Annotated in this window: 42 protein-coding genes, 1 pseudogene and 1 riboswitch (1 of these 44 only partly in view); of the genes and pseudogenes, 15 read left to right on the top strand and 28 right to left on the bottom strand. The window is 42.2% G+C overall.

Going from position 1 to position 57,671, the window contains the following annotated elements; genetic code table 11:
• Positions 1–253: 253 nt before the first annotated feature.
• Entirely contained in the window at positions 254–1,000 is a 747-nt protein-coding gene (locus tag HQN88_RS27280) for a hydroxypyruvate isomerase family protein (protein WP_173118436.1), read from the bottom strand.
• A gap of 91 nt (positions 1,001–1,091) precedes the next feature.
• Here HQN88_RS27280 and corA point away from each other — a divergent pair, with 91 nt between their 5' ends.
• Complete coding sequence (corA, locus tag HQN88_RS27275) at positions 1,092–2,042, top strand: magnesium/cobalt transporter CorA (protein WP_173118434.1); 951 nt, start codon at positions 1,092–1,094, stop codon at positions 2,040–2,042.
• Positions 2,043–2,044: 2 nt separating this feature from the next.
• Positions 2,045–2,938 carry an AraC family transcriptional regulator gene (locus HQN88_RS27270; RefSeq protein ID WP_173118432.1) on the top strand — a complete coding sequence of 298 codons (894 nt, stop codon included), beginning with the start codon at positions 2,045–2,047 and terminating at the stop codon, positions 2,936–2,938.
• A gap of 267 nt (positions 2,939–3,205) precedes the next feature.
• On the opposite strand, the gene HQN88_RS27265 is transcribed toward HQN88_RS27270, so the two are convergent.
• A complete protein-coding gene (locus tag HQN88_RS27265) occupies positions 3,206–4,894 on the bottom strand; it encodes a hypothetical protein (protein WP_173118430.1) in 1,689 nt (562 codons plus the stop codon).
• Positions 4,887–5,948 (bottom strand): glycoside hydrolase family 88/105 protein, encoded by a 1,062-nt coding sequence (locus tag HQN88_RS27260; RefSeq protein WP_173118428.1) that lies wholly within the window; start codon positions 5,946–5,948, stop codon positions 4,887–4,889. The genes HQN88_RS27265 and HQN88_RS27260 overlap by 8 nt, the downstream gene beginning before the upstream one ends.
• Before the next feature lie 192 nt (positions 5,949–6,140).
• On the opposite strand from HQN88_RS27260, the gene HQN88_RS27255 reads away from it, so the two are divergent.
• Positions 6,141–6,746, top strand: a complete 606-nt coding sequence (locus HQN88_RS27255; RefSeq protein ID WP_173118426.1) for a hypothetical protein — start codon at positions 6,141–6,143, stop codon at positions 6,744–6,746.
• Between the two features lie 312 nt (positions 6,747–7,058).
• On the opposite strand, the gene HQN88_RS27250 is transcribed toward HQN88_RS27255, so the two are convergent.
• The 7 genes from HQN88_RS27250 to HQN88_RS27220 all read right to left on the bottom strand — a co-directional run bounded on the left by HQN88_RS27250 (position 7,059) and on the right by HQN88_RS27220 (position 25,725).
• A complete protein-coding gene (locus HQN88_RS27250; RefSeq protein ID WP_246320490.1) occupies positions 7,059–14,840 on the bottom strand; it encodes an S-layer homology domain-containing protein in 7,782 nt (2,593 codons plus the stop codon).
• Between the two features lie 40 nt (positions 14,841–14,880).
• Positions 14,881–15,246, bottom strand: a complete 366-nt coding sequence (locus tag HQN88_RS27245; RefSeq protein WP_173118422.1) for a cytochrome-c oxidase — start codon at positions 15,244–15,246, stop codon at positions 14,881–14,883.
• Between the two features lie 36 nt (positions 15,247–15,282).
• Complete coding sequence (locus HQN88_RS27240; protein ID WP_216855849.1) at positions 15,283–16,035, bottom strand: SDR family oxidoreductase; 753 nt, start codon at positions 16,033–16,035, stop codon at positions 15,283–15,285.
• A gap of 59 nt (positions 16,036–16,094) precedes the next feature.
• Positions 16,095–16,550, bottom strand: coding sequence for a DUF2269 family protein (locus tag HQN88_RS27235; RefSeq protein WP_173118418.1), 456 nt, complete (start codon positions 16,548–16,550; stop codon positions 16,095–16,097).
• Positions 16,551–16,846: 296 nt separating this feature from the next.
• Positions 16,847–18,898 carry a LuxR C-terminal-related transcriptional regulator gene (locus tag HQN88_RS38180; protein WP_274318826.1) on the bottom strand — a complete coding sequence of 684 codons (2,052 nt, stop codon included), beginning with the start codon at positions 18,896–18,898 and terminating at the stop codon, positions 16,847–16,849.
• Between the two features lie 952 nt (positions 18,899–19,850).
• Positions 19,851–23,276, bottom strand: a complete 3,426-nt coding sequence (locus tag HQN88_RS27225; RefSeq protein WP_173118416.1) for a hypothetical protein — start codon at positions 23,274–23,276, stop codon at positions 19,851–19,853.
• Between the two features lie 7 nt (positions 23,277–23,283).
• Entirely contained in the window at positions 23,284–25,725 is a 2,442-nt protein-coding gene (locus HQN88_RS27220; RefSeq protein WP_173118414.1) for an SNF2-related protein, read from the bottom strand.
• 58 nt (positions 25,726–25,783) lie between these two features.
• On the opposite strand from HQN88_RS27220, the pseudogene HQN88_RS38705 reads away from it, so the two are divergent.
• A pseudogene (locus HQN88_RS38705) lies at positions 25,784–25,930 on the top strand (hypothetical protein); the annotation flags it as partial.
• A gap of 451 nt (positions 25,931–26,381) precedes the next feature.
• Here HQN88_RS38705 and HQN88_RS27215 read toward each other — a convergent pair.
• From HQN88_RS27215 to HQN88_RS27190, 6 genes are read right to left on the bottom strand one after another with little or no spacing between them, the layout of a single operon-like run.
• Complete coding sequence (locus HQN88_RS27215; protein ID WP_173118412.1) at positions 26,382–26,783, bottom strand: SMI1/KNR4 family protein; 402 nt, start codon at positions 26,781–26,783, stop codon at positions 26,382–26,384.
• Positions 26,780–27,430, bottom strand: a complete 651-nt coding sequence (locus tag HQN88_RS27210) for an HNH/ENDO VII family nuclease (RefSeq protein ID WP_216855848.1) — start codon at positions 27,428–27,430, stop codon at positions 26,780–26,782. Before HQN88_RS27210 ends, HQN88_RS27215 begins: the two co-directional genes overlap by 4 nt.
• Positions 27,420–30,617 (bottom strand): ATP-binding protein, encoded by a 3,198-nt coding sequence (locus HQN88_RS27205; protein ID WP_173118410.1) that lies wholly within the window; start codon positions 30,615–30,617, stop codon positions 27,420–27,422. Before HQN88_RS27205 ends, HQN88_RS27210 begins: the two co-directional genes overlap by 11 nt.
• Positions 30,618–30,627: 10 nt before the next feature.
• Positions 30,628–31,224 carry a hypothetical protein gene (locus HQN88_RS27200; RefSeq protein WP_173118408.1) on the bottom strand — a complete coding sequence of 199 codons (597 nt, stop codon included), beginning with the start codon at positions 31,222–31,224 and terminating at the stop codon, positions 30,628–30,630.
• On the bottom strand, positions 31,214–33,211 hold the full coding sequence (locus HQN88_RS27195) for a dynamin family protein (protein WP_173118406.1): 1,998 nt from the start codon (positions 33,209–33,211) through the stop codon (positions 31,214–31,216). The genes HQN88_RS27200 and HQN88_RS27195 overlap by 11 nt, the downstream gene beginning before the upstream one ends.
• A gap of 11 nt (positions 33,212–33,222) precedes the next feature.
• On the bottom strand, positions 33,223–34,146 hold the full coding sequence (locus HQN88_RS27190; RefSeq protein WP_173118405.1) for a helix-turn-helix transcriptional regulator: 924 nt from the start codon (positions 34,144–34,146) through the stop codon (positions 33,223–33,225).
• Between the two features lie 703 nt (positions 34,147–34,849).
• Between HQN88_RS27190 and HQN88_RS27185 the strand changes: the two genes are divergently transcribed.
• Positions 34,850–34,990 (top strand): hypothetical protein, encoded by a 141-nt coding sequence (locus tag HQN88_RS27185; RefSeq protein WP_173118402.1) that lies wholly within the window; start codon positions 34,850–34,852, stop codon positions 34,988–34,990.
• A gap of 422 nt (positions 34,991–35,412) precedes the next feature.
• Here the strand turns inward: HQN88_RS27185 and HQN88_RS27180 are convergent, their stop codons facing one another.
• The gene (locus tag HQN88_RS27180) at positions 35,413–35,553 is read right to left on the bottom strand and encodes a hypothetical protein (RefSeq protein WP_173118400.1); all 141 of its coding nucleotides are present in this window, start codon (positions 35,551–35,553) and stop codon (positions 35,413–35,415) included.
• Between the two features lie 101 nt (positions 35,554–35,654).
• Here HQN88_RS27180 and HQN88_RS27175 point away from each other — a divergent pair, with 101 nt between their 5' ends.
• Positions 35,655–36,623, top strand: a complete 969-nt coding sequence (locus HQN88_RS27175; protein WP_173118398.1) for a cation diffusion facilitator family transporter — start codon at positions 35,655–35,657, stop codon at positions 36,621–36,623.
• 94 nt (positions 36,624–36,717) lie between these two features.
• Here HQN88_RS27175 and HQN88_RS27170 read toward each other — a convergent pair whose 3' ends face one another.
• Both HQN88_RS27170 and HQN88_RS27165 read right to left on the bottom strand, forming a co-directional pair.
• Positions 36,718–37,779: a LacI family DNA-binding transcriptional regulator gene (locus HQN88_RS27170; RefSeq protein ID WP_173118396.1), complete on the bottom strand. Its 1,062-nt coding sequence runs from the start codon at positions 37,777–37,779 to the stop codon at positions 36,718–36,720.
• Between the two features lie 94 nt (positions 37,780–37,873).
• Positions 37,874–39,457, bottom strand: a complete 1,584-nt coding sequence (locus HQN88_RS27165) for a PucR family transcriptional regulator (protein ID WP_173118394.1) — start codon at positions 39,455–39,457, stop codon at positions 37,874–37,876.
• 208 nt (positions 39,458–39,665) lie between these two features.
• Here HQN88_RS27165 and HQN88_RS27160 point away from each other — a divergent pair, with 208 nt between their 5' ends.
• From HQN88_RS27160 to HQN88_RS27130, 7 genes are read left to right on the top strand one after another with little or no spacing between them, the layout of a single operon-like run.
• Positions 39,666–40,472, top strand: coding sequence for a cysteine hydrolase family protein (locus HQN88_RS27160; protein WP_173118392.1), 807 nt, complete (start codon positions 39,666–39,668; stop codon positions 40,470–40,472).
• On the top strand, positions 40,444–40,872 hold the full coding sequence (locus tag HQN88_RS27155; RefSeq protein WP_173118390.1) for a cupin domain-containing protein: 429 nt from the start codon (positions 40,444–40,446) through the stop codon (positions 40,870–40,872). The genes HQN88_RS27160 and HQN88_RS27155 overlap by 29 nt, the downstream gene beginning before the upstream one ends.
• Positions 40,873–40,894: 22 nt before the next feature.
• Positions 40,895–42,076 (top strand): amidase, encoded by a 1,182-nt coding sequence (locus HQN88_RS27150; RefSeq protein WP_173118389.1) that lies wholly within the window; start codon positions 40,895–40,897, stop codon positions 42,074–42,076.
• A 33-nt stretch (positions 42,077–42,109) separates the two neighbouring features.
• Positions 42,110–43,183: an aromatic ring-hydroxylating dioxygenase subunit alpha gene (locus HQN88_RS27145; RefSeq protein ID WP_173118387.1), complete on the top strand. Its 1,074-nt coding sequence runs from the start codon at positions 42,110–42,112 to the stop codon at positions 43,181–43,183.
• Positions 43,184–43,225: 42 nt separating this feature from the next.
• Positions 43,226–44,089, top strand: a complete 864-nt coding sequence (locus tag HQN88_RS27140; protein ID WP_173118385.1) for a creatininase family protein — start codon at positions 43,226–43,228, stop codon at positions 44,087–44,089.
• Positions 44,052–44,930: a fumarylacetoacetate hydrolase family protein gene (locus tag HQN88_RS27135; protein ID WP_246320486.1), complete on the top strand. Its 879-nt coding sequence runs from the start codon at positions 44,052–44,054 to the stop codon at positions 44,928–44,930. The genes HQN88_RS27140 and HQN88_RS27135 overlap by 38 nt, the downstream gene beginning before the upstream one ends.
• Before the next feature lie 12 nt (positions 44,931–44,942).
• Positions 44,943–45,731: a phytanoyl-CoA dioxygenase family protein gene (locus tag HQN88_RS27130; RefSeq protein WP_173118383.1), complete on the top strand. Its 789-nt coding sequence runs from the start codon at positions 44,943–44,945 to the stop codon at positions 45,729–45,731.
• Positions 45,732–46,110: 379 nt separating this feature from the next.
• On the opposite strand, the gene HQN88_RS27125 is transcribed toward HQN88_RS27130, so the two are convergent.
• The 6 genes from HQN88_RS27125 to HQN88_RS27100 form a co-directional block, all read right to left on the bottom strand.
• Positions 46,111–46,935 carry an ABC transporter ATP-binding protein gene (locus HQN88_RS27125; protein ID WP_173118381.1) on the bottom strand — a complete coding sequence of 275 codons (825 nt, stop codon included), beginning with the start codon at positions 46,933–46,935 and terminating at the stop codon, positions 46,111–46,113.
• 1 nt (position 46,936) lies between these two features.
• Positions 46,937–47,755 (bottom strand): ABC transporter permease, encoded by an 819-nt coding sequence (locus tag HQN88_RS27120; RefSeq protein WP_173118379.1) that lies wholly within the window; start codon positions 47,753–47,755, stop codon positions 46,937–46,939.
• Between the two features lie 22 nt (positions 47,756–47,777).
• Positions 47,778–48,797 (bottom strand): ABC transporter substrate-binding protein, encoded by a 1,020-nt coding sequence (locus HQN88_RS27115; RefSeq protein WP_173118377.1) that lies wholly within the window; start codon positions 48,795–48,797, stop codon positions 47,778–47,780.
• A gap of 65 nt (positions 48,798–48,862) precedes the next feature.
• Positions 48,863–48,973, bottom strand: a riboswitch (guanidine-I (ykkC/yxkD leader).
• A gap of 852 nt (positions 48,974–49,825) precedes the next feature.
• Positions 49,826–50,590, bottom strand: a complete 765-nt coding sequence (gene sdhB / locus HQN88_RS27110; protein WP_056613628.1) for a succinate dehydrogenase iron-sulfur subunit — start codon at positions 50,588–50,590, stop codon at positions 49,826–49,828.
• A 2-nt stretch (positions 50,591–50,592) separates the two neighbouring features.
• On the bottom strand, positions 50,593–52,356 hold the full coding sequence (gene sdhA, locus HQN88_RS27105) for a succinate dehydrogenase flavoprotein subunit (RefSeq protein ID WP_173118375.1): 1,764 nt from the start codon (positions 52,354–52,356) through the stop codon (positions 50,593–50,595).
• 16 nt (positions 52,357–52,372) lie between these two features.
• Positions 52,373–53,029, bottom strand: a complete 657-nt coding sequence (locus HQN88_RS27100) for a succinate dehydrogenase cytochrome b558 subunit (RefSeq protein WP_274318830.1) — start codon at positions 53,027–53,029, stop codon at positions 52,373–52,375.
• Between the two features lie 276 nt (positions 53,030–53,305).
• Between HQN88_RS27100 and HQN88_RS27095 the strand changes: the two genes are divergently transcribed.
• Positions 53,306–54,202 carry a LysR family transcriptional regulator gene (locus HQN88_RS27095; RefSeq protein WP_173118371.1) on the top strand — a complete coding sequence of 299 codons (897 nt, stop codon included), beginning with the start codon at positions 53,306–53,308 and terminating at the stop codon, positions 54,200–54,202.
• Positions 54,203–54,212: 10 nt separating this feature from the next.
• Here the strand turns inward: HQN88_RS27095 and HQN88_RS27090 are convergent, their stop codons facing one another.
• The 3 genes from HQN88_RS27090 to HQN88_RS27080 are packed head-to-tail and all read right to left on the bottom strand — an operon-like array spanning position 54,213 to position 57,052.
• On the bottom strand, positions 54,213–54,968 hold the full coding sequence (locus tag HQN88_RS27090) for a response regulator transcription factor (RefSeq protein ID WP_173118369.1): 756 nt from the start codon (positions 54,966–54,968) through the stop codon (positions 54,213–54,215).
• Positions 54,969–55,024: 56 nt separating this feature from the next.
• Positions 55,025–55,687 (bottom strand): potassium channel family protein, encoded by a 663-nt coding sequence (locus tag HQN88_RS27085; protein ID WP_173118367.1) that lies wholly within the window; start codon positions 55,685–55,687, stop codon positions 55,025–55,027.
• Positions 55,688–55,699: 12 nt separating this feature from the next.
• Positions 55,700–57,052: a TrkH family potassium uptake protein gene (locus HQN88_RS27080; protein ID WP_173118365.1), complete on the bottom strand. Its 1,353-nt coding sequence runs from the start codon at positions 57,050–57,052 to the stop codon at positions 55,700–55,702.
• A gap of 208 nt (positions 57,053–57,260) precedes the next feature.
• Between HQN88_RS27080 and HQN88_RS27075 the strand changes: the two genes are divergently transcribed.
• A protein-coding gene (locus tag HQN88_RS27075; protein WP_173118363.1) for a CPBP family intramembrane glutamic endopeptidase crosses the window boundary here: on the top strand, positions 57,261–57,671 show its beginning. 1,230 nt of this gene lie beyond the right edge of the window; 411 of the gene's 1,641 nt are visible here — the first part of the coding sequence; it begins with the start codon at positions 57,261–57,263; its stop codon lies beyond the right edge, outside the window.

The raw sequence follows: 57,671 nt of genomic DNA, 5'->3' as shown, positions 1-57,671 counted from the left end.
TATAATACCCTTTCTATGTTAGAGGACTGTAACGGGAATGTTCCAATTGTGTTACATCTCGTTTAGAACCTGACATGCTCTGAAATAAAAAAAGGGACCTAGCCAACGGGGCCAGGTCCAAAGTTTATATTAAAAAAGGGGGTCTTGTTTATTATAATACCCTTTCTATGTTAGAGGACTGTAACAAGAATGTTCCAATTGTGTTACAAATGTTTCGTGTTTTCCAACCTGACAGCCGCGCTCCCTATAGTTCTCACTTTAGCAGTTTTCGAAGCCCAACCTCCGGCGCCTCTAATGGGAAATATTCCAGCCCCATATGCCCCTCAAAACCAGTCTCATCAATGGCTCTGAAAATCTGCTCATAATTCAGCTCACCATTGTCGAGCTCGTGTCTACCAGGGTTGCCAGCTGCATGAAAATGGCCAATCCACGCTATATTCTCACGTAGGTTAGCGATTACATTTCCTTCGGTGATTTGTTGATGGTAGATATCGAACAAAACTTTCACATAAGGGCTTCCTACTTGTTTGATAATATCGAAAGCTTCTTCGGATGAAGCCAAGAAATACCCTTGATGATTAACACGCGTGTTCAGCGGTTCAATTAGCAGCGTTACGCCCTCTTTTTCCAAAAGTGGCACACAAGCCCGCAGCCCCTCGATCAGCGATTGCGTCTGAGCTTCTCGCGACACCCCTTCGATCTCTTGTCCAACTTGGGTAATGAGCTTCGTGCAATTCAGTCGCTTCGCAACAGCGATCGATTCGATGAGTCCTTCGAGATAGACATTACGCTGAGTTGGATCAACCAAACTCGCGAACTTCGTGCAAAATGTCGAAATCGAAACTCCCGCTTCAGCCACAGCATCAGCGACGACGTCAATATCCTTTTGCCACCAGGACCAGAACTCAATTGTATCGTAACCAATCTCTTTCAGTTCATTCACACTTTCCCTAAAATCACGCCCCTTATAGAGCGCATCCATACAAACGGAGAGCTTCATCGCAGGTCCCTCTTTCCATTCTGATCTTACTCTATTGTATGGTAAAATGAAGCAAATGCCTATGAAAAAAAAGATATGCTAGGAGCCCTATATGATACGAACGCTTGCCGTCACAACAGATTATGCCGTGATCCATGATCTCCCACTTGAGGAATTATCAGCCCCCACGATTCGGTGGTACTGGGTTGATTTCTATAATCCAGATGAAAAAGAAGCTTTAAATCTCAAGGATCATTTCCATTTCCATCCCCTCACCATCGAGGACTGCTTTCATTTCATGCAACGACCGAAAGTAGATCACTATCAGGACGTTCATTTCTTCGTCATGCACGCCATCGATCCCAAAACGCTGGATGCGGAAGAAGTGGATATGTATCTCGGCAGCAACTATATTGTCACCTTCCATTTGCACGAATCGCGAGAAATAGAAGATGCTTGGAGCCGGGTGTCGCAGCAAGAAAGTCTGCGAAATCAGGGGCAGATCTATGCCGCGTATTTAATTCTAGATAATCTCGTCGATCAATATTTCCCTAGTGTCTATCAAATTGAAGATCTGCTCGATGATATGGAAAATAAAATGAATGCCGAAGCCATTGATGCATTAATGAACCAGGTTTTTGAAATTCGTTCCCAATTATTGAAATTACGTCGTACCATCGTCCCGATGCGTGACCTGCTATATCGAATCATCAGTTCAGATCGCATTGAACAGGTACGTGAGCATCTCGTTTTTTTCACAGATATTCACGATCATCTCCTCAAGCTCTCTGAAATGGTCGACTCGAACCGTGAGATTACAGCGGATATTCGCGATAGCTTCATCTCGCTCAACTCCAATCGGATGAATACCATTATGAAAACATTGACGGTTATTACGACGATTTTCATGCCATTGACGTTTATTGCTGGGCTGTATGGGATGAATTTTACTTACATGCCTGAATTAGAATGGCATTGGGGATATTTCGCCGTACTCGCCATTATGCTCGGGATAGGCATTTGGATGTTCGCTTGGTTTCAGAGTAAGGGTTGGTTTAAATAAGGATGGAAAATGAATCTGTTAGCTTCGCTATCGATGATTATACGAATCATTTTCTGGCTACCTATCCCGTTCACTGTGAATTTCGGACAATTCCGCTAGAACAGCAGTTATTGCATTCGCATAACGGATACGAGATCTATCTCGTTTTGCAGGGTACAGGCACTAATATCGTAGGTGATCGATTGTATCCGCTTCACGCAGGCAGCCTTACGATCATTCATCCGAATGTTATTCATCGACCGTTCCATGGACATAGCAAAGAATTCCATCGTTATGTCTTTTCCATAGATGAGTCTTATTTAGATCAATTGCACACCATTTGCAAGCTATCGGATCTATCTATCCCTCGACTGCTCGCCGAGCATCATCCGGATTCCAATCATTTTTTCCTGAGCGCCCAACAGTTTGATCGTGTCCAGACCCTATTCGCTGAGCTGACACAGGCGCTAGTTAAGCACGAGTTGGGCTATGAACTGGTTGTGCTGCGATGCATCGCAGATTTTTTCCTAATCATATTTGGCCTGCAAGACGAACATACCCTGAAACATACTGGTGATCAGCACCTCATTAGCGATGTGCTTTCTTACTTGATTGGTCATCATCAAGAACCTTTGTTAATAGAAGATCTTGTGACACGATTCCCAGTCTCGCGTTCGCAGCTTTTCACCTTATTCAAAGAGACTACGGGTACGACCATCAAACAGTTTCTTATCGAGTACCGGCTGAATAAAGCGAAACGGTTGCTGGTGGAGACCGATTTAGCCATCTCAGAGGTTTCAGCTGCTGTCGGATTTGGCGACATGTCGCATTTCTTCCACGTGTTCAAAAAGGAAACCGGCTTAACGCCAAAGCAGTACCGTGTTGAGGCTTTTAAACGACTCATTAAATCAAACTAGTACCAAACGTTTACTGCCAAATAACTGGATTTTATGCAGCTAAATCAGCCTGATACCTCTCAAATCAGGTAATAACTGGATTTTATGCAGGTAAATTCAGCCAAAAGGTTCAATTTCGCCTGATTCCGCTAGATTAGCTACATATCATCCATCTAATTCGAAATTGATGGAAATTTCAGCGAAATTAACAACCTATTTTCCAGTTAAAATAGCGAACGCAGAAATAGAGGCGCAGGAAATAATTCCTGCACCTCTTTCGTGCCCTGCCTACTGCACGCGTTCAAGCAAATTCTGCGGCAGTTGTACGCGGTTATTTCGGTAGAAGTCCCACGTCTTCCCTGGTGCCGTCGGTACCACAATCGACATCTTCTCCTCCTGAACACCTATTGTAGCCCTCACAGAATCGGCCTCAAGCTGAACATCAACCGCCGATAGCGTGCCATCAACCTCGCCAAGCGATAATGCGAAGATCCATACGGCTTTTTGAATCGCATGGAAATCAAAAGACTTCATCTCGCCAGTATAGATAACATAATCCAAATGAAGTGCATCTTCACTACGCTCCACTGATACCTCGAGTGTTCCGTAGTCCGACTCCTCCAGAACAGCTGCCACTCGAAGCTGCGTATCTCGTCCAAGCATCGTCGTCAAACTTTTCCCTTCCACAACAGTTGGAAGCTCAAGTTCTTCCATTTCCCCGCCGAGGAGCAACCGAATGCGCAAATCATTCGCTTGAAACTTGCCATTGATCACATCTAGCTCCTGATGCCAAGCGCCATTATCTGTGGCCAAATTAAAGCCGAACAGCACCTGATTATGTGACTGCACGCCAGTAAAAATAGCAGAGCAAAAGTCCTTCCCATCTTTCAGAAATTGCAACTGCACGAACACTTTCTTGCCACCAACATCCACGAAGCCTAGCAAGTTGCGACGCTGATTCCACATACTGCCAATCGTGTAGCTTCCAAGCGAAAATTTCTCATTTTGATACGTCGTCGCATAGTTCTGATATCCCGCTTCTGCTTCCATCATCGTTGGCTCAATGAAATACCGCTCCTCATTGGAGGTAAAATAAGCCTGATACTTGTCAGGGCAGCGAATCGCAGACAATTCGCCACTGAGCGCATTTCCCAGGAAATGCTTCTCTCGCTCCGCCAGCAATGTGTTATAGGTGCGACTGTACGGACCGCCCCATTCACCGGTCGCTGGGTGGAAATGCTTTGCAACCATCTCCCAAGCAATGTCCAACAATTGCTCAGCAAGAGTTACGGCCGCAGGGGTAACCGATTCTTGATAGATGCTATCCAATTCTTCAATCGCAATTGGCGAATAACAAGGACTGTTATACTCGGTAAAAGTACCGATTCCTGATGTAAATGCATGAAATCGCTGCAGGCGTTGCTCCCCGTAGCTGCGAATCTCGTTATCGCCAAGCACCTCGCCGCCAACCAACGTAACAAACGCCCCCATAATCGCAATGTTCGTATAATGCGGCCCCACATCTCGTCGGATGATCGCTTGGCAGGCGCAATAAATAGCTTCACGAATTTGTTCGACTAAAGCCTCAGGAAGAGATTTTGAATAATTTTTCAAGATAAGAACTAATTTCTTCCCTTGAAAATCCGCCATATTCCAGTCTGGACGATCCATTTCATCCAGCGACTCTTCGAAAAAGTATGGCCAAATTCCATACGAATTGCTGCTTGCTACTTTATCCTGTTGGGCAATAACAACCTCTAGAATTTCTGCCGCTCTTTGCGCAAAGTCTTCTCCGCCGTAACGGAGTAAATCATACGCATAACAGGTGGAAGGATATAACGCGTACACCATAGGATGCGTATCCGGCTTAAGTGCCGTATGATACGTCGACGTGAGCGGTGTCCGGATTAATTTGACACTAGCATCATACTGCTTCTCATTAACTTGAATAGCTTTCATTATTTTGTCTCTATTCATGTTCACTCTTCTCCATTTGGAGTGCCTCAGCCAATAGCATCAACACAAGGCCTTGTCCATATAACGTTGGATACGTTGAAATATCGTCTTGATAGGCCTGAATCGTTGGCATCACAGGTGTCCCACCAGATACCCCATTCACGATACCTTCCTCCGTAATATAGGGTACAATCGAAGTAAACACTAGTTCCACAGAGGCAGCTGTTTCTTCTAGACGAGGGATTAGACCAAGCTCCGTACCTTTCAACAGGCCATAAGCGATGCCTGCGCTTCCCGACACTTCCCGATAAAAATGAGGTTGATCCATCACCGTGCTCCAAAGTCCATCTTCCTGCTGGTACGCAAGCAACCCTGACATTAGGCGTCCGTATCGTTCCTTAAGTTCTTCCGGAATAGCAACAAGCTGATCAATTTCCTTCACAATCATCGGAATACCTGCAGCAATCCAAGCATTTGCTCTCGTCCAGCGCGCCGCTGACATATGATCACCCGACCCGCAATTCCAACCGTGGAAAAGAACATTCGTCTCCTCATCCTGCAGCAATCTCAGATGAATTAGCACCTGGTTCAATGCTTCCTCCGCATAAACCTGACTGCCCACCAAAGACGCCGTGCGCGCTAGGAATAGAACCGCCATAAAAATCGTATCCGCCCACACTTGTTCAGCAAATGCCACATTTTCCGTGACCGTATGCTCGAAAGCATCTTCACGCGTTCTTGGTGTGTCCTTAATCAGCCACTCTGCTACCCGAACCGCTTCATCTCGGAACCAAGCATCATTCGTAACACGATATAAAGCCGGGAAAATGGCATAAGGTGCAATCGAATTGATTACCTTCGTGCCTTTCGCTTTCTCACTATTCTGCTTCACCCACTCCTGCAAATAAGCGATTACCTCGGGATTGTGAGTTGCTTCGTAATACTCCAGCATAGCAATCACACCCACACCAGGCACCCAGTCCCAGTGATGAATATCCATTCCCCATTCGCCAGAATGATCCTTTATCATTTCTTGCCATACCTTATTGGCGTGATTTGCATACGTTGAATTCATGATTTAGGCAACTCCTTTTTATTAAAAGATTACCTAAAGAGTAGCATCATTCGTACTTGTCTTGCTTGGGCTTCCGTCCCGAAAACATGGGGAATCGTCCAGAAATGTAGGGGAACTTATCACAAAACTTTTCCTACCATTCACTAACCGTTATACTATATGGATACTACTGGAAAATGGAGGTACACAACGATGGGTTGGTCCGAATTGCAAAGAGTCCCCAATGAATACAATGATGGCATGAAGAAGATTGATGAATCACTGCTGCAATTGCTAACGGAGCGTAAATCCCTTGCCAAAGGCAGACGATTTTACCCACAAAAGGAAGTCCTTCAAGAATGGTCAACACGATTCGGTATTGAAATTCCACAAATTAACTGGCTTCTTAACAGTTTAAATGAGCATTACCCTGTCATGCCGAATGAACCAGGTGATTTGGAACATGTCGTACCCATCATGAAGAAAACCGTCGTTGGAGACTTTTCCTATACATTGACACATACCATGCAGCATCAACACAGCAGTATTGTCTATGTTGAAATCAAGCTTATTCAACTCGATGATCATTTTGGCAATTTTCGACCACAACTCCAACTTGATGTAATAGGTCCTGAACTATATCGTGTCATGAGAAATGGCTCTAGGGGCGGCGGCGGGCATACACAAATCACATTTCTCGTCACACCCCGTTTGCCTGATAACTTAGAGGGTTTACATTTTGCCTTAATTCCGTATGCCAGCCCAATGGAGTCTCCGCCTAAAGAGATCATTTTGGATCAGGAAGTTCAATTTGATTAAAATGAGGGTAAAAGATCCATGTGACCAGTACTCACTCTTGCCCCTGACGCTCTAACAGCAAAAAAAGCCCATTCATTGGGCTTTTTTTATTTCATATAAGTATGCAAGGAAACCGCCTCAAGTTAGTTTACTTCTTCTATGCGACTGATTGCCACGGTAATTGTAAGCGCTGCTAGATATAAGGCCAGAGGTGAACGTCTGCGCTTTGCGAGTTTTTTACTCAAGCTTCATCCCTCCCGATTGTAAACTCTTTATAAGAAGATTTAACCAATCGGGCGGGATATGAATCAGCTTATTCATTTCTTTTTATTCCTACCAGCGGAGATTACTGCACAATTTCGCCTTAATGGAAGCTTCTGCTTTCATACCGCTTTTCTTAAACAGATCTTTAATTTTCTTTTGCAGGTCGGCTTCTTTGCCCTTCACCGCCGACTTCTTAGGCTTAAGTAAATCGACACGGAAAGGTCCTGCTTCCGCTCTTAAAATAGGTCCATCTGTTCGACATTTGGTATCTAAATCCTGACCTAATTTGTAACCTGCCTGTAAATTTCCGATTCCGGCCGTCAGCTTAGCCATTGCCTCCAAGGAGAGTTCATTCTTGGCAATATCTTCGAATGGAGAAACTTCAAGTCCAAGCCCTACGCCAAACCCAGTGTCGCCGCAGGCAGATACGCCTTCCTCCGTAATGCATACTTTGCCACCAATCCCGACAACGGCATACACAGATGCTCCCACACATAATTGTCCACAAGGATCCCGGAACATAATCGGGTTGTTATTCACATAGGCATACATATTGGTTTGTCCGCTTTCCAGAAGAATAGGATCTCTTGCTGTCCATCGACCCGAAACTGGGTCATAGTCACGGAAGCCAAAGCGCACGAGTCCCGTATCCCGATCCTCCAGACCGCCGGCATAACCAATTAGCAGCTCAAATAACGGATTCGAATCGGATTGCAAACCGCCATAACTATCATAACGCAGCTCCTTCACGGTTACGCCGTTTTCATCCACCACCAGCTGAGGAGTGCCTACAGCGTCAGTCACCACATAGTAGCGCTTCCCAGCACGTTCCAACGCGATGAGAAGACCCATCTCATTGTAGGAATACATTGTCGGCTGTCCGTTTGAATCTATTGATGCTGTCATCAGTTGCAAGGAATCGGGATTCCCATATATATATTGTGTCTTACGTCCTATACTGTCTTCCTTCGCCACTCTTCGGCTTAGGCCGTCATACGTATACTTGTAGGTGCCATTCGCCAACGCGTTCATATAAGTAACGCCTGTAACGGATTGATTAGTCGTGATGCCATTCACAGCACTCGACACAGTCGCTTCCAGCAACTCACCTCGAACTCCATAGGTAAACGTATCGGAACCCCTTTGTGTAAGAAATCCGTCTGTATCGAAGCTGTAGGCAAGTGCTCCAACACGCGCTAACACATCGTGATCTCCGTAGTTGCTAACCACTTGTGCAGCACCGCTCACTTGACTTGTGATCCGATTTTTATTGGCATCATAACTGTACGCTTCCGTAACCGCTGTGCCTCCCGGATCCGTCCATGTCATGCCTTTCAGCTGTCCATCCAGATCGTACTCATAGTGAGTGTTCTCCCTGCCTTTCGCAGAATCGACGGTGATGTCCGTCACGAAACCTCTCTTATCATACGTATAGGCCGCCTTATATACCTGACTTCCCTTCAATGAATAGGTGACGCTGTCGATCTTGCCATACTTGTCGTAAGCCACTTGAATATCCATCTTGCCATCAGCTATGGAGCTGACTGCCTTCAACGGACCGCCTCGATTGAATTGGAAAGCACCAAACTTCGTCAGGTTGTCTTCGTTATCGTATTGGAAAGGTGTGTTATACACCACGCCACCGACCGTCATGGCTATATTCGTCATGTTGAAGAAATCGTCATAGACATAACTGAACGAAGCATTAGTTTTACCTGTCAGTACCATCGATTTGATGTTTTCCCCTGAATATTCATAGGCAATCTTTTGTTGTCTCGAGCGGTCCGACGGCATCACACTTTCAATTGTTTTGGCAAAATCCGACTGACCCACGTACGTAAACGTTCGCTGTATATCCGCATCGTTGATGCCAACAGGCCGCTTGCCTCCACTTGTTTCTAACACATGGTCAATGACTCGACCGCTTTGCATCGTCGTATTCACAAGATTACGGCCATTGTCATACTCCGGATTGTACCAAAGGCCTGAGCCTTCAGGGGCGAAGCCATCGAATTGCCCCAGCTTATTGAATTGCTGTTCATATTTTGAACCGTCAGGCATCGTGATCCCTGTTAGGCTGCCAAGATCATCGTATCCTTTGCGATATACCTTATTGCCAGGGGTCGTAATAGAGGCGATGCGTCCTGCAGTGTCATACTCATATGTTTTCACACTGCCGAAGGCATCGGTCTCCTTCTCAATCAGATTTTGTGCGTTATACGTGTAGCTAATCCATTTTTCACCTTGTTGAACCCGCTCCAACCGACCAAGAGCATCGTAGAAGGATTCAATTGGGAAGAGGTCCGTTCCCGGCCAGGCCACCTTGATAACCCTGTCTTTTCCATCCAAATAGGTTTCAGTCTTCGTACCCTCTGCCGTTGTTTCCGTGAATTTATGATTTCCCCCATCGTATTGGATCGTGAATACATCACCGTTCAATGTATGCTTGACCGTATACGATACCAACTCGTTGTTATTATTGATTACTGCGGATCGTTCTTCCTTAAATGTAGTTACTTTACCGTCGGGCGAGGTGTAAGTCAGTTCCGAAACGAATGGCGTATTTTTACCGAACCTTGGATCCGTCCCGAATTTCTTACTGATCTTGGTACCGTCTGGCAGTGTTGCCATTTCACTCTGCTCACCAATCTTCTCTGTTAACGTTCTAGCCCCGTTCGAATCTATCAACGTATACAGTGTTTTCCCGTCCGCGACCACGGTCTCGTATGTCGTAGTACGATTGCTAGGATCCGTAAAGGTAACAAGAGAACCTTTGTTGAGGATGGATTTGTGCAGCGTTTTGATGCCGCCCTCCGGATTGGTCGCCTTCACCAGCAGCCCGTTGTCATCGTAGTCGTACTGGTTCACACCTTGCACTGGATCCGTATACGCGATGAGCAGTCCTCCTTCATACTGCATCCGATAAGTCTCGCCTGCCGGGTTCGTAATGGAGCTAAGTTCCCCGCTGCTATCCACCTCTAAGATCGTTCGTTGTCCACCTGGCGCGATAATCGCTGTTGGCTTGCCTTGCGTATCACGCTCTATGCGTGTCAAATTTCCACTGCGATCCGATATCGACAGGAGGCGTCCGTCATTATCATAGGAGAATGCTTTCAGTTTAGCTCCGGACAAAACACTTTCATTATGCAGGATCTTGCCAGTTGTTAAATCAAAAACATTAACCGACAAACCATCTTCCTCCGAAATTTCAGCTTGCAAGAGCTTAGAGCTGTCAACCCGGTAGATGTTGCCAGAACCCGCATACAGATAACTGCCGTTATAATCTATCGTTGCCAATGAAAGATAAGCTTTAGACGTTGCTCTAGCATGCTCAAGGCTAACTTCCTCTACAATGCCATCCTTAACTTTGTATAGCTTTTCTGGTTCCCAGTTATTTTTCAATGCTGTGAACAAAATGTTTCCTTCTCCATCAAGGTACATCTTCAGCATATAAAATAGCGCCTTATTGGCAGCTACACCGTGATTAACCTCATAATTGCCCGTATACGTATTTGGTGATTTCCCTGCTATCTTGGTTATTACGCCATCTGCATTTATTTTTCTTACTCTTGAAGCATACTGCATGTGATTAAAGTTATCGTAAATGCGATCGTGAATATAAACAGAACCGTCCGGTCCTGCTATGACTGAAACTACTTCGCCAATCGTTTTCTTATTGGCCTTTCCGCTGTCTGCTCCTTCACCACTGCCCATGAACTGAATGCGGCCGTCAGTGCCAATCCGGTAAAAGATATTTTGCCTAGAAACCTGGTTGTTCCCTGACACATATAAGGATCCATCCGACGCTGCAGCCATGCTGAAGACTGTATACAAATCCGATTCTACGGCTTTAGCCCCATCGATAATATCTCTGTTTACAGCGTTACCCGTTCCCGCAAAAACTGACCAATATATCTCGTCTGATTTCTTGAGGTATATCTGCTTCTTCGTTGGTGAGTACCGATACACGTTCCCGAGGGAGTCTGAACTTATCAGCATGTAACTCTCAGACGGAAATTCCTCACTCTTTTGAAAGCTTCCATCATGATTAAGACGTGCAACAATTTGCGGATACCAGCCATTTTTAATACCTCCACTTGCTGTGAAATAAACGGAATTTCCAGGTCCGGGAGTTATGATTTGACCATCGGGGCGGAAGCCATCTCCAAGCCCAGATAGATCCAGTTTGTTCAGACTTTTATGAGACACTGTTTTCTTGTTACGGTCTCCTTCATACATGGTATTCTCTTCGAAGCTCAGCATATGATGGGCATCCAAACTCCAGCCAGCGATTCCCACCTGCTCAAACGGATTATTTGGACTTTCCAAGGAACCATACCAGACACGTGAAACGGGTATTGTCGTTGTCTCTCTCACTCCACCAATTACGACCCCTGATGCGCTAAGCCGTCCAAAGCTTTGCTGAAAATCACTCGTGGCTGCATAGTATTGAAAGTTGTAGTTATTCGATACGGTAACCTTGTAGGGATGTGAGCCAATCAGCTTCCGCTCATAAGCATCTATGCCATCCCACTGAAGCGTATGGGTGACATTAGGAGCCGGATTGAAGGTTTTTCTGTACGATTTACCTCCGATTTCGACTGTGACCGTCATGGAACGCAGCGAACTAGGAATTGAATCTCCGCTGACTGGAATCGTAAGCTTCGATCTACTCTTGTATCCTGGGGTTCTCGTACTCGTATAATTCAAGTTCATTCCTGTGCCTTCAATCGGAATCGCTTGCCCTAAGCTTTGATTCTGGCAACCAATAATGGATCCCGCTTGTTCACAAGGGTCTAACTCGTCATGCTCACTGTTCGGGTCCTGGTCAACAGGAGGCTCCGCATCAAGCGGTGGACCATATGGCCAATTGCAATCCCAAGGGGTGAAGTGTTCAATCGGAACGCGCCACAAGCTTTGACCAGCGGTGTACATATCAGCTAGCTGCTGTCTTTCCTTATCCGTAAAACCAAGAACGGCTAGCTTATCAGCGCTGTCAATCGCTCCATCCCCATCCGAATCAATGGTGGCAATTCCCTCGTCAACACTTAGGATGCTGATGACCTTTCCGTTGTCCGATGCAACCCATCGTCCAGCTTCACGGTCGTAATAGCCCATGGGTACAGTCTCACCAACTGGGAATTTCAGGTAATTTTCTACATAGTAAAATAATGGTTGATTAAAGCGAACCTCGGTTGCTCCCGCTTGCACAGCCTCATCAGCTGACAATTCAACGGCATGGGTGTAGCCGACAAAATCAGGAAGGTCACCTGGCATCGCGTTCATCCCATTCTCCCCGACGGTATATTCAGTCGCACGGAGGTGGATTTCGGTCAAAGGCACGCTAGAGCCATCCGACAACGTCATCGTTGCAGACGTCCCCTCTGGAAAAATAACCGTAGGCTGTCTAGTCCCATCTGCATCGGTTACTTGGGAGCCTTGAGCTGCTTGAACGTCAACAGCCGTATTCAAGTCAACAACCGTTACCTTCGTGTCGTATGCTTTCAGTATCACATCTGGCAGTGTCTCGTATCTCCCGGCAGTTACTGTTACTTTACGCTGAACGGGCATGTATCCCTCTTTGGTTAATTGTATCGTCAGGATACCGCCTCCGTTTACCGCTAGATCGAATATTCCGTCGGCGCGGCTCCTCGTCACGCCCAACTCATTATGGTCAAGAATACTAATCAGTACGCCTGCCAATGGCTCGCCTGCTGAATCCAGCACTTGGCCACGAACAACAGATACAAGACTAGCTTCTATAGCTCCTTCAGCGACCCCCGTCTGCACCGGCTCACTTCCCGCATACAGAAATTGAACTGTGGAATGAAAAGTTGGCAGTGCCGTCGTCGGTATTTGCGTAGCTACCTCAACAGGATCCGGCGTACCATTCGATTCCTTCGGCGTAAGTGTGATCGGGACTGATCGGTCCGAGCGTTGACCGGCTGAATTCATTGCTGTCACGGTGAAGCTATATGCCGTCCCGTTCGTCAAGCCTGTAACGGAAGCTTCCGTCAATTTGCCCAATTGGGGGCCGTTTATCCAGGATACACCGTTGTCTGAGGAATAATGAACCTCATAACCCGCAAGGTTAGCCTCGCTGTTCGCCAACCATTGTAACGTAACCAGCGTATTGCCAGCCTTACCTGTTAAGCCAGAAGGTGCAGCCGGTTTCGTTCCTACTGGAGGTGCTTGCGGTGTTGCGATAAACCCAGCAGACTTCGCTGACTCGTTGCCTGATGCATCCACCGCTGTGATCGCGAATAGATACGTTACCCCGTTCGTGAGTCCACTCACAGAATACGTTGTCACGCTTCCGCCAGCTACATTGGCTCTTGATGTCCAAGTAGCACCATCGTCGGTCGACGCATACACCTTATATCCCATCAGATCGCTCTCGGTGTTCGCTGTCCAGCTTAAACTCACCACGCTATCGCCAGCCGTACCGGTTAAAGCTGCAGGAGCGATCGGCGGAGTTGTGTCACGGTTCCCATTGTTATTTCCTGTGCCTGATCCTCCGCCACTCCCCCCTCCCGAGGGAATAGGCCGTGCGCCATCTATTGAAACATGACCTATCGTTAACGATTGTCCTGCACCTAATGATGTAAACGTCTGGAGGGCGTCATATTTATGACAGCTGCAGTCTGTTAACTGAGATTGCTCCGTATCCAGCAGCGACAGGCCTGGAAACGTAGAAGGGCTCGCTCCATAAATAGCCGCTGTTCCTCCGCCTTCTGCAACGATGCGCGACAGGCCTGCATCTTCAACGAGCGTCAAGCGATACGTCTTATCCGGCAGCACATTAGCACGGAACGTACCGTCCAAACCCGTGACTGCATAGAACGTTGGGTTGGTCGTAAACGAAAGGATTGTGCCAACCGCCGGCTTCCCGTCCACACCCAGGACGGTTCCCTCAATTTGCGCGGATGGCTGAGCGGTAAGTGCTAGATCCGTTCGTCCCTTCTCATACACGACAGACTGATAGCCTGCATACCCTTCTTTCACGACATGTACATCGTAGTCTCCATAAGGTATTGAAGCCACCCAAGCGCCCTGCTCATCGGTACGTCCCCAGGCTTTGTACATCCGCTTCCCTTTCTCGTGGATGAATACATCAGCTGCTTGCAGAATAGATCCATCCGTCTGGCTGACCTTGATCGTGAGCGGCGCAGATGTTACATCACCACCTACGCTCGCTAGCTTCTTAGCCCGATGAAGAATAACAGCTACTTCCGCCCGCGTTATATTCCGTTGCCCTTGGAAGGTATTATCTTCATACCCTTGCATGACACCAGCTTCGACCAAAGCAGCAACGGCTGTCTGGGCCCACGCTGGGATCAAGCTCTTGTCACTCAAGGACAAGGTCCCGGTTACCGTCTGCTGCACCACGCGATTGAGCATTACCGCTGACTCTTGGCGGCTTACTTCAGCTTCTGGTCTGAATTGGCCTGCTTCATTACCTTGGACAATGCCAAGACGAGCTGCCCGGCGAACTTCTTCCGCAAACCACTCGTGCCCGACGTCTTGGAAAGTCGGCGCTTGCGTTTCTTGCAGCTTCATGGCAGTTGATTGCACGAAGCGAAGCAGCATCGCGGCCATTTCGGCACGCGTCACAGTGCGTTCAGCTCGAAACGTACCATCTTCGTATCCTTGGATAACACGAAGCTGTGTCATTTCGGCAATCGATTCCTTGGCCCAAGCTGGCATACGCTCCTCCGGATTCTGTATGCTTAATCCGACATCACTGGCCACAACAACCTGCTCACCCCCGTAAGGTAGAAATACCTGAACGAACAAGGACAGGACAAGCAGCAAGGAACTCAGCCTTTTCGTCAATAATCTGTTATTCATCAAACACATTTAAGCACCACCTCACTAGCTCATTCTGGATTTATTTCACATAACGTGCCGCATTGATAAACAAGAATATGGCTCCAATCACAACGCAAATGCCACCAATGGACGTTGCGATAATAAATTGCGAATTTCCTGAAGAGAGCAAACCAGCCAATCCAGCCATCATGAGCGGAATACCGATCACATGCAGCCAGAAATGCCACTTACCCAACATAGAATTCGCTGCAGCAGGAAACAAGTGATAGAGGATACCGCCCAGCGCCATCGACACCCATCCCAATAAATTAATGTGTGCATGAACCGGGGATAGTGTATGGACTTCTGATATGGACATAACCATCCCCATAACGACACCAATTACAAAATAAAATGTAGACCAAACGATCATATTCCTTGCCATATGCATCCACCTTTATGGTTAATATTTGTCTCGGACTTACCCCATTTTGATTCCACCGTTTACACTCGTACATGTACCTGTTAGGAATCGGCTTTCCTCACTGGCTAGGAAAGCAATCACACCCGACACGTCATCCGGTACAGCTACCCTCTGCAGCGGTGTCATGGCTGCAAGCTGCTGCTTAACCGACTCAGGCGTAACACTGGAAGCATCCGTTTGGACGAGTCCAGGTGAAACCACATTGGCCGTTATTCCATAGGGAGCATTCTCTAACGCTACGTATTTGGCGAATGCATTCAATGCTGATTTAGCCGTTCCGTGTGCCCCCATGTAAGGCAGCGGCCCATCGGCTGCATCACTAGAAATGTAGATAATTCTTCCATATTCCCTGGCGATCATGCGAGGTACAATTGCTTGCGTCAACGTAAAATTCGCCTTCATCTCATCATTGAGCTTCTGAGCAAACTCCTCCCATAGCATCCCAATCAGCGGTTTCATTACGAAGCTCATATGGGCATTGCTAACCAGAATATCGATGTCCCCAAGCGTTGTTTGAATACGAGTTACAACCTCATTTACCTGTTCCGCATCACGCACGTCAGCCCTCGCCAGCATGGCTTCTCCACCAGCGTCGCGAATCTGATCTACGATGGCCTGCGCAGCAGCCTCTTGCTGAATATAATTAACGGCAACCTTAGCACCCTGCTTAGCCAGCATAAGGGCCGCAGCCGCTCCGATTCCTCTGGCCCCTCCAGATACGAAAGCTACTTTTCCAACTAAATTTGTCATTACCATTTCCTCCTAATATTAGATGTGCCGTTCTTTCTAAATCAGCCATTGTGTTTCATTCACATTGGTTTAACAATCATAAGAATAATTAATACCGTACCCATGATGGATGCTGTGTTGTAGAGCTTATTGGCTTTGGTAAGCAGAGCCCCTTTGTCAGCTTCTGTATCTGGATCAATTGTTTTACTTTTCTCTTCGCTCAGCCATTGATTCAACTGAGTCATGACAGGCGTCAGCATTCCCACCACCACAACCTGAATAATTACATACAGCACGAGTGAACTTAGAATCCATAAATCCGAGAATTTCCACCCTGCCAAAGCAACGAGCGCCACACCAGAAACGACAGCAAGGGTACCTCCAATTTTCGGGAAATAGTTGAGTTGCTGAAAAAGTGCCAGAGATTGTCGAAGCTGCTCATTGTTCTGGCTCCTTCTGAGTAAAATATGACCAAAGTAAGTAGGTCCAATGCCAAGAATCGCTGACACGATATGAATTAGAACAAGCCATTTCATGTGAAATCCTCCATCTTTCTTCCTATTCGCATAACATTTAGAGCTCCTGGTCGGTGTAGGCCATCATGCAATCCCCCTTTCATTCAACCACCTTAGCCAGTCAGCTCACTTAACAAGTAATTTAACATGACCATTCTGATTTCTAAATTATACGAACGTATAATATCCGACTTATACTAGGCAAATCGATCAGGAGCAGAACCCAAAAAGCCCACACCCCAAAAGGGGTGTGGGCTTCATAAATAGGCTATATAAACAGTCTTATTCAGTCCGTGTGATGAAAAAGGGGGCAGGAGTCAGCTTATTAACGGATTACTAGCTAGCAGCTTGATTAATTGGGTCCTTCCCTTTACGGAGAGCTTACTGTAGATAGAGCTAACATGCTTCTTAACTGTAATTTCGCTGACATACAGGGCTCTGGCAATTTCCAAATTGGTTAACCCATCGAGAACAAGGGCAACGACCTCCCGTTCCCTTTTCGTCAACTGAAAGTCCTGTCCATTAGATACGTGCAGCTCATCCGGGAACCCACCTCTTTTTAATAAAAAGCGTAAAAATGCCTCCAACTTATCTCCACGGGTATCCAGTACGAAAGTCGGTGTAGGTGTCTTGTCATCATAATTGTGATGGATAATACCTGGTACCAATTGAAATCCGAGATTCAAATGTGCTTCACGAAAAAATCCCAAAGGCGGAGGGGAGGTAATAAATATACCGCCCGAACACATATACGAAAACATCAAATACATCGTCTCTATAACCATATCCGGATTTTGCCAATCCACGTAATCAATTGTCCGTATAAACCAGCCGGCCTTATCAGGAGGATCAACCTCCAAAAGTTTGATTTCTTCCTTCGACAAGGAGGATATATAAGGGTTCGCGAACGGATCATCAAGCAGTACGGGCAACGTCGACTTGTCAATAGGAACGATGACAGCAAGACCAGCCGTTCTCCCATCTGCGGAACGAAGGAGCATGGCCGCTTGTTGATCTTGATTGACCCAAGTGCGTAAATCCAAATGCTTGATCGTAAGCGTCATATCCTCCTTCCCTTCAAACTCTTCGTACGATAGATCCGTCTCCGGATCCATGCCCGTCAGCTTTAGCGGGGTCGCTTGATCAAGCCTTAGACGCAAATAAGCTTCACCTTCGTGCAGATTAGCTAGCGTCAATGGCTCCCAAGTATACTGGCCCCTGGAGTATGATTGAATTAGTGTACGTATGAGAGGTATGCCCGTATAATAAAAAAGCTCTCCTACTTCCCAATCGGTTCTTCGGTACGGCGCGGAATGACGTATCCGTGCTGCATAATATTGCGCTGCTCGTCCCCTGAGCCGTTCAAAATAAACCGGGGTTCGCTCTTCCAGTTGCTTGCGCATTGCGAGCCGCATCAAGTCGTGCAGCATCCAGCCTCGTTCTGTCTTGCGGACAAAAGACAACGAGATCAAGTGACCAAAGGTTTCGTCATCCATTTCTTGGTCCATAATAACCTGCAATACCTCGCGATTGATACGAAGCAGCACCGCTGCCGCCTCTACCACTTTCCGCAAATGAGCATCAGGCACCTCGCGTAGCCACGCCTTGGCTAAATGATCAAACCATCCCGTATCTTCCGTTGAGGTATGCATCCAGTCCACGTTAGGATTAACATCAGCAGCCAGCGAAAGAGCGAGCGGATGACCACCTGTTTTAAACCAGATCCGTTCAATTTGTTGACCTTCCGTAATGCCACATTGATTCAAATAAACTGCGCTTTCCGCATGAGTTAAATTTCCGAGCGGCATAAATAGTAAGCGCTCCCGGATGGCGGGGGAAACGATCCATGTCCCTTTCAGCTTATATCTACCTGCGATCAACAGCAGCATGTTGTCTGGCAGCCATTTAATAAACTGATCTCGCAGCCAGCCGTCCAACTCACCCATTTCCTCATAGGTGTCTAAGGCTAGGACTATCTTCACTTCTGAGGCTAACTCTTTAAGTTTGGACAAGCAGACTTCCACCGGATTCCGGTGCAGTACCCTCTCACCCGGTGTCAGCTGCAACAACAGCTCCCGGCAAAACATATCGCCTTTATGATTAAAATCACGGCTGTCCAGATACAACATGATGGCCCCTGCTCGCAGCGCCTGCCTGCGAAACGAATCAAGAAGAAAGCTTTTTCCAACACCAGCCGTACCATATAGGTTCCAGATGGTCTTGCCTTCTACGGCACCCTCCGTGATACTGCGTCTAAATAGCTCAAGCTGCTCACTCCGACCTCCAATAAACTGATCCTGGCGCTCATCGATCATGCTCATTGCTGTCAGCTGCGGGCTTGAAACGGGTGCTTCCTTTTCATTTGCCATGATCACCATTCCCTACTTATCGGCATTGAAATCCATTCCCCTACAGGCCGAAACTGATGCGTGCTCTTTTATGTAATCTATTGTAGGGCTAGCAGCTTGTTGCTGAATTTTATACAAATTTTAACACAATTTCTGAGAATAATTAAGGCCGCTTCGTTATTTGCCGAACTTCGTTGTATAGACGATTATTATAGAACCTCAGACACAAAAAAGGAACCCAATCAAGAGGGCGTTGGTTCCGAGATTTTGGTGATTTTTTAAGGTTTGAGTGATAGGGAAAAGTGAGCTGTAAAGCCATGTGGCAAGGTTTTGGCGTTTTCTGAAAATGAAAGAATTTCATTTTCAATGCGCCGTGGAAAGCTGAATCTCTCAAATCATTTCAAAAATCATTTCAATAATAACCACTAGATAAATGGAAAAGAGCATCTGCTGCTACCTGAATTACTGAGAAGACAAGGTGGGGCTCTCAATTCAGATTAGGTAGGAGGTTCCACAATAGTTGATTAACAGATCTCCCACACCACCGTTGGAACCATTCGTTATACGGCGGCTCCTTCATTCACGCAGTGACATGTCGATAGTAATCCAGAAAAGAATATAAATCCGAGTCTTTTTATGGTGTTGTTGCGTTTTTTCTCAAGGATAGGGCTGTTTGAGAACCTCCAACAGCTCTTTCTTGTGCTTGCTTATGACGATGCTTTCTGCTTTGGATATACTGGGTGTTGAAGCTTCGAAAACCCTATCCTCACTCGTTTCTATTGCTTCCAGAAGATCTTACGGATTCATCTTCTCCTCCCTTAAACCGTAGTCTCAAGCAGGCTTTTTATGTCCCATAATCTCTGTCACCTGTATGTCTAGCACGTTAAAATTTTCTGAAATTACTTTATAAAAAGCCATCCTAATACAAAACAAATATATGACAGCGTTCAAATTCACCTTCTAATCAAAGTCATCAATTACAAGCTGGAGCATAGCAAATTGACAAATTGCCATCAGTTAACTGTGACCGAAACATAACAATTTTAGATTGAACTGAGTTATGTATACGACACTGATAGTTCACAAAATGAGTTTCACCCTCTTTACAAATTTGTGCAGATTCTAAACTATTAGAAATTATTGTTTTACATTCAGGACAAACAACTGATATAATTTGCGGATAATTAGCTTGTGTATCATTATCGCTATTATTTACTATTATTAATTTACCTTTGTCATAATCAATATTTTTACAACAACAGCTACATTTATTATTGTTGTTTCCTCTTGATAAAAGCAATTTAACCATTCCACTGCAAGAGATTTTCGAGCTGTCGATTATTCCCTTAAATTTTCTTGCATGATCATTTGTGCAACATTTAATAGATTTAATATTATTGTATGCCTCTCCAAATATAGTCTCTGATGAATTTGAACTTACAAATGATTCGCAAAAGTTAATAATATCTGTGCTTATTTTTGCATATTTGAAGGTTTTTATTACAGCTTCCTTCATGTCAAGATCTGGGCCATGTACAATGTATATTTTTTTATCAGCATTGGTGACACATCCCACTTCTACAGGATCTTTTTTGTGAATCAATTGTATTTTGTTGTCGTGAATAAACATTATTTCATTCGATGATTTACAACTTGTAGTTTGAGTTACATAAACATCATAACCTGTCCGTTGTTTTAAAAAGTCAAAAAATTCATAGCCACAACTATTATTTATAAACTCATTTACTAGCTTTGTTTTAAAATCATAATGATAATACTGAGAATGTTCTAGGTCTCGCTCTAGCCTTGGATAGAAGAAAGAGAATATTTCTGAAAGATTGTTTACACTAAAATCAAATAAAATCCTTTCATTTTTAGATGTCAGTAGCTTAAACGGTGGAGAATACTTACGTTTGGCAGCAACATTATCAAATAATTTACACATATAGAATTTGAAATCATTAAAGTCATGTGCATATATGGTTTTCAAAAAATCGATATTAAACAATCTGATCTTTATTACTCGTTCATCAACATATGCCTCTTTCCTGTATCCATAATCCAAATGAGGCGGAACTCGATTGTTTGATAAGATTAAGTGCCCTAGGTCCTCTGTAACATTATTTTTCAATTCTGCCTCTTCAATCAATTTATCTACAAATAATTTTGTTTCATTCTTTCCAAACACATCTGAACTGTTTTCATACTGAGGTTCATAATCATACCTATATATTTTGGGACTAACACAATATGCCGTATAAGCATTATAATGATCCGAATAATAAAAACACATATTCCCTATACATGAAGAGCTATTTGGACAGTAGTGTTTTTTCACTAAATCACTTTCATTGACATTATCGAAAACCTCTGCATTGCAGTCCTCAATTTTTCGATTCACCATTAGTTGCCAGAGTTTAAATCTTAATTCTTTATATTCTTCATTATATAAGCCATTTTGTGCATGCCTAAAAGTTGGGTATTCCGAAGAATCTTTAGGACTTTGTATATCATCATTATCATTGAATAGATACTCAAAAAAAGAGGCACCTGTTATTTTCCCATTAATATTTATTCTATTATGAAGTTTGTATCGCCCTATCATTAGAAAAGAAGAATTTACTAGTTGTTTGTTTAGTACTTGATGCCAGTCGTCAACTATTTTATCGGTAAACATTTGATTTGAATCCTTTGGAAATTCACTTGTTACTCTATAATAAAGCATATCCCTAACATTACCAGCAGTATTAAGTATGCTTCTTAATAAAAAATCATTTTTATCAAACGCAATCTCATAAATAGGTTTAATTTCCTCTATAAACAATTCACTGTCATATAATAAGGAATCATTTGAAACAATGATATCATCGTAAAAACGATTTATTTCTATCGTATCTACAATTTTCTGACCAATAGTAACCTTTTCATATTTTTCTTTAACATCTCTTTTAAAGGCTATGTATGTATCAAAATTGGTGTTGTTTTTGTACTTTGGTAAGTAACGATTATTTATTCCGTTAAGATCATTTATGTTAATTTCAATATTATTTTGACCATAAAACAATTGAAGCAATCCATGAAACAAAACACTAATCTCTATTCCAAGCTTCGATTCTCCAACCACTTTTTCTGCCATAAACCAATATGCTTTTTTAATATTGAATGCAATCTCTGTATGAATCTTTCTTAATTCAGCCTCATTACCATCAGTGAGTTTCGTCCTAGAAACATTTGAATATTCTGAATTCACGAGTACATTTAAGCGATACTTTGGTATTTCATCTGGTATATAGTATGTTGAATAGTAACGTTCACTCTCTGAAGTTAGCCTAGATGGAAATGCAAAACTGATATTTTGTTTATCCTTATTTTCGGAAAAAGTGGTGAATACGATGTAGTCCTCAAATATCTTTTTATCACAATTAGCGATTTTATAACCTATAGATTGTTTACAAAATTGAATATTATTATGCTCTATGTGTTTTTCTGTATCATCATTTCTAAATAATTCAAACAACATAGAACCATCACTTTTTTTAAAGGCAATCCTTTTGATACCATTTTCTTTATTTTTATTTTTGTCAGTAAAAAGTAATGCCCGTGCATCAAATATAGAACCCGCTTGTTCCGTTCCAAAAAAATAAGTTTCTATTGTTTTTTCGGAAACAGTCTGTCCGCTTAAACAGGTACTTATAAATTCTTTTAGCTTTACAATGTTAAAACCCGCACATTCTTTATCTTTTGCAAAAACGATTGTGAGTTTCGTTTTATTATTATTGACACGATTGTGATTATACTCAATTTCACAAGAAACAGATTCTGTCTCTTGGACTTCTTCAACCGTCTTTGTTTCTATAACAACGTCTATTTTTACGTTGCTTTCAATGGTCAGCCTGTCCACAAAGTAAAAGAGTGATTTAATTCCGACACCATGTTTACCCGTAGATGCTAGCTCAGACTTTTTCACCCTTATTTCTGTATTGACAAAACCAATTAAATTTCTTGTATCAAACCCGATGTCGTTATATTCAAAACTAACAACAAAATGTTTCTCATCTTCGTCAAGGGTTATCATCACGTCTTCTGAATTTGGTAAATCATTTGCATTTTGAATAATTTCATTAAAATATATTTCTCTGTATAATCTTGTTGCACTAAGCCCCAAATCATCTTTAATTGTTTTGTATACGGTATCAATAATAGGAACTCTCAGATTATCTTTGCCTGAATATACTTCACTAAATGCCGTGAATAGGTTGCGTCCTTCTTCTGTATCATGACCCTTGAGGTAGTCGTCTAAAAGATTTATTTTGTTCTGTAAGTTCTGTCTATCCTTAGTGTATTTTTGAGGGGACATATAGAAAATTTTTATAGCATCTAACACGCTCTCATTGTTCATCGTGTGATCATACCTCCCCTCGTCTAAAGTCAGCTACTGTCTGGCGAATATATTTTTTGTTGTAAATATAAAAAATACCACTTGTGCCTTCTTGACTAATTACTTTTTCTTTTAAGTTCGTGAGTTCGTTCATTTGACAATTTATTTTGAAATTCACATCTCCGGCTTGCCATAATTCGTCAATGCTTTTGCTCTTACTCATATCTTGTACGACAACTTCACTACTTATAAGGTTACCATCTCTTTGAGTATACTCGCTTAATTCATCGTCACTTTTTTCTAAACTAGCAGCTACCGCTTTGGTGTCTATTTGAGTATCTGCCCCCAAAAGATTTTTCCAATTTTCCACCTCATCTATCAAAGCATAAAAGTTTCGCTTTTTGTTTATAACTGAAAAAACTGCGGTTAAATTATCATTAAACACCTCGGCAAATTCTTTTATATCGCTAACATCTTCTTCAAAATCTTCTACGCTTCTTTTCTTAAATGCGTAATCAATCAGACGTTTAGCTAAATTTTTATGCGCTTCTAAAACCTCTGTATACTTTTCTAGAACACTTAAAAAACCATTGTTTTGTTCAAGTTCTATTTTGCACTTTTCTAATTCGGTGAGTAGCCCTTTTATACTTTCTTTAATAAATTCGGGGTAAAATAAAACTGTATTTCTAATTGGCATATGCTTACACGTCTCGCTAATTTTAAGGGTACTGTATCGAAGCATAGGATTTTCATGCTCATTGAGAATAAAAATCATTTTTTTGCTTTGAACTTTATTATTTAGTCTATCAACTCTACCAAACCTTTGTTCAAGCTCTATGCACGTAAATGGCAACTCATAATTGATAACTCCGTCAAACTTTCCAAGGTTTAAACCCGTACCCCCAGAAGCCCCAGTCGTAATAAATATGACACGCTTACCTGCTTCTATATTCATCATTAGATAATCGAAAATATTATCTTTGTTAACACTGTTATCTTTGGGAAATACTTCACAGTTATCGCTACCATATTTTTTTACAAAAATGGTATTTCCAATATTCTTTAAAGTACCTTGATCGTTTATGAATTTATTATAAATATTATTTGCTACAAATTTATAGTTGCAAAAAATAATATACGATTGCGTTTCGGTGTTATTTATGTATGACTTCAATTCTTCATACTTGTGATTTGTGATTCTCGGTCTTTGGCCAATTAAATAACCTTTCTCCTCAATTTCCGATTTGAAGCTTCCAAAAATCCCTTCAATTAGATAGTCATCATCTTGTTCGTAAACAAGCCCGGTCATTCCACCCTTTACTTCTCGAAGCACATCAAGATAATGAGATCTATCTGGCCATCTCTTACACACCAAAAACTTAATTTCGCGTCTTTTTGAAGGGATGTCTAAGTCTTCTCTAAAAAGACAAGTAAAAAATCTACTCTTATCATCAGCAGGTAATTTATTATAGTTATTTTCAAATAAATTAGCTGCGCAAACATTGTTGCTATCTGTTATACCATTAAGCAATGTAGCATATTCAGGTATTGTCCTTATTTTGGAAATATCCAACACCCCGCCTGTAGCTGCGGAATTGACAACAATAGGTGTTGCAGTTAAAAGTACGGCTCTCTTTGCTCTAAGTTGTTTGTAATTATCAAAACACAAATGACCTTCATCGATAACGACTAAGTCCCATTTCGTATCGTTTGTCCAACTGTTAAGAGTTGCTTTGGTCTCTTTGGTTTTTTGCCCTTCAATAAAAATACAAGGCTCATGATTTTGAAAATATAGTTTTTTCTGTTCATGATAGTATATATTTTCGTTATCGGTATTTTCTACTAAGTGCGTATATCTTCCAAGTTGACGTTCAATATCCTTTAACCATTCATTTTTTTTGTTGTTTGGGCAAATAATAAGTATTTTTGCGTCTTCCTGTCTTTCACTAATAATATCCCTCACACAGTATAAGGCCGATACAGTCTTCCCTGTCCCTACTTCATCAAAGATCAAATTTATATTTAAAGCCTTTATCTGTTTTGACGCCTTCTCCTGTTGTTTATAATATATAACATCAAACATTGGTTGTTCTTTCAAAAAAAATAAATCGAAAACGTCGTTTCCCTCGTCAATCTTATCCGAATAATAAGCAAGCTCTTTCATGTCAGATACGCCGTTTAAAAGACTGCTTTCCATATTAATTTTATTATTTTCATCATATTTTTTTAAATACCCAAAATTCCACGCTATACAATTTTTTATAGTAATGCTCTTATGTTCAATAAAAACGATCTCGTCATTTATAACTACTGGTTTATAAGAAACCTTATTTATATCAATATTCCTCCTTAATTCATATGCTTTTTCCCAATTTCTAAATAAAACTGCATACTGGAATAATATCGATAAATTATTTTCAATATCTAATTTTTCGAAATTCTCCCATCTTGCAAAAATACTTTCATACATATGAATTTCTCCTCTTTTCTACGTTATTCGTTGATATAGTTGTGATCCTCGAAATGACTTTGTATTCAAAAGATTTTTCGGCAGTGATGAGAACAACAACGTATTTCTTACATTTCCGAATAATACGTTGATCGATTCTGACGATTCTCTACTTACGGGAGCTTCCACTGTTAATCCCCTATTTAGACAAAGATACTTTGCATGACAAGCAATCCATCCATCTTAGACATACATGCCAAAATAGCCGATGGTAAACTCGTAAATATAGAAATCTAGTTGTTTAAACGATAAGACATTGATAAAAGAACGCTATTCTTTGGAGCAAACTCTATTCTAGTCAATTGACGGAGGGGCAGTCCTACAAAGAATTTTAACTATAAAGCCTATAATCGTTATCACAATATATTACATCTTCGCGAAGATTACACGAATATCGTTCTGACGGAGTATATTGAAAATCATTGTTAGAGTTAAATAAACTGAATAAACAAAATCATTTATATTATTAGCGATTTGTTCAAATGGCTACTGTTCTTTAAAGATTTGGCTTCCATTTGCCGCGGTGGAATAAACCCTTGAATTAAAAGTTTTTTCTTTTGGAGAAAGGTAACCTACATTAGACTTTGTCATACCCCTTTACTAAAAATATTAGGAATTTAATTGTTGTGTTCAGTTTCAAGATATTCATAAATACTATTGTATTTCTTTTGTATTTTTGAATTATGAGTGAGTTCATAAATCTCGCCTAAACTATTTTGGAGCAATATTATTCCTTCAATTGCTATGTTTTCAATAACATATAAATCGTTTGGAATCTTATTTAATTCACGTTCACTCTTTGTTACTTCAACTACATTCAATCGTGGCGATGACGTAATACCTGTGAGTTCAATACCTTTAGCTGATATAACTCCATATTTTTTTAAATATTGCTTAAAATCTACGGAAAAAAGTAAGCCTAATTGCCTTTGTGCTAGTTCTATTTGTTCATCTGTTGCTGCCTCTAAATGCCTTAAATTCCGAAGTTTTTCAATGGCACTAATAATATTCTCCATCATTTTACTCCCTTCTGCTCATTGGCTCTACTTTCCCAATGAATTTCGCGCACTTTTTTAAATTCATTCCTATCGATTTCTGATTCTTTTTGCTTATCATGAAGAATAGTATCATTTCCTACTCCGCGATGCTCTTTAGTGGTCAATTCAGCAAGGGGTGAATCAGATTTTTGTCCTATATGGTGTAGTTCTACCGTCTCACCATTTTTGCTAATTGGAGATTGACCATTTTCCATTCTTTCTTTATTAGTTCTGCCGAATTCGTCTTTTTGATCCATATCAATATCAGTTCTAATAAGACATTTTTTACCGTCAATTTCAGCTTCTTGCAAACCAGCTTTCTTGTAAATTTCATATTCTTCTATGGATCCCATAGCATCAATAATTTTATCTGACCAATCCGTTTCTTTTTTTATTTTTGTCTTTTCTTCATCGCTTAACCCTTTTTTTACTTCAGTTGTATTTTCCGATGCAATTTTATCATTTAAAAGTTCAAGTTGTTGCAATGGCATATTTTTAACTTTTTCTATCTGCTCGATAACTGACATAGCTTTTTTCAACTCTGAAGCTTCAAGCTTTTTTGTAAATTCTTTGCTGATATCTGTTTTTGCAACCTCAGATACTAATTTAGTTAGCAATTCAAGCGCCAATTGCACAACCTCTTTTCATAACACAATTAATGATCTCATTAATCGTGTCCTCATCGTTCACTACAAACCACTGTGAAATAATGTCATTAAGATTTACATCTGATTGGTTTTGTGAATAGTAATAATTAAACACTAATTCGACAATAATGTTTATGCCTCTTTTTTTCGTGTCCTCACTATAAAATGTCGATAGAACATCTTTTAAGTTTATAATAGCACTTTCATGAGGTGATTTAATTGTTTCTATTAATGCATCGGATATTTTTGAATCAATAACTTCATTGTTTGAGAAAACACCCCAAGTAACTATTTTCAAAATTGATTTAGATAATAATAATGAAATAGTATCTTTTCCGTTTGTTCCTGAAATGAAACTAACGTTATTTTCTTTAGATTTTTTAAACAATAATTCTTTTGTCAAACTAATTGCTTGATAGCATACTTCATAGTTGGAAATCATTAAATTTGCTAAAAGAGGAATACTTTTTAGTTCAAATATTTTACCTAGAGCATCTGAAACGGCACTCTCATTAATACTTTCAAATCTTTCTGCAACATCCCTCATATACAGGTCTGCATCTTTAATCAGGCAGTTCTCAACTCTTGAGACTTTTACTGATACAGGCAAAGACATTCCTTCTTTATGACATAATGCATATCCAGTTTTTTGAACACCTAAATATATTCCTTTTTCAGTTGGTATGCATATTGAGTTGCTGATAACTGCTTGATCGTCAGCTGATACAATCCTGTGGACTATCTTATTAGAAGTATTTTTTATTACATCAGGAGCAATTTTTGTTGGAATTTGCTCTGCAATAATTACCCCCTGACCATAAGATCGCATTTCAGCAATCATGTTTGTAAAATGTTCAACCGCTTTTCCTTTTGGATTACCCATATTTTCACTAGTTTTCTCAGTTTCCACATTCTTTAAAAGCCTGTGTGCTTCTTCAATGACGAGCAAGTGCTTCAGTTCAGCATCAGTGTTTTGTTCTATTTCTTTTTCAACTTGTCTTTGTTCACTTATGAAAATCACAAGTAGACCAACAGAAAATGCTTTATCTGAATCATCCGCCAAACCTTCCATTTCAAAAACACATTTTGAAGCCAATATATCTGTCCAGTTGAGCACATTGGTTGTGTTATACATATACCCCTTGGCTCCAACACATAAACTTTCAAGACGGGTTTTAATTGCGGTTTTAATGTTTCCAGACATTTCTCCATCATATTCGAGTTCGTGGAGTATATAGTTTTCTATTTCCTCTTTTAAATCACTCATAGTTGGAAATATATATGTATGTGTAGAATTACTATACTTTTCTGCAATAATACTTGCATCAAACAAATCTAATTGACTTTTTTTATTAACTAAATAAGGATGATAACCAAGAGTTAAATTCCAACCTTTTTTTGTATATATGTTATGTAAGCATTTTTCTAAAATATATGGCATCGGGCCATAAAATGAAAATGATGCATTGAATAAATCCTTTAATAAGTCTATGTGCATTTGTGGACTAATACCTGGCAGAATATAAAACGGGTTAATTTGTGGACAGTTAATTTCAGGTTTCCCTAAAGTATAAACTACAATATTATTATTTTTTGCTTTCAAATTTCTGTATTCTTTTTTGGCAGATTCGATAACCAAAAATGGTTTCCCTGATTTCCTTAGTATTTCCTTGACAGTATTCGTTTTTCCGCTCCCCGTAATACCGCACACAAAAGTATGTTTATTAAGGTCTTCGTTAGAAAACGAAAAACTAATATTTGTTAAAGCTCTTTCACCATCGCAAATATTTCCAATTTCTATTTTGCTTCTATCAGCTACATTTGGAGCTATTAAAGGATAAAAAGTTCCCTCTTTTAGTTCAAATGCAGGTGAATTTTCCTGAGGAATTGCACATATAGCACTTAACTCCTGCGAACTAATATAACTACATATTGAAGTGCTGGAGTTTTCTTCAGAAAATAACCCTTTTGGGATTAGTACGTGCTGCTCCCTTATCGCATAACTTAAATCTTCATTAGCTAATTGATATATTCTAGGAGGCAGTAGCTCAGGATTTGGTTTTGCAATTTCACCATATATACAGCCTTGTATCAAATCTCTTGCCATTTTATTATCTGCGGAATATGTAAGTGATGTTTGCCAAAAACCTGTGTTATGACCAAGTTTTAATCTTTCTAAACAATTATCGGCTAATTTCATTAGCTCTATGGCAAACCCATTTTGGATATCTAAAGACATAGATCCACCTTCACTAATAGCTTCAGAGATAGATTTACTATAGCTATCGCTTATTCCTTTACTATAGCCACCACTAACACTCTGTCCTACTAACATTCCTATTCCACCGCCAATAATTGCACCACCCGGACCTCCAACTGCAAGACCAATTCCTGCTCCTGTAGCTAATCCAATAGCTCCACCGTTAACATTTACATTAATATTACTTTGGGTTCCATTAGAAAATGCTTCATTTTCTGTTCTTGTAATATTTTGTTGCCTTGAAACATTTCTTTTACTTATTGACATGCAATTATCTCTAATTTGAATAGCAGTACTTTTTTTACTTTGTAAAACCTGACCACTAATCGGCTTAGCCATAATTAAGACTGTAAACTTTTCACCATTTAATGCTTTAATAACAGAGCTTAAATCGAATTTCTGTAGTCTATTATCAATAAGTAAAGATGGTATCCCGTTAATCATTCCGAAATGTGTGTTTGAGTTTTTAAAATGAAAATCATCTTTACAATCAATAAGATTAATGCCAGATAAAAGTCCTTCAATTACTTTTTTAGCTAGTCTACTGTTAGTGTTTCCACTTATACCTATAACAAGGTCGCATTTATTTCCATCAGATTTCACCCCATAACAAAATGAAATTCCAATGGAATATAAAGCAGAGATAAACTTTTGCATTTTTTCATTCAGAAACTTTGCTATATCTTCTGTTTTTTCAATAGTACAAGAATCAATTTTATAAAATTGAAGAGAGTTTAATATTCCTGCTGTATCATTTTCGACATTCGTTTCATTTACTTCATCTCCGTTGATATACATTGGATAAAACTCAGTTAATAATTCAATAGTCTGATTTGCTATTATTTGGGTATCTAATGCAAACTCTGATTGAAGTTCTGATGATAATTTCAACAATTGATTATCTGACATTTTGCATCTCCTATAAAGTCTTAATTAACTCATCTACCTGCTTTAGATAATAGGTTTGAATAGAGTCAAACCATGATAGCAATTCTATTTTCAAACCATTCATATATTTTTGCACTGTAGCATAATATTGTTGTTTATTGAAACTATCCAATCCCTTCTTAATTACTGGATACAATAGAACCGCTACTACCAATGCTACTGGAATAACAATTATGTTAGATAGTGATAAAGTTAATGCAACACCAATTCCAAATACACCAACAGGAATACCTAATGCAACAAGTTGAGAATTTGCAGCCTTAAAGTTAATTTTATTTGCTGGTTCAAAATTGTATTTTTCATAAATATGGGATCGCAAATCCAAATCGTAAAACTTATTTTTATTTGCATTATCTTTAAAAATTTCACCTTTTAGTGTTTCACTCGATAACTCTGTATATAAAGTTGACATTAATCCTTTACATTGGGCCGCAACTTTCGAAGATACATAGGAACATATTTCTCTTGTGGTCACATCATAGTTTTTTGAAGACACTTTAATATTTGCAATTTCTTTTGCAATTTCATCAATTAAAATATTAACATTGTTTTCAATATTAGCTGACATAACTACGTATACCTCCGTTTAAAGTCGTAATTATATTCAAATTTTGTACCAGTAGTTCAATAGAAGTTTTTTTAGCTTCTATTTCTTTCTGGATGATATCGTTTTCCACTTTTTTTTCTAACAAATTATCATACTCAGCTTTCTTCTCATCTGCGTTCTCCCTTAATTTCATCTTGTATATTTTTGTTACTTCTATTGTATAATCTTGCAAATCATTAATAATATCGTTCTTTATTATTAATAAGCGTTTCATAATACTATCTTTCACCAACTCAAAATGCATATCTTTTGAATATTCAGAAACTGTACGAGTTTTCTTGAACGTAGCTCCTTCTTCTATAGATCGATACGTAACCGCCTCACCTTCGGTACTGTTTTTCAACGCTAGAAAATCACCTTGAGAAAAGTCTGGCTCCATAAACGATGGATGAATGATCTCGTTCTCAGCTGTTATTTTTATCAGCTCATCGTTACATTTTTGAATGATCTCGTTTCCCAAGGTTTTCTTAAAATTTCCAAGTTCATCGATTCTATTAAAAGAAAGCTTTTCTAGTTCACTCATTGATTTTCCGGATATTTTACTTAATTGACTATTATATTCATCTATAGATTTATTTGCTTCGAGAATTATTTTCCCTGTTTTTGAATCAGAATAATCATTAATAATTATTTCAATACTCTCATTCATTTTTCTACGTATCTCGCTAATTTCTTCATTTTTTTGATGAATCTTTCTTTCCAATTCTTTTGGATCAGTAATCTTAAGCTCATTTAAATCAATATTTTCTTTCAGTTTTTCAATAATTTTTATATAAGATTTACTTATTGACAATAGAAGCTCTTGTAACGCAAAATATTGAGCTTTTCGCGCAAACTCTTCCAAGGCCATATTGACCCTTGAAAAATTAGATTGTTGCTCCATCAATTCAACAAAAGCCTCTTTACGGCACTTGCTTTTTAGCCAATGCCGCTCAGCTGTAGGGAAAAGTGTTCCATTTTTTTCTGCATCATCAAAATACTTATCGATGTCATCTTCAGATTTACTAGCACATAGATTTAATATAAGCTGTAATTTACTATCTACATTTATTATTCTTTTTTGAGGAATTTCGCTGTAAATATTTTTGGCTTCTGAAAGCAACTTATTTAGTTCTAGTTCACTTTTATCCGATGCCCCTGTTAGAACAAGATAAATAGTATCCTTGTGCTTATCAGCACTTTTTGTTTGAAGAAACTTTTTAAATGCTGAAGATTCTAATGCTTGTCCACTTAATGACTTCACAAAAATTATTGCATTAGCTTTTTCAATGTATTCTTCCGTGATCTGACCTACTCTTCCAATTGCATTAATACCAGGACTATCGATAATTGTGATCCCCTTAAAAGGTTGATCCAGTGGCCATTTTATTTGAATATTTGTTACAATATTTTTCCAACCACTTCTATTTTCCTCAATATAATTCTTTATTCTTTTTGTATAATCATTATCAGATAAATTATATAAGTTATCATCTTTAACTCCCAGGATTAAGTCTTCTACAATCCGCTTGGGAGGATTACCGTTATATTTTATTAAAAGTTCATGATTAATTGCTGCAACAGGAATTGCTCTATACTCATCCTTCAAAGCAGCATGATTTGTTAGAAAATCTATTATTTCACTTTCTTTAATTAATCTCTTTTTGGGTGCTTGAGCATATTCTGCAATCAATTCGTACGTTTCACCATATTCAATTTCGATTATTGCACTAGTACACTGTTTAACATCCATTGGTAAGACTTCTTTACCTAAATATGCATTGATAAAAGTTGATTTTCCACTCTTTGCTTCTCCAGCAACCATCAGGATAAACTTATTATTTTTAATATTTTCAGCTTGATAAGTAATATTTTGAGGGATTAGTTCGTTCAAATGTTCAAATATATCGGTATAAGATGAAAAAACATTGAGTACACTTTCTCTTTTTTGTTTGTAATCAGTTATCATGAAAACGCTCCTTATAATACTTTTATTTTGTCTCCTTGGCTTCTCAACCACATATCAATTCCATTACCATAAACCTCAGCTTTTACTGTATAAACACCATCTCGCTCTGTAATAATTTCTGCGGTTGGTAGTCTATCTAGTACAGCCTCAATTGAAGGACCGCAAAATTCAAATTTAATTTTTCTAAGTTCACCTGAATACATAAATTGTACTCTTTTACGAAACTCTCCCTCATTGAATTTGTCCTTATAAGGGATATTAAATTTCTGCTTCGTTCCTAGTAATTCACTTATACGATCAATACGGAAAATAGTAGGAAAGTCCTTGCTTCCATCTACCAAATAAGCTGCAAGATAAAAATAATACTCCGAAAACATAATGGCAACTGGCTTTACCATTCTTTTCTTAATAAAACCATCTTGTCTTGTGTAAGAAAACTGTGCTATTTCATTACTTGTAATAAACTGAGCTAGTTCCCACAAGATACCAAACAATTGCTTCTCATGGCGTAATGGAACATAATGATGTTGTTCACTTCTTATCATATTTTCAACACTCTTACGGTCTATTGGCACTACTTGAGTTAAAAGTTTACTAATAAGACGATCTATTTCATCTTTACAGAAAGCCCGGCTTTCTAATAAAATCTTACACAGAGCCATAATTTCTTCATTTTTCAGCCAATCTCGTTCTACTCTAATAAGATAATATCCATTTTTAATCTTGTTGTATTTAATCGACACCTTATTCACAGCAAAATGTGTCTCCGCTAAATATGCACGAAGATCAGCAATATCTCTTTGAATGGTTTTTTGAGTAACTCCAAAACATTCAGCAAGTTCTACTTTTGCTATAATTTCACCTTTATTAAGCCTCTCATAAATATTCAGTAGCCTAAATCCTTTGTTTCCATTGTAATCAATGCTTGCATTCATTTTCTCACCACCTACTATTCATTATATCTATCAAGATGGACACATAATGTACTTCTTCTAAATTACTTTTACTTTTTCAATTTCATTGTTCAGTTCATCCGTGTAAACTAAAACACTCGTATTAATACGGATTGATTTACAGATTGCAACCAAGAGTGGGGCTGAGCATTGTGCTCAGCCCCTTCTCTCCATCTGGGTAAGTCCTAATTTAAAATATAAGTTGATGTACCTTCACGGCCACACTCTCATGGGTTTGAGTGATTTCATTTTCAATACACGGCGGTAAGCTGAATTTGTTTAGCGACTCCAGTTCTTTTAAACAATTACTTTTGCCAATGAAGCTTCAACGAATTATTTAGTCTTCTAACTTAAATAGCTTTCCAAATAAATTTATCTTAAGTACTATATTCCAATATTCGACAATTATCCTTATTTCCCTTCAAAAGACATGCATATAACTTCTATTACTTAATTTTTCGTATTCATTTTTCTATGTTCAATTAGTGTTGATATGAGAATAAACCTAATGATAATTCCCCTTTTTTTTGAAAAAACACTTTAATAATTGATAGTTATTACTTGAAATATCTTGTGAAAATAAAGTTGTAGACTAAACAGCTGCGTTAATCTAACGGGAGTTTATTGGATTGAAGGAATTTGGAATGAATTTATTTATCGAATAATATTTAGGAGGGAAAATAGTTTGGGTGTTGAAGATTGGTTAGCATTAAAATGTTTAAAAAGTAAAGCAAATAATTTATTTTCGCACTTAAGTCTAGAATTAAAGCCACCAACTGAGGATCATTCTTCAGGGTTTACTCTTGAGGGTTACTGCATTAATTAGTGAATCTAAATTTTCACATGAGATGGATGATTTAGATTCCAGTTATCTATCATATAATTCTGCTCACAATGAATTTGTTAATCTGTATGATAATGTAATAAACCGAGGGACGCAACCCTCCCAAGTAAGTGAAACATAGATGTTTCCTTCCCTTTATTTCGTTACAGTTTCAAAAAATTTAAGGATATAGAACGGAATGACGAAAGAATCATTTCAAAATCATTTCAAATGCTTCTGAACTCCTTTTTAATATAAGCCTAAGCACCATAAACCCTTACCCCACAAGGGTTATTTGTGCTAGAACAAAAAAAGGAACCCAGCCAACGGGGCCGGGTTCTAAAAGTTTATATTAAAAAGGGGGTCTTGTTTATTATATTACCAAGTGAACATTATGGAACCATAACAGAAATATTTCATTTCTGTTACAAATTAGAAAACGCTTTATTTTCTTCGCCCTTTTCTTGATTCGTATCCTCATCCTTCTTTCCGTACTCATCCTCACTCTTCTCTTCGCACTCATCCTCACCCTTCTCTTCGCACTTCTCTTCGCACTTCTCTTCCACCTTACCTTCAAATTCCTCCCCAATTCCAGTTGCACGTTTCACTTAAGTGGCATATACTAAGTATACACTAATTAGAATTATTCTAAATAAGGAGGAACCCTATGAGCGTCGAGTATGACTATCATCATCTCCACCATGTGAAAGAACAAAGTAAGTCAAGAAAAACCCTATGGGTCACCCTCATATTAACTGCCTTTTTTACGCTTGTTGAAATTATCGGAGGGCTGCTTTCCAATTCCCTTGCTCTTTTATCCGATTCGGCTCATATGATCTCTGATGTTATTGCGCTTGGTTTGAGCATGGTTGCCATCCAACTAGCTACGCGCCAACCCAATGCTCGCTTCACGTTCGGATTCTTGCGCTTTGAAATTGTCGCTTCTTTCCTCAACGGATTAGCGCTTTGCATCATCGCTTTGGGGATTTGTATTGAAGCCGTTCAACGTGTCCTCCACCCCCAACCGATACAATTGGGACTCATGCTTGGCATTGCCTCGATCGGATTCGTCGTCAACCTCGTTCTCACGTTGGTTCTCCATAACAGCGTCAAGGAGGAAGACAATCTGAATGTGCAAAGCGCGCTCTGGCATTTTTTCGGGGATTTATTAAGCTCGGTAGGTGTCATCATTTCGGCCATTGTAATTTATTACTCAGGTCTTCTCTGGTTCGATCCGTTAATTTCGATTGTGATTGGGGGCATTATTTTTACAGGTGGTAGCAAAATCATTCGAGAATCCTTCATGATCCTGATGGAATCCGTCCCTGAAAAGTTCAATCTAGACGAAATCCGCTCCGTGATCGCAAAAGTTGAAGGCGTAGAAGATGTCCACGAAATGCATCTCTGGGCGGTTTCGACCGACCATTATTCCCTGACTGCGCATGTGTTTATCAGTCCCAGCATTCAGCCATTTTGTGTCATCCTCGCTATTAATGAGACGCTGAAGAGCAAGTACGGCATCGAGCATGCCACGATTCAAATCGAACACGCGGGCATTAATCCGCACGGGGAATACGGGAAAGATTTTCTGCGGCAGCAAAAGCAGCTGAAACAACAAAACCACACGCGCGCCTAACCCCCGCTTAGAATAACCAACTGGATGGATGCTTCCTTCCAAGCCAAATAAACAAATAAACCGTTGATCACCTCTCCCAAGGTGACTAACGGTTTTATTCGTTATGCGTAGATTTACGCACAACCATCTCCATATCGATGAGCAGCTCATGCCCCTTCATCTGAGCCAGATAGGAATCCAGCTCCATCGCACTTTCTACGTCTACGTCTTCACCCATCTGCCGCATCAGGAAAGCCGCCACTAATCGTGTTTGCAGCTCGACTGGCATCTCGAAGCTCGTAATGGAAGGAATGCTCGCTTTTGCAAAATGCTCATTATCCATCCCAATGAGCTGTACATCCTCGGGAACACGGATGCCTCTCGCATGGCATTCAGCAATCAATTCTAGCGCTAACGCATCATTGAACGTGTAAATGCCGATAGGTCGCAGCTCACCGCTCACACGAATCGCCTCTTTCAGAGTACCGGCCACGCCTAACTCTCCGGCATCCAAAAGCGCATGCACGATCGTCTCCGATCGGTCACCAAGCCCAGCCAAAAACCCCTGGATTCGTTGTTCATTCGCACCCATTCCCTTACGTCTTCCCGCATAGAAAACAGCACGGCAGCCATGTGAAAGAAAATACTGAACAGCCTGGCTCGAAGCCTTGGCGAAATCCAAATTCACCGCCAGCTTCGTAATCTCATTCGGCCACCCCCAGCCGTTAAAGATGACAAGTGGCGTGCCTTCACCTACTAACTGCTGCGTGGAATGCATGCTGATCGCCAAACCATGGGACACTAATCCGTCTACTCGTCGTTGCAGTAAATGCTCTATATGCCGCGTTTCCACTTCAGGATCCATGCCTGCCGCAGAGAATACAGATAAATGATAGCCGTAACTGTGAAACCTCTGCTCCAGCTTCTCAGCAAATCTGCCATAATACCCGCCAAAATGCGGAAGAATCAATCCTAACTCATTCGAGCGTCGCCGACTTAAATTCGTTGCCATAACATTTCGGCGATATCCTAGTCGTACGACCGCTTCTTCTACTTTGCGAATGGTTTCCGGTGACATCGGAACCTTCCTACGGTTAATAACATTCGACACCGTCGCAATGGACACGCCTGCCTCAGAGGCAACATCGACGATGGTAGCTTGTTTACTTTTTTTCATCCCATACCCTCATTCTTGAAACGCTTAAACTCATTGTAGCTAGAAGGGGATTGCTCGTCAAATCACCTACAATAGAACGACAATCGAACGAGAATCATAGAAGTTGTTTAAACAAGAGTGCAAGTTTAATTCGCAGCAGATCATTGGGATTTTTGAGATCTAGATGAAGCAACTCACCGATCTTCTCCAGCCGATATAACACGGTATTCCGATGAATGAATAAGTCCTTCGCCGTTTCATTAATAAGGCCATTATGTTCAAAATAGGACCCGATCGTCCTCAGCATTTCGGTGATATACTCCTCATCCTTTTGCAATAAGGGTTGGAGGAGGGTATTCGTATAGGCTTTCATAACCGCAGCAGGTACATGCCGAAGCAAATAGGTGAATTCAAGATTCGAGAAATAAATGTCTGGCTCATCTATCGCGAATTGCTCACTAAGTCGTTGAGTTTCCATGCATTCCTCGTACCCGACCATGAAGTTCTCTAATGTTCGTTTTATGGAGCTGATATAGGAGGACGGTGACCCATTCAGAAGGAACCTCAGGAGCTGTGAATAGCTGCCCGCAATCCGCTTTATAGTCGTAAAGTTGGCCCCCAGTTTATCCGGGATTTGAATGAGAGAGAACAGCTTGCTATGTACAAACATATGATGGGAGGTTAGTTCTGTCAGCGGCGGAGCATCTTTCATGGCATCTTGAAGTTGTCGAATGAACACTTTTTTCTGAACCTGCTCATGCAAAGACATCTCATTTAACGGTGTTACGATGCAGAGATAAGCTCCCTTCCAGAAGTCTCCTGACAGCCTCTTTGCTCGCTCCTCTACCTCATCCAGCGATAAGCTTCCTTGTAAATAGCGCTCAATCGCTTCACCCAATCGAAGGTCAATGGTTAGCGTCTGATGAAGCTGAATCTCTTCAAGATGATAGGAAAGTATGACTGCAGCCTGATGATAAACCCCTTTATCCGAGCTTGAGTTTCTTAAACTTGACGACATCACGAGAAAGTATCCGAGTAATTGGCTATTTTTCCAAAGAGGAATATGATACGTGAGTTGGCCCAGCATCCGGCTTAAACGATATTCCGGCTGCCAAGGCCATTGGGAAAGTAGTTCCTTCTGACTTACGCTTGTTGCATTATACAAAAGGTTCCCCAGTACATCAACAACAGCAAAGGGACATTGGAGAATGGCTTGAATTTCCTCAAAATAATTGGAGCGCTCATTCGCCTGTAAGGCGAAATCGACCAATTGCTTTTGTATATCGAGTACTTGATTCAGTTTCTTCGTATTTCTTTCAAATTGCGCCCCAAAAAGCGCAGTAATTTGCTCTGAGAACGTGATTTCAAACGGCAGTTCAATTAAAGGAAAGTTCAACCTGTCCGCTTCCTTTAACACAGTACTAGGAATTTCTTTCCAATAACGTCCAAGCTTAATGCCCAAACCGGCTGAACCCCGTTCATTGAGGTTATGTAATAATTCTACAAACAGCTCTGAAGAATCCTTCATGGCATAGCCTGTTGTCAGCAGTAACTCCCCCTGCTTCATCCAATTATAAATGTCAGGGGCGTCCATGAGATTTAAGGCGCTGATCATCCGCGAAATGCCTCCCGCCCCAGCCACGATTTTCCCTTCGGATAAAGGATATATGGTCATTGCTTCTTGTACCGTGATATTCATGAATAACACCCCTTTCCTGTAAAAGTGGCAGTTAAGACGCCTTTAATGTCAATTAATATAACATGAATTGGTTTTAAAACAAACGACAAAGAATTTTTTAGGTTGTAACCCAAACTTATGTTATCTATATTTACATAAATTTCATCCTAGGCTTATGATGAAGGCAAGACATAACGCCATTTATGAATGAAACAATCGAGGTGATAGCATGCACAAATTGGGTACCCCCTCTAGCTATTGGCAGGTATCGAAAAATAACGTCATCCTACAGCGCACGCCCAAGCCGCCACAACCTATTACATTCCCTGTAGCCTCACGCAAGCTTACGCTTGATTTGCAACGCACGGCGATTATTGTGGTTGATATGCAAAATGACTTTTGCAGCGTCGGCGGGTGGCTCGACCATATCGGGGGCAACACGCAGCTCCTTTTAAAGCCAATTGATCCTCTTAATAAGCTCCTACCAGCTCTACGTTTAGCAGAAGTACCTGTAATCTGGCTCAATTGGGGCAATCGCCCCGACCGGCTTAACCTCTGCCCATCCGTTCTGCATGTGTACAATGCGACAGGCGAGGGCACTGGCATCGGTGAACCACTACCTCATAACGGCTCGCATGTACTCGAGCAAGGAAGCTGGGGCGCTGCGCCCGTAGATGGGCTGCATATCGAAGTCGATGACATCCATGTTGATAAATATCGGATGAGCGGATTTTGGGATACCCCGCTCGACAGCATACTGCGCAATTTGGCGATCGACACCATCCTGTTTGCAGGCGTCAACATCGATCAGTGCGTCATGGCTACTTTACAAGACGCGGTGTGCCTCGGATATGACAGCATTTTATTAGAAGACTGCTGTGCGACGACCTCACCTGCATTTTGTACCGAGGCTACACTATATAACATTCAGCAATGCTACGGCTTTGTGGCAAATTCCACTGATATGCTGGAAGCTATCGCCACACCTACTAGAGAGGAGAATGACTATGCAACTCGGAATCGCAGGACACTTTGAGGGATGCCCCGTACACAAAATTTCTAGCAAAGACAGTAATAAATTCGTTCTTTTATGTGATGAGACGCAAGTCCCCTTTGTTTCTGTTATTGAAATCTTCGATGTAGACGGACAAACGCCGCCTAATGAGCATTCTAAGGCTTATGAATACTTTTATGTGCTTGCTGGAGAAGGGATTGCGATTATGGGGGATATGGAAATCCCCATCCAGACGAGTTCATTTTTCGTTGTTCCTCCTGGAAACAACCATCAAGTAATCAACACTGGCAAGGGACGGTTGTACGTATTGACGACTATGCTTCCGGATGAGGGCTTTTCCAAATTAATCAAGTCAGGACCTGAGGTTAGCTTAGATGAGGAAGATCTCGCCGTTTTGCGAGGACTAAGCTTAAAGAAATAAGCGCCCTGCAAGGAGGTTATCCATGAAAAGCAGCAATAGGCACCCATTTATTGAACGTGACATCCACGTACAACCTACATTGTCAGGACTCTTAAAGGGAAAAACCTTTGCCGTTAAAGATGTTTTCTCTGTCCGTGGCCATACGAATTCCGCTGGAAATCCTGATTGGCTGCGTACTCATGAAATTGCCACACGCCATGCTAAAGTGATCGAGCAATTGCTTGACAAAGGCGCTGAATTACAAGGCATGACGCTTACGGACGAGCTGATGTTCAGCCTTAGCGGCGAAAACATTCATTACGTAACACCTCTGAATCCATTGGCTCCGGGCCGCATTCCCGGCGGTTCCTCCAGCGGTTCAGCATCCGCCGTCGCCAGCGGGTTCGTTGATTTCGCACTAGGCACCGACACCGCAGGATCAGTTCGAATTCCAGCCGCTTATTGCGGTATCATCGGCTTTCGACCTTCACATGGCGCTGTTGCATTAGAAGGTGTGATTCCACTAGCTCCCAGCTTCGACACCGTCGGGTGGATGGCTCGTGATACGGAGACACTTTTACACGTTGGGAAGGTTCTGCTTAGTTCAAAAACAGCTAGTCCCCGTTTCAGTCGCGTCCTCTTCGACCAAGAGGCTTGGGCGATGACCGAGCCGGGTTATCTGGAAACCATGACGCATCATCTACACCGTTTGGAGAACCTTTTTCCCTGCGAATGGATGACTGTTGCCTCAGAAGGACTTCCCACTTGGGTATCCTCCTTCCGCACAGTACAAGGTTATGAAATATGGCGAGAGCATAGTAATTGGATCCAGCAGACACAGCCAGATTTCGATCCTGCCATTAAGGAACGTTTCGACTGGGCTAGCTCGATACAACAAGCTGATTATATACAGCAGAGCATCAAAAAAAACCAGATACAACAAGCAGTGCAAGAACTGCTCGGCGAAGATACAATTCTGATCCTCCCAACAGCACCAGGACCAGCTCCCTTTCCTGGCGAGGATGGTCATTATCGGAGCCGTATTCTCCAGCTTGGATGTATAGCAGGTCTAGCGGGTTTACCACAAATCACTCTACCACTAGGTCAGCTTGACGGTTGTCCCATCGGGTTATCCATCCTTGCAGGCCGTGGTCAAGATCTCAAACTGCTGGAGTGGTCACACGAATTATTTCAAGAGTACCTGCAACCCATCTGCATCCAGTAAGTATAAAACGCTATAAACGAAGGAGGAACACCTATGCTGCAAGCCCAACAACCTGTTTTAAAGAAATTTTATTACCCTGTACTCCCTGTCTCCCATCTGCAAAATGGCCCTCAATCCATTACCATGCTCGGCGAGAAAGTTGTTCTATGGCTCGATGAGAAAGGCCAGCCCGCCGCTGCTATCGACCGATGCTGCCACCGCACAGCAAAGTTGTCAGGTGGAACTGTTGAGAATGGTTGTGTGGTTTGTCCCTATCATGGTTGGTCCTTTAATCGTGATGGGAAATGCACCTATTTCCCACAATCCCAACTAGAGGACCCTCCCAAGGCTTATAAAATCAAAGCATACCGCTGCGAAGAGCGTTACGGCTATGTCTGGGTTGCATTAGATGAACCATTAATGGGTATTCCTGAGTTCAAAAGAGCAGATGATCCGTCCTTCCGACAGATCGATCAGTTCTATGAAGTGATCCACTGTGCAGGCATGCGTCTGATGGAAAATTCCTTTGACGGTGCTCACGTTGCATTCGTTCACCATAATACATTTGGAGACAAGAATGATCCCGTGCCTCCCAAAATCAAGATTACCCCGAATGCCTGGGGCTTCGAAACTTTTACAGAGCTCGGCGTAACGAACAAGCTGAACGACAAAGTGAAGGCAATCAATGTGGAAGGTGCCACAACGACACGAACCGTGTCTGGGCAATGGTTCATGCCTTTTATCCGCCAATCCGATATGACCTATCCGAATGGCCTGGTGCACTCTATTGTCACCTGCTCCACACCAATAGATAACGATTCCTGCATCCTCGTACAATTCGTGTATCGCAGCGACAAGGAGACAGATGTCCCTGCTGCGACGGTCATCGCTTTTGACCGAGCCGTTGTCGATGAGGATATGGCCGTTCTCGAAAGCACAGAAAGTGACTTCCCGTTGGATATCCGGATGAGAATGGAAACACACATGTACTCGGACCAACCTGGTATTTTAATGCGTGAGATGCTATTAAAGCTCCTTGCCGATCATGGCGAAACAGAAATGACAAGACCTCGAGACCCGTCTGCACTCACCGTAACCATTTTAGAAAGAGCAAAAAGCAATTCATAATCTAAATAAACCAACATGAAACTATTGGAAGAGGTGATCAACATGTTCAGCAGATACGAGGGTACGGCGTGGGAAGCGCGCTTTTTGCCCCGATTATCTTCCAGAGAAATAGCCGAATTGCCCAAGGAGAAGGCGCTTGTCATTTTATCGATTGGTGCTGTTGAGCAGCATGGTCCTCATCTTCCTGTTATGACGGACGCCCTCATTGGTGAGGCACTGTTGACAAGAACGATGGAGAAGTTGGACACGGATCTCCCCCTTTGGCTGCTACCTCCTCTCGCCTATGGAAAGAGCAATGAGCATACCGGTTTTGCGGGAACAATCTCCCTCTCCTCTTCTACGCTGCAGCATGTGATCATGGATATCGCACACAGCTTACATCTTAGCGGGTTCCGCAAGCTGCTGCTGCTCAACTCACATGGCGGCAATGTCGATTTACTCAACCTTGTCTCACGCGAAATCAGAATCGCAACAGGGATGACCGTCTTCTATATCATGCCGCATCAGCTTGATAGCTTTGAAGATATGTTAACGGATGTAGAACGTGAGTTCGGCATTCATGGCGGTGACTATGAGACATCGCTTTTGAAAGCCATCAAGCCCCATTGGGTAAGCGACGCTTACGCTGTGAAGGAAATTCCTGACATGCAGAAATACCGTTATTTGACACTAGAGGGGAAGGTTCGATTTGCATGGAAAACAGCGGACATATCAGCCTCAGGTGTCATGGGCGATGCTACTTCAGCAACTGCCGACAAAGGGACTTTATTCATGGAGCGCATTACCGATCAATTGGCGCAGGCACTCGCAGAGCTTTGTGATTTTGACATCGCGCAGTTGAATTCATTCCAAACCCCGAAGGAGCCACATGATGAGATTAGTATCCATTCGGACCGAGCGAGGTGAGGAGGCTGCAATTGTTCGCAAGAATGGCGTAATTCCCGTTAAATCTCTCAATGAATCCGCAGGCACAGTTTGGTCTGAGAGCGTATGGCTTATATTGCAAAATGATGAGCAAACACGTTTACGTACATGGCTTCAACAGAGCGATGTTGACAGACTGCTGGAAAGGATAACTCAGAAATGGGATGACGTCGTTTGCGCACCATTATACCGATATCCTAGAAAAATATGGGGCATTGGAATGAATTATCGTCAAAAGGTTGAAGATCTTGCATCAACACCCCCAGTTGCTGACCCTATCATCTTCATGAAGCCGGATACGAGTCTAATCGGTCCGGGAGATGCAATCATACTTCCGAAACAATCGAACCATGTTACAGCCGAAGGAGAAATTGGCATCATCATCGGGAAGACGTGCAAGGACATTAAAGAGGACGAGGCACACAACTTCATTGCGGGCATAACGCCTACGTTAGATATGACAGCACAAGATATTCATGCGAAAAACCCCCGTTTCTTAGGGAAGTCCAAATGCTTTGATACTTTTTTTAGCTTCGGCCCCGAACTGGTTACGTTAGACGAAATTCCGGATTTCACAACTTTAACAGTGGAAACGAAGCGAAATGGCGACGTTATTCATCAGAATAGTGTCAGTAACTCGTATTATTCGCCATGGTTTCTGGTGTCCTACTTCTCGCAGCTGATGACACTGCTGCCAGGGGACATTATTATGACCGGCACTCCTGGCTCAACTGCCATTGTGAGCGGCGACCGAGCGGAATGTCAGATCAGTGGACTACTTCCGTTAGTCAATCCAGTTATCGGCTTATCCTATCCTAAATAAAGAGGTGACCCCATGTTTCAAGTACCCGCAGAAAAAATCGCATTTTATGAAGAAAACGGTTTTGTCCAGTTAGAGGATGTCTTGTCAGGAAAGGAAATCAATGAGCTGAGCGCTTACCTCGACGAGGTCATGGCGATTGAAGGCGAACATACACAAAGCGTGGAGAAGGACTCCGACTACTTCAAAATTCTAAACAGCAAAATGAATACATGGCGTGACTCTGCGGGTATGGCCCTCTACGTGCTAAGTCCCAAACTTGCGGATATTGCCAGGCAATTTTCCGGTTCAACCGGCGTCCGCTTGTTCCATGATCAAGCTTTCTGGAAAATGCCCGGAGATTCCAAGCCTACCCCTTGGCATCAGGATGCCACTTATTTCCCCATGCATGAATCCAATGTTTTAACTCTATGGTTACCTATGCATGATGTGGATGAGGTTAACGGCTGCTTATCCTTCATCCCCGGCTCTCACAAAGAAGGAAAATTAACCAATGTCGACTTCCTCCATCCGATCGATTTACTCGAACTCACCAAGGATAGTGGTACGAACCTCCGCAGACCTGTCAACGTACCACTCAAACGCGGCAGCTTCACACTTCATCACGGACTTACTTTTCATTATGCGCATGCCAACCAGTCTGACAAACCACGCCGAGTCTTGACCATCGTCTATATGCCGGAGAATGCCACTTTTAATAGCAAAAGCAATCATGAGCTGACCCGAGGCTCCGGCTTTCAGGAAGGCGAACTCCTTAAGGGGAGGCTTTTCCCTGTTCTAGCATCGGCTCCACAATCTGACTAAGTGGTAGGGGACAGGATCTCGGTAAGCTTTGCGCAGTTAAAATGATTAACTGGAAAACCTCCATCTAAATTCTTGATATATTGAAGAAAATCAGAATTAGATGGATTTCATGTAGCTAATTTATTCATTTCTGCGCTTTTTGAGCAAAATGACTCAAAATAGCTGGATGTTTTCCAGTTATTTCTATAAAACCTGTACATCCTCCCAAAATAGCTGGATAATTTCCAGTTATTTCGCTTATCTACTATTTACTATCTACTACCTACTATCGCATATCACCTCCCACCGAACCAGCTGCGCCTGCTGATATGCTTCCCCCAGTCGTCCCAGCACAAAAGGCACCACAGCAGATCACTCTGCTATGGTGCCTCTATTGCACTTACTCGTCGTGATGCCCAATCAACGAAATGATCTGCTTTTTCAGCTTCACGAAAGCTTCGGAATCCTTCACATCCTCAACCTGCCGCAGTCCGCGCGGTATGACGATCTCACTGCGGATCGTTCCGGGATGCGCCTGCATCACATACACCCGCTGCGATAAGAAAATGGCTTCCTCGATATCGTGCGTGATGAACACAACCGTCGTTTTCTCCTTTTCCCAAATGCGCAGCAACAACTCCTGCATGGCATTTTTCGTTTGAGGATCCAGCGCTCCGAACGGTTCATCCATGAGCAGCACATCCGGATTATTCGCCAAAGCTCGTGCAATCGCGACCCGCTGCTTCATCCCGCCCGATAGCTCCTTCGGCAAAGATTTCGCGAACTTATGCAACCCGACTAGCTCCATGAAGTGATCGGATATGGCTCTCTTTTCGAACAGAGGAACACCCTTCAACGTCAATCCGAATTCAATATTCTCCCTAACAGATAACCATGGGAATAACGTATAGCTCTGGAAGACCATGCCTCGGTCAGCGCCAGGACCTTCAATCTCATGACCGTTGATACTCAGATCCCCCATCGTCAAGGGTTCTAGTCCAGCAATAATTCGCAATAAGGAAGACTTCCCACAGCCAGAAGGCCCAACAAAACTGACAAACTCATGCGCATTCACGTGAAAGGACACACGATCCAAAGCTACGAATTGCGACTTCTTCGTACTGTATACCTTCGTAACATCGACTGCTTCAATTTTTCGCACACCGACACCTGCATTTGTCCCCTCAGAAGGCACGTTGTTGTAATCTAGGTTCAATGCTTCCATCTTAACGCCCTCCTTCCAACCATGGGAAAAATCGCTTATGACAATAGGCAAATGTACGATCTGTCAGTAAGCCTAGCAATCCAATCGCAATAATACCTACAAAAATTTGATCCGTGTTCAAGAACCTCTGCGCCTTCATGATCGAAAATCCAAGACCACTGCTAGCCGCAACCAACTCAGCTACAACCAGATACGTCCAAGCCCACCCAATAATTAAGCGCAGCGTGTTCATCAAATCAGGCAACAGTGCAGGAATCAGCACCTTTTCGATCACTTGCCAGCGTTTCGCACCTAATGTATACGAAGTTTGCAGTAGATCATTAGAAACCGAACGTGTATTATCTGCAACCATCAGCATCAATTGGAAGAAACATCCCAGGAAGATTACGAGGACTTTCGCCCATTCGCCAATCCCCGCCCACACCATGATCAAGGGAATGAAAGCTGTCGCAGGCATATACCGAATGAACTCCGTTGGTGGTACTAGGATAGCTTCTGCAAACTTATACGTACCCGCAAGAATCCCCAGCGGTATACCAATGATACAAGCGAGCAAGAATCCACCGCCCACTCGGAAAATACTAATCCAAACATTTTGCCAGAACACCGGGTTCTGTAGTTGAATCCCAAACTGCCGGAGCACCTGATCCGGTGTTGGAAGGAAAGTACGATTGACCAAGTTGCCGTAGCTCATCACGCTCCAGAACAACAACAGAACTGCAATGATAAGCAAGACACCTGACAAATATGATTTACGGCTAATTTCTCCTCGTATGGCAAACAATGTGGACTTACGTCTTTTTTTCACCAGCGTTTCCATCTGCAGACCTCCTGTTCAGCCTTTATTTCTTGCGTTCCTTCATGACTTCCTCTACAAAATGGCCATCCAAGAAGGTTTCCGCTTTGGGAATTGTACTCAGCATATCCAAGCCTTTTAAGAATTCGGCTGTCTTTACAGAAGTAAATGCTAGGGACTCGTAGGAATCCGCTTTGGCGAATGCTTTGACGTTATCTTCCAATTGGAAAATCTTCACGCTATCCACACCAGCTTTGTATTCATCGAGCGGCGTCTCTGCCGCTTTAGCCATAATTTTCAGTGATTCTTCTGGGTTCGCTTTCCAGTAGTCCAATGCGTCGAACCAAGCGTTAATGATTTTCTTCACATCGTCTGGACGATTTTTTGTAATTTCTTCTTTAAATACGAGCAAGTCAGGAATCAGTCCCGGTGTATCCTTGGATGAGAAGAGCAACTTCCCTTTCCCCTCTTGAATGGCTTTGCTTAGGAAGGGTTCCCAGAGTACCGCAGCATCCAAATTACCCGCTATGAACGCTGGCCCTGCATCGTTGACTGTCATATTCGTATAAGAGACATCCTTCTCTGCTAAACCTGCTTTCTCAAGCGCTGTCAGCATCAGAAGATGATCGACGGTTCCAAGCTCCGTTGCAACTTTCTTACCTTTCAAATCTTTCAAAGAGTTGATACTTGGCTTCACGACAACACCGTCGCCGCCATTGGAGTTATCATTAACCAGCACAGCTTTCAGCTTAATGCCTTTGCTTGCTGGAGCTAGTGTATCGCTCAACGTTTGACTATTTGCATCCACTTTACCTGAAGCAAGTGCGGATAAGGAGTCACTGTATACAGGGAACCAAACCAGATCCACGTTCACGCCATTTTTCTCGAAAAAGCCCTTCTCCTTCACGAGATACCACACGAACCAGCCTGGCCATGGACTAAGTGCCAATTTGATCGGTTCTTTGCTGCCTCCTGCTGTCGTACTCGCCTCTTTACTACCACACCCGCTAATTACTGTAAAAGTTAATAATACCGCCAACATCAGAAATATTGTTTTTTGTCTCATTCTCCGAACTCCCTCTCTGTATAAAATGATAAGGAAAAAGCCCGGAATGATATCATATCCTGATATCCTCCCGGGCTTTTATCCCTCCGTGTGCACGATGAATTGCTCATCGTGTGTCTTCTCTTGGACCTGACCGATAGCCTTCATTCTATCGCGGAACCCTAGAAAACAAGTTTGCTATGCGGTTGTTTCTTCGTTTTCTTACTTTTGTCTATATCATACTTAGATTAGCCGTTCATGTCAATATATATAACATAAATAAATATTATGTTGTCAAAATGAGTGTTTACGTAATATTATATAACATATAAAGCATCTATATGGAGGTGTCGCGATGCAATCGATTCATTTCCACATTCACATGTTAGATAAAAAGCACATCCAACCCGCAGCGCCCATTAGTTCAACTGGAGCAGCTTCATCTGATCTTGCCGAACCTAGGTCGTCGTATTATTCTTCCCAGCACCCTCACTTGATGTCCCCTATAAATAAGTATGACGCACCAGAATCACCCGACTGCCCCGCAGCGCACTAACCTCTACACATGATCCAGATGACCTGAGAGTCTGACTCAGGTCTTTTTGTTGTCCGAAATGTAAGACTCGGCGAGGGTGATCCCCGCACTTGCGCCAGAAATAAGAACGCGAAACGTTCTTATTTCCTCCCAAAGCGGCCGTTCCCACTGAATAAGAACTCCGCGAGTTCTTATATTCCGCTTCTCCGTGCTTTCCCCGCGCTTGCGCCAGAAATAAGAACGCGAAGCGTTCTTATTTCCTCCCAAAGCTGCCGTTCTCGCCGAATAAGAACTCCGTGAGTTCTTATTTTCCGCTTCTCCGTGCTTTCCCCGCGCTTGCGCCAGAAATAAGAACGCGAAGCGTTCTTATTTCCTCCCAAAGCTACCGTTCTCGCCGAATAAGAACTCTACGAGTTCTTATTTCCTCTCAAAACTGCCGCCCTACTCCCACCATCAAAAACAAAAAAGCCCGCCACTCCCAATTCCAGGAGGACGGACTTCATTTCAGCGCATCTTACACGCCTAACCATTTCTTGAACAAGTGCTTCGTCGTGTCCGCATTCAAAGCAGCGATCGACGTCGTAAGCGGAATACCCTTCGGACAGGAACGTACGCAGTTCTGCGAGTTACCGCAGCCTTCGATACCGCCGTCTGTCATCAGCGTATCCAAACGCTCGTCTTTGTTCATCTCACCCGTTGGGTGAGCGTTGAATAGACGAACTTGGGAAAGTGCAGAAGGCCCGATAAACGAGTTTTTGTCGTTTACGTTCGGACAAGCTTCCAAACACACGCCGCATGTCATACATTTGGACAACTCATAAGCCCATTGACGCTTCGACTCAGCCATACGCGGTCCAGGACCAAGGTCGTATGTTCCATCGATTGGAACCCATGCTTTAACCTTTTTCAACGCATTGAACATGCGTCCACGGTCGATAACAAGGTCACGCATTACAGGGAATGTGCTCATTGGCGCTACACGAATCGGCTGCTCAAGCTTATCTACTAACGCGGAACAAGCTTGACGCGGCTTACCATTGATGACCATGGAACAAGCGCCACACACTTCTTCCAGACAGTTGGATTCCCAACATACCGGAGTTGTTTTGTCGCCATTCGCATTCTTAGGGTTACGCTGAACTTCCATCAAACCGCTGATCACGTTCATGTTCGCGCGATAAGGAACTTCAAACTCCTCTGTGTACGGTTTGGAATCCGGACTCTCTTGACGAGTCACGATAAACTTCACGGTTTTCGTTGCGCTTAATGTCTCCGCCATGATCAGGATCCCTCCTTTTTCTTCTCCGTGGAGTAGTCACGTTTACGAGGTTTAATCAACGATACATCAATTTCATCATACGAAATCTTAGGACCATCTGGCGTCCAGTCTGCGATTGTCGTTTTCATGAAGTTATCATCATCACGTTCTGGGAAATCAGGCTTATAATGCGCGCCACGACTCTCATCACGCATCAAGGCACCAACAGTCATCGCTTCAGCAAGCTCGAACATGTTCCAAAGTTGGCGTGTGAACGCAACCCCTTGGTTGTTCCAACGTGCCGTATCTGTGATGTTGATGTTGTTGTAACGCTCTTTCAAATCCTTGATCTTGCCGATCGTTTCTGTCAAACGGTCATTGTAACGAACCACCGTCATATTCGCATTCATCATGTCGCCAAGCTCTTTATGAAGCACGTACGCATTTTCCGTACCATTGTTCATTTTGAGCAAGCTCTCATAACGATCTTGATGGCGTTTCTTCTCACGATCATAAATAATCGAGGACGTATCATCCGCATGCTTGGATAAGCCGCGAATATACTCGACCGCTTTAGGACCAGAAACCATGCCGTCGTAGATCGCGGAAACGAGGGAGTTCGCGCCCAAACGGTTTGCACCGTGATGCTGATACTCACACTCACCTGCTGCGAATAGGCCTGGAATGTTTGTCATCATGTTATAGTCAACCCACATGCCGCCCATCGAATAATGAACCGCTGGGAAAATTTTCATCGGAATTTTACGCGGGTCATCGCCCATGAACTTCTCGTAAATTTCCATAATACCGCCGAGCTTAATATCAAGCTCTTTCGGGTCTTTATGAGAAAGATCCAAGTACACCATGTTCTCGCCATTAATACCAAGCTTCTGATCAATACACACGGAGAAAATCTCACGCGTTGCAATATCACGAGGAACAAGGTTACCGTAGGCTGGGTATTTCTCTTCAAGGAAGTACCACGGCTTACCGTCTTTGTACGTCCAAATACGTCCGCCCTCACCACGTGCGGATTCGGACATCAAGCGCAGCTTGTCGTCTCCCGGAATCGCCGTTGGGTGAATTTGAATCATTTCACCATTCGCGTATTTCACGCCTTGTTGGTAAACCGCACTTGCTGCTGTACCTGTGTTAATGACGGAATTCGTTGTTTTCCCGAAAATGATCCCAGGACCACCTGTTGCCAAGATAACCGCGTCAGCTGGGAACGTTTGAATTTCCATGCTACGCAAATCTTGTGCTGCAATACCACGGCATACGCCATCGTCATCAATAACCGAACCCAGGAATTCCCAGTGCTCGAATTTCGTCACAAGACCTGCTGTTTCCCAACGACGAACTTGCTCGTCAAGCGCATACAGCAATTGTTGACCCGTAGTTGCGCCAGCGAATGCTGTACGGTGATATTTGGTACCACCGAAACGACGGAAATCAAGCAAACCTTCTGGTGTACGGTTAAACATAACGCCCATACGGTCCATCAAGTGAATGATTCCTGGAGCCGCGTCGCATAATGCTTTAACAGGAGGTTGATTCGCTAAGAAATCTCCCCCGTAAACTGTATCGTCAAAGTGCTCCCATGTGGAGTCACCTTCACCCTTCGTATTCACCGCACCGTTAATGCCGCCTTGCGCACATACGGAGTGGGAACGTTTAACAGGAACCAAGGAGAACAATTGCACATGAACTCCGGCCTCTGCCGCTTTAATTGTCGCCATGAGTCCCGCAAGGCCTCCGCCGACGACGATGATTTTTGAATTAGCCACTTCTGTTCACCCTCCCTTATTTCCCCGTATGCGCTTCTACTGGAACTGAAAATTCTGTACCTGTAAACGCAGTTAATGACATTATAAACATCACCGTCATTAGAACGAACAAGCCCATTGTAATGATCGTCGAAAAGCGTTGCGCACGCGGTCCAATTGTAATCCCCCAGCTCACAAGGAATGACCATAGGCCGTTCGTGAAATGGAATGTTGCAGAAACAATCCCAACTAGATATAACGTGAAGATAACTGGATTCGTCGCAATATCATGCATCGTATTGCCAAGAGCTTCATGCGCCACGTTGCCTAGGGCAACCTGAACGCGAGTCTCGAATAGATGCCATACGATGAACAAGAATGTAAGCACCCCTGTCACACGTTGCAACATAAACATCGTATTACGGAAATACCCGTAGCTTGATACGTTATTACGTGATTGATACGCTACATAAAGTCCATAAACGGCATGGTAAAGAAGTGGAAGCCAGATTCCCACGATTTCCAATAACAATCGTAACGGCAAATCGTTCAACCAGTTAATTTGATCCAGGAAGGCTTCAGGTCCTTTGGTCGCTTCATAATTAGTGAGCAAATGCTCAAGAAGAAAGAAGCCCACCGGAATGACACCTAGTAACGAGTGGATCTTTCGAAAGTAATACGAATTACTCATAATGTAACCAATTCCCCCCTCAACAAAATTCAATCACAACAAACATCCGACAAGTTTTGACAAAACAAGCCACATATCATTGTACTCTCGCCGCAAACGAGCGTCAACCCATAATCATCCACGCCTATTTTGCCAATTCAGTCAATGATTATACACAAAGGTCCACGAAATATAGCTAATTTGTGACATGTACATCGTACCTCTTTCACGCTTATAATGGAAGTGCCGTTTTTTTATATCTACTTATAACTATTTCACATATAGAGATGAGGGAAACGTTTGGAGCTTTTAGATGTCTTCGCCATCGTAGTTGAACAAGTCAGCCTGAATAAAGCGTCACAATTGTTAAACATTTCACAGCCTGCCCTATCGCGCAAAATCATGAAGCTGGAAGATGAGCTTGGGGTGGAGCTTTTTATCCGAAAGGGGAAAAGACTGGAGTTAACGAAAGCGGGGCAAATTTGCTATGACCACGCTTTAGAGAAGCGTCATCTTGAGCGGAAGTTCAAGCAAGCCCTTCATAGTTATAAAGCCGCGGGCAGCCCGTCATCACTTACCATCGGAGCCTCTCTGACAACACTCCAATCTACACTGCCTGATCTCATTACGGATTATTTGCAGGACTATCCACTCACTGATATCAAGCTTCTTACCGGCAAAACACATGAGATTGTATCCTTGGTAAAAGACAATAAAGTGGATATCGGCATCGTTGCCTCTCAAATTAATGCGACTAGCCTCCACTGCGAGCCTTTGTTCGACGACCATCTCAGCCTGGTGCTCCCATCTGGACATCCCCTAATCGATCGTACGGAGATTACGATGAAGGATTTGAATGAATTGCCGATGATCCTTTTTTCCAAAGGTACCTGGTATCGCATTCTGATGGACGAGCTGTTCAATCGTTTCACGATATTCCCCAATGTTCAAATGGAGATCGATTCCTTCGAAGCGATCATAAGGCTCGTCTCTACCTGCAAGACGGCAACCTTATTGCCCAAATCCTATTTGCGAACAGATTTAATTCAGAATAATGAACTAATTTTAAGAGACCTGCAAGAATTGGAACAAACGAAACGAACAACCTCACTGATCTACTCCGATCATTCAGCAGATAATGCGGAATCCATGAAATTTGTCGCCCAAGCGATCAACTATTTTACTAAGCACCGTTAGCCCGAACCACTTACATGTGGACAAATTTATATCCAACACCCCAAACGGTCCGAATCCATTTCGGCTCTTTGGGGTTGTCTTCGATCTTCTTCCGAAGATTTGCGATATGTACATCAATAGCCCTGTCAGTCACGAATGAATCAAATCCGCGCACGGTCTGCAATAAGTCTTCTCGACTATACACCCGGCCCGGATTGTTAATAAAACATCTCATAATTTCAAATTCCGAATACGTTGTCTCGACGATCTCACCATACACACTCATGGAGCGTGTGTTCGTATTCAGTGTTATCTTGTCTTGCTTATCCAGCACAGCCGCAAAAACAGTTGATTTCACTGGTTTTACTTCGTCCTCTTCTTGGGGTCTAGACAATGTCGCAGGAAGCTGATTCATGGATGGATATCTCTGTGCGCGGCGTATTAGTGCATGGGCTCTTGCAATCAATTCATGCATACTAAATGGCTTACACAAGAAGTCATCTGCACCCGCTCCTAAAGCATTGACGCGTTCAACGATTTTATTTTTCATTGACACAATCATGATTGGTACACCTGAAGTCTCACGAACTTGGCGACAAATCGCTAGCCCGTCCATATCTGGCAGCACCAAATCCAACAGAATCAGATCAGGTTGAAACTGCGGTATTGTTGCAATCCCACTTGTCCCATTCTCCTCTCGGATGACATGGAAACCCTCTTCCTTCAAATACATCGTGACCATATCACCGATCATCGCATCATCTTCGATCATGAGTACCTTATACATGAGTTGTCCACCTTCATAAGAAATTCCCTTGCTGCAGGACATGGTATGTGTGAGGATCAGCCGATAACTTGACTTTCAAATTCATTGATTTGGTTGTTCGTTCCGATGATAACCATGATATCATTTTCATTCACAACATCACCTGCTTGCGGCGCAATGATAACCCCGGTCTGCTTGTTGATCGCCACAACACTGCACCCGAATTTAGCTCGCGGATCTAACTGTTGAATCGTATACCCACACAACCGCTTTGGCACTGAAAGCTCTACAATCGTGTAATCTTTGGAAATTTCAATATAATCCAATAAATTAGGAGTGACCAATTGATGCGCTACGCGAATGCCCATGTCCCGTTCTGGATAAACGACGCGATCAACACCTAATTTCGTTAGTACCTTTCCATGAAGCTCAGATAAGGCTTTGGCAACGACTTGATTGACACCCAAATCTTTCATTACGATCGCTGTCAAAATGCTGGATTGAATATCATCCCCGATGGCGATGACGGCACAATCAAAATTTCGGATACCTAATGATTTCAGTACATCTTCATCCGTTGCGTCCGCGACAACCGAATGTGTGAGTTCATCACTCATGTCGTTCACGACTTCCTCGTCCAAGTCAATCCCCAAAACTTCATGACCAAGTTTCATAAGTTCTCTAGAAAGGCTTGACCCGAATCTACCTAATCCTACCACAACGTATTGCTTCTTCTTCATCTTGTTTTGCACCTATCCAATCGTAATTTTCCCCTCAGGGTATCTAAATAATTCTTTCTCTTGCTTAGGTTGTAAAGCATAGGCCAGTGTGACCGTTCCTAATCGTCCGGCAAACATCGTTAAACTGATTAGCGCTTTCCCAAATGTCGTTAATTCCGGTGTCAATCCCATTGTCAGGCCCACAGTTCCAAATGCGGATGTAACTTCAAATAAAATTTTGATAAAGGAAGAATCTTGTGTGGTGGATAAAATCATCGTGACGATAATAACTAAGAATAAGGCCATCATGGTTAACGTAATAGCTTTGAGAATGCGATCTTTGGCTAATCGGTAACGAAAAACAACAATATCTTCTTTCCCACGAATCATGGTGATGATTGCACTAATCAGAATCATAAATGTAGTCACCTTGATGCCCCCGCCTGTAGATCCTGGAGAAGCACCAATAAACATGAGAATAATCATAAGAAATTGGGAAGCTTGACGCAACGCACTAATATCGACCGTATTCGGACCCGCTGATCTTGTTGCTGCGGATTGGAAAAAGGACGACAACAACTTTGAACCAAAATCTAAGGAACCTAAGGTTCTGATATTCGTAAATTCGAATATAAAAATACCAAGCACACCTACAACAAGGAGTAATCCGCTCATGCTGAGAACAACTTTGGAATTCAGTGATAACTTCTTCTTTTTGCGAAATTCGATCAAATCAGAAATAACAATGAAACCGATTCCCCCAAGTATGATCAGCATAATGGATACAAAATTCACAACAAAATCACCAACATATCCGGTAAGCGATACGAAAGGAGCATCAATGGTACCAAACAGATCAAACCCAGCATTATTGAACATCGAAACAGCATGCCAGATGCCATAATAAAGTCCTCTGCTAAAACCAAATTCAAACGAAAATCGAATGGTAAAAATGACTGCAGCAATAGCTTCAATAGTTAAAGAATATATGATAACTTTGCGAATTAATCGAACGATTCCCTCCATACTGCCTTGATTCAAGGCCTCCTGCAGGACAAGTCGCTCTTTTAAAGTGATCTTTTTTCGAAAAACGAAAGCAACTAACGTAGCCATGGTCATAAAACCAAGCCCGCCTATTTGAATCAAAGAAACGATCACAATTTGCCCAAAGGTTGTAAACGCGCTGCCTGTATCTACGACAACTAACCCTGTCACACAAGTCGCCGATACGGAAGTAAACAGTGCATCAATAAAGGACATAGACTGACCTGTCGCGGAAGCAAAGGGCAGCATCAAGAGCCCCGCTCCAATGAAAATGATCACAGCAAAACCTAAAACCAGTATCTGCGGAGGTGTTAGCTGCCAAATATTCAGTTTTTTACTCATCGTGCCTCCTGCATATATAAGAAAAATCTTTAAATACCATGCCCGATACCGATAGAGTTCCCCGTTCATTTAGAGAAATTCGGCAGTAAGCAATTCAAAAGGTATTATATAATTGTTTCTGAATGTTTACCAGTAAATTGGCTTTCTTTTTAAACTATGATAACGTTAAGAAATGATTAAGAATCGTGAATTCAGAAGGGAATTGACTATGCAAAGGCTGAAATTTAATCGTTTCCTGCTCCTCTTGGCTTGTATTGGCATGTTCCTTTACCTCGGGGTTTCGATGCTGTATGGACTGCGTGATGAGGAGCCTGCTGTAGCGGACATGCCCTCGATCACCAAGCAGCAAGCAGCCGAAAGTGCGGCAGCCTTCATCCGTCAGCGTTATGAGCTGCACAATCCACAAACCTACGTCGTCTATCAATCTAAAAAAGAGCGAAGCGGCTACTTTCAAAAGGAACATTTACTAGAAGCTTATACGAAGCAATATGGCGAACGGTTTCCGATTGATTATTATCAAGTTAGCGTCAAGGATGCATCTACCAAACGTCAGTTTGAAGTCGATGTTAATTACACGAATTCACGCATCATCAGCTGGCATGAAAACCTAGCCATGACG

The organism is Paenibacillus qinlingensis (assembly GCF_013204845.1).
Classification (GTDB): domain Bacteria; phylum Bacillota; class Bacilli; order Paenibacillales; family NBRC-103111; genus Paenibacillus_E; species Paenibacillus_E qinlingensis.
The sequence above is the reverse complement of the archived record's forward strand: the minus strand, read 5'-3'. Positions and strand labels throughout refer to the sequence as shown.

Bases quoted from the DNA above. Each gene is read 5' to 3' on its own strand.
- HQN88_RS27145 (WP_173118387.1), top strand. From the start codon at position 42,110: ATGCTGCAAGCCCAACAACCTGTTTTAAAGAAATTTTATTACCCTGTA.
- HQN88_RS27245 (WP_173118422.1), bottom strand. From the start codon at position 15,246: ATGGCAAGGAATATGATCGTTTGGTCTACATTTTATTTTGTAATTGGT.
- HQN88_RS27080 (WP_173118365.1), bottom strand. From the start codon at position 57,052: ATGAGTAAAAAACTGAATATTTGGCAGCTAACACCTCCGCAGATACTG.
- HQN88_RS27220 (WP_173118414.1), bottom strand. From the start codon at position 25,725: ATGTATGAAAGTATTTTTGCAAGATGGGAGAATTTCGAAAAATTAGAT.
- HQN88_RS27160 (WP_173118392.1), top strand. From the start codon at position 39,666: ATGCACAAATTGGGTACCCCCTCTAGCTATTGGCAGGTATCGAAAAAT.
- corA (WP_173118434.1), top strand. From the start codon at position 1,092: ATGATACGAACGCTTGCCGTCACAACAGATTATGCCGTGATCCATGAT.
- HQN88_RS27115 (WP_173118377.1), bottom strand. From the start codon at position 48,797: ATGAGACAAAAAACAATATTTCTGATGTTGGCGGTATTATTAACTTTT.
- HQN88_RS27170 (WP_173118396.1), bottom strand. From the start codon at position 37,779: ATGAAAAAAAGTAAACAAGCTACCATCGTCGATGTTGCCTCTGAGGCA.
- HQN88_RS27175 (WP_173118398.1), top strand. From the start codon at position 35,655: ATGAGCGTCGAGTATGACTATCATCATCTCCACCATGTGAAAGAACAA.
- HQN88_RS27270 (WP_173118432.1), top strand. From the start codon at position 2,045: ATGGAAAATGAATCTGTTAGCTTCGCTATCGATGATTATACGAATCAT.
- HQN88_RS27235 (WP_173118418.1), bottom strand. From the start codon at position 16,550: ATGAAATGGCTTGTTCTAATTCATATCGTGTCAGCGATTCTTGGCATT.
- HQN88_RS27250 (WP_246320490.1), bottom strand. From the start codon at position 14,840: ATGAATAACAGATTATTGACGAAAAGGCTGAGTTCCTTGCTGCTTGTC.
- HQN88_RS27195 (WP_173118406.1), bottom strand. From the start codon at position 33,211: ATGATAACTGATTACAAACAAAAAAGAGAAAGTGTACTCAATGTTTTT.
- HQN88_RS27150 (WP_173118389.1), top strand. From the start codon at position 40,895: ATGAAAAGCAGCAATAGGCACCCATTTATTGAACGTGACATCCACGTA.
- HQN88_RS27240 (WP_216855849.1), bottom strand. From the start codon at position 16,035: ATGACAAATTTAGTTGGAAAAGTAGCTTTCGTATCTGGAGGGGCCAGA.
- HQN88_RS27280 (WP_173118436.1), bottom strand. From the start codon at position 1,000: ATGAAGCTCTCCGTTTGTATGGATGCGCTCTATAAGGGGCGTGATTTT.
- HQN88_RS27205 (WP_173118410.1), bottom strand. From the start codon at position 30,617: ATGTCAGATAATCAATTGTTGAAATTATCATCAGAACTTCAATCAGAG.
- HQN88_RS27265 (WP_173118430.1), bottom strand. From the start codon at position 4,894: ATGAATAGAGACAAAATAATGAAAGCTATTCAAGTTAATGAGAAGCAG.
- HQN88_RS27225 (WP_173118416.1), bottom strand. From the start codon at position 23,276: ATGAACAATGAGAGCGTGTTAGATGCTATAAAAATTTTCTATATGTCC.
- HQN88_RS27120 (WP_173118379.1), bottom strand. From the start codon at position 47,755: ATGGAAACGCTGGTGAAAAAAAGACGTAAGTCCACATTGTTTGCCATA.
- HQN88_RS27135 (WP_246320486.1), top strand. From the start codon at position 44,052: ATGATGAGATTAGTATCCATTCGGACCGAGCGAGGTGAGGAGGCTGCA.
- HQN88_RS27130 (WP_173118383.1), top strand. From the start codon at position 44,943: ATGTTTCAAGTACCCGCAGAAAAAATCGCATTTTATGAAGAAAACGGT.
- HQN88_RS38180 (WP_274318826.1), bottom strand. From the start codon at position 18,898: ATGGCAAATGAAAAGGAAGCACCCGTTTCAAGCCCGCAGCTGACAGCA.
- HQN88_RS27255 (WP_173118426.1), top strand. From the start codon at position 6,141: ATGGGTTGGTCCGAATTGCAAAGAGTCCCCAATGAATACAATGATGGC.
- HQN88_RS27190 (WP_173118405.1), bottom strand. From the start codon at position 34,146: ATGAATGCAAGCATTGATTACAATGGAAACAAAGGATTTAGGCTACTG.
- HQN88_RS27200 (WP_173118408.1), bottom strand. From the start codon at position 31,224: ATGTCAGCTAATATTGAAAACAATGTTAATATTTTAATTGATGAAATT.
- HQN88_RS27090 (WP_173118369.1), bottom strand. From the start codon at position 54,968: ATGTATAAGGTACTCATGATCGAAGATGATGCGATGATCGGTGATATG.
- sdhB (WP_056613628.1), bottom strand. From the start codon at position 50,590: ATGGCGGAGACATTAAGCGCAACGAAAACCGTGAAGTTTATCGTGACT.
- HQN88_RS27140 (WP_173118385.1), top strand. From the start codon at position 43,226: ATGTTCAGCAGATACGAGGGTACGGCGTGGGAAGCGCGCTTTTTGCCC.
- HQN88_RS27165 (WP_173118394.1), bottom strand. From the start codon at position 39,457: ATGAATATCACGGTACAAGAAGCAATGACCATATATCCTTTATCCGAA.
- HQN88_RS27085 (WP_173118367.1), bottom strand. From the start codon at position 55,687: ATGAAGAAGAAGCAATACGTTGTGGTAGGATTAGGTAGATTCGGGTCA.
- HQN88_RS27260 (WP_173118428.1), bottom strand. From the start codon at position 5,948: ATGAATTCAACGTATGCAAATCACGCCAATAAGGTATGGCAAGAAATG.
- HQN88_RS27155 (WP_173118390.1), top strand. From the start codon at position 40,444: ATGCAACTCGGAATCGCAGGACACTTTGAGGGATGCCCCGTACACAAA.
- HQN88_RS27215 (WP_173118412.1), bottom strand. From the start codon at position 26,783: ATGATGGAGAATATTATTAGTGCCATTGAAAAACTTCGGAATTTAAGG.
- HQN88_RS27125 (WP_173118381.1), bottom strand. From the start codon at position 46,935: ATGGAAGCATTGAACCTAGATTACAACAACGTGCCTTCTGAGGGGACA.